This window comes from Shewanella sp. SR1 (assembly GCF_020447145.1).
Classification (GTDB): Bacteria; Pseudomonadota; Gammaproteobacteria; order Enterobacterales; family Shewanellaceae; genus Shewanella; species Shewanella baltica.
Genome location: NZ_JAJAEF010000032.1, coordinates 1 through 46,154, shown reverse-complemented (window position 1 = coordinate 46,154; position 46,154 = coordinate 1). Strand labels below are relative to the sequence as shown.

Below are 46,154 nucleotides of genomic sequence, written 5' to 3'. Positions count from 1 at the left end.
CCGAAGGTTAAGCAGTTTCGATTAACTCAACACCTGTGAGTGTCCACACAGATTTCTTGTTTTATCTTGTTAAAGAGCAACTCAATATCCGTAAGAGGACTTGAGTACCACACTGAGCGTCGAACGCTTCCAGGTGGCTAGGGCTGCGTATTCTACGCCTTTCCCGTTTCGCGTCAAGGAGTATTTTCAACTTCTTGCTGCGATTGAATTAAGTGCCATTCTCAACAGAGAGTAAGCCGTTCAATTCAACCTAACTCGTCAGCTTGCTTAACGCTGTCTGCCGTGTCAGTGGATGCGCATTATAGGGAGCAGGAGATTTTGTGCAAGGGCTTTTTTAATGAAAAAAGATCGCATGGCGATCTTTTAAACGATGGTGATTCTTTTACGTGCAGAGTGCCGATTAATTGGGCTTTTTACTGCCTTTATCGATAAAACCTTGGATTAGCGAGACAGCTTTGGCATCGTCCCAATCGACATAAGATCGAACAAAAGCTATTAATTGGCCCTGTTGATCGAGAATAAATGTCGCTGGAATCGTATCGAGCGGGAAAACATCCCCAAGACTTTGTGACTGATCGTAGTAAGAGTTGAAATTTGGCATACCTAACGAGTTTAAGAACGGTTGAACCTGTTGCTTACCTTCTGCATCAATAGAGATAGGTAATAGTACAAAGTCTTCAGCTTTGAACTTGGTCGCGAGTCTTTCGATTGCTGGCAGCTCCCTTACACAGGGTGGACACCAGGTCGCCCACATGTTCACCATGATGATCTTGCCTTTAAATTGACTGAAGTCGATGGCTTTACCATCGACGTCATTAAAGGCAACAGGCTCTATCGGGAAAGTCTTCGGCAAGACATTGATCAAATCAACGGTTGATTCCATCGGTTTAGTCGCTTGCTGCATGCCGGGGTACGCATACGCGACCCCACCAGCAAGTAACGAAAAGAGGGATGACAACAATAATACCGTTATGACTTTATGCTTCATTTAGTATTACGCTTTAGCAAAGTATCTAACTCTCGCTGATCTTCTTCGCTAATTTCATTCGGCACATTACCGCTGATACGTTGTTTACGAATGAAGATAAAACCAATCACGAGGCCCATAAGTAACAAACCGATAGGACCTAACCAAAGAATGTAGGTTTTGGTTTCCATCTTAGGGTTATAGAGTACGAACTCACCGTAACGGCTGGTCATAAACTCGATTATCTCATCATCTCCTTTGCCTTCGTCTACCATCTTGAAGACTTCAAGACGCAGATCGCGCGCAACCGGTGAGTTTGAGTCGATCAAGTTTTGATTTTGGCACTGTGGGCAACGAAGCTCATGGGCCAAAGACAAACCGCGCTTTTGATTTTCAGGCGTTTTGAATTCATAAGTATCAACCGGTGTTGCCATAACGGCAGTCGTCATGCTGAATAACAGCACTAGACCACCAATGATTTTTGTCAGCGTTCTCATGATGCGCCATCCTTCGCCGCTTCAGCTTGTAATTGTTGGATCATAGGGTAAAGGGTTTCACTCCATACGCGTTGGTCGATTGGACCCGCATAACGGAAGCGGATAATACCGTTGTGATCAACCACAAAACTTTCAGGTGCACCATAGACGCCAAGGTCTAATCCTAAACGGCCGTCTTTATCATAGATATTGACGTTATAGGGGTCGCCCTGACGCTTCAACTCTTCTAATGCGGGAGCACGCTCATCGCGATAGTTGATCCCGTAAATTGGCAGAAGATTTTTACGCTTTAGCATCACTAAGAAAGGATGCTCATATTTACAAGATGGACACCAAGTCGCCCACACATTAAGTAATGACACCTTACCTTTTAATTGCTCATTCGTAATGATCTCAGCTGGTGTCTCTAAGCGTTCCAGTTGGAAAGCCGGAATAGGCTTTCCTTCCAGTGCCGAATCCAATTGCTGCGGATTCAGGAATAAGCCTTTATATAGAAACACCCCCATGGCGAGAAATATGACCAATGGGATAAACAGAACCAACTTCTTCATACATTCCCCAATTATTGAGCCGTTGCCAATTTTGCCTTTTCGGCCGAAGGCGCTATGGCTGCAGTGACTTTCGCACGGTAACGTTTATCCGATGCCGCGAAGAATCCACCAATCATCATGAAAATTGCCCCAAACCATAACCAACGTACGAACGGTTTGTAGTTCAAACGAACCGCAAATTCAGTGCTGGTAATTGGATCGCCCATGGTCACATACAAGTCACGGAATAGACCCCAGTCGATACCCGCTTCTGTCATGTCCATAGTACGCACATTATATTGACGACGATCGGGCTTGAGTAATGTCAGCAGCTCATCACCTTTGTAGACTTCTATCTGTCCCTGCATTGCAGTGTAGTTAGGACCCACTACGTTTTTGGTCTCCAGATACTTAAAGGTATAACCCGCAAGTTCTTGGCTCACACCTGGTCCCATGCGGACACTTTTCTCAATCGAGTAATTCGACACCATAGTGGCACCAATCACAGACACAGCAATACCAAGATGCGCGAAGATCATGCCAAGCTGACTACGGCCCATACGGCTGATGCTGATATCACCTTCTTTCGACTTGACCATGTTATAGGCCGCTCTTGCTGTCGCTAGGATAATCCAAGAAGCCGCTGCAATACCAAAGGCAACCCAAGTATTGAATACACCATCGACGATAAATGGCGTCACAATACCGATAGCCGCAGCAACCATTGCAGGGATCAATAGCTGACGCTTAAGCTCGCCTGCTTTCGATTTTTTCCAACGGATAATTGGACCAATACCCATAAAGCCAAATAAGACTAATACGATAGGCACAAACACAGCGTTGAAGTATGGAGGTCCTACAGAAATTTTACCCATGCCGAGTGCATCGATGAGCAATGGATAGAGTGTACCCAATAGCACAGTACCTGCGGCAACGGTCAGTAACACGTTACAGACCAGTAGCATGGTTTCTTTAGACTTCAGCTCGAAACGGGCTGGACTGCTCATTTCACTGGCGCGGAAGGCAAACAGTGTTAATGAACCGCCAATCGCTAAGCCAAGTAACAACAGAATAAACATACCGCGGCTTGGATCGGCTGCGAATGAATGTACTGAGGTTAATACGCCAGAGCGAACAATAAAGGTACCAAGCAAACTTAAAGAGAAAGCGAAGATAGACAGTAATACGGTCCAGTTACGGAAAGCGCCGCGTTTCTCGGTCACAATCAAAGAGTGAACAAGCGCAGTACCCACTAACCAAGGCATGAAAGAGGCGTTCTCAACAGGATCCCAGAACCACCAACCGCCCCAGCCTAATTCATAATATGCCCACCAAGAACCTAGCGCGATACCTCCAGTTAGGAAGATCCAAGCGGCTAAGGTCCAAGGACGAGTCCAACGAGCCCATGCAGAATCGAGACGACCGCTCATCAGCGCGGCAATCGCAAATGCAAAGCTCACTGAGAAGCCCACATAACCTAAATACAGCATAGGTGGGTGGAAGATTAATCCCACATCCTGCAGCATTGGGTTCAAGTCACGGCCTTCTGCAGGTATCGGGAACAAACGTTCGAATGGGCTAGAGGTGAGTAGCATGAATAAGCTAAAACCAATCACGATCAGTGCCAATACTGCCAGTACACGCGCAGTAAACACTTCCTCTAAACCTTTACTAAATAAGGCAACCGCTGCAGCCCAAGTCGATAAAGCAAACACCCAGAACAACAGTGACCCTTCATGACCGCCCCATACGGCCGAAATCTTAAAGAAGATAGGTAACTGAGAATTAGAGTGATGTGCCACATAGGCGACTGAGAAATCATCGACGGCAAAGCTATAGGCCAGCACGACAACTGATACAGTGATAAAAAAGAACATTCCGTACGTTAACGGCCAAGCATACCTAACAAGGTATTGATCTTTACGGGCAACACCTATTAGGGGGACGCTGATTAATAAGAAGGCAAAAGCCACCCCTATTATCAGCGCAAAGTGTCCAAGTTCTGGGATCATGGGTTTTCCTCAGTCTTCAATAATATGTTGATTTAGAAAGACTCTATCTCAACGCACAACATGTTATTCACGCAAATGCACGAAATGTTGCTCATTTTAGTATTTGCTATTGTTCCTGTCTGCCTCTTTCGTACAAAACTGGGTTACTTGTCTCATTCTCAATTTTAGAGGCTGATGAAAGTCACGGAAGAGGCTCAGTTCTGCATGTGACCGACAAATGACACTTAAGTTTCATACAATTTTTACAAGAAGAATCAATTTGTGAACCAGTGCCCAACTATAAGCTTTCGGTACTGGGATTACCTTATATTACTGTTCAATGAACAATCTTTACGTATAATCTTGCTTCCAAGCCTAGCGGTTACTCCGCTTTCTGCAAACTAAAGTGAATATAGAAACAATGACGACATTTTGGATTTTTATTGCGCTTGTTATGTTAGTCGGCCTGATGCTGATTTGGATCCCGCATTTCAGACAGCAGAAGTTGCTGAAAACTGAAGAAGCCGGAGTTCGTAAACAAACGAACCTTGAATTGTTCAATGAGCGCTTGGGCGTTCTTGAAAAAGAATTAAGCGAAGAGTTACTCGATCAAGCCGAATTCGATGCCTTGAAAAAAGAGCTTGAAATCAGTCTACTCCAAGACATAAAAGAAGCGAGCGATGATTCACTGGTCAACCAAATCAAGCCAAAGACGATTCTATGGCCGTCGATCATGTCAGTTTGTTTGATTGTTATCTCAGGCTATCTCTATCAGCACTTAGGTGCCTTCGAAAATATTGAAACTGCCCAACAACCTGCTAACCCACATGCGGGAATGGATACGGCTCAAATCATGGCGCAGCGCGTACAGATGATGGAAGCCCAAGTGAAAGCCGAGCCAGAGAACAGCCAAGTATGGTTCAGCTTAGGCCACGCTTATGTATCGGCAAACCAATACGACAAAGGGATTGCTGCTTTCGATAAAGTAATGGATTTAGTCGGAAAACACGCTGAATTATTAGGCCCTAAAGCAACAGCCATGTATTACAAAGCGGGTCAGCAAATGACACCGCAAATCAAAGCGATCATCGATGAGTCTTTAGCAATGGATGCTCAAGATCCTTCAACGCTATTACTTGTAGGTATGGATGCCTTCTTTACCGCTGACTACAAGCAAGCCATCGCCTCTTGGCAAACTATTCTTGATAGCGATCGTGCTGATGTTGATCGCGCAGCCCTAATGAATGCTATCGAAACCGCTAACTTACGTATGCAATCTGAAACGGCTGGCATGCCAAATGACGATGCCCACAAGCAAGTGAAAGCGAGTGCGACTAAGTCGGTCAATGTGACTATATCTATCTCCGCAGAACTTGCCGCTAAAGCCAGTCCTGAAGACACTATCTTTATCTTTGCCCGTGCTACTGAAGGACCAAAAGTCCCATTAGCGGCAACCAAAGTCAGTGCTAAGTCGTTCCCAGTTACTGTAACATTAGACGATAGCAGCGGTATGGGTGGCGATAAGAAATTAAGTGACGCTACCAATGTGGAAGTGATTGCAGTGCTTTCTAAGCACGGTAATATCAAACCACAAGCGGGCGATCTTCAAGGTAAGATCAGTACAGTGGCTGTCGGCGATACCGCTAACCTAGTGCTTGATACCCAAGTGCAATAAACCCAGTTTATTGCAGACATAAAAAAACCGGCTTTGGCCGGTTTTTTATTAACACTGAAAAAATTACTGAGCTTTAGACATAAACTCGATAGCTGCTTTGTAATCTTCGTCAGTACAATCAGTACACATACCGCCTGGTGGCATTGCATTCAAACCAGTTTTCACACTGTGCAGTAGAGCATCAATACCCTTAGCTAAGCGTGGTTCCCATTCTGCAGCGTTATGCACTTTTGGAGCGCCAGCAACACCCATGCTGTGGCATACGGTACATGCCTTGTTGAAAATAGCTTCAGCTTCTTGAGCTGATACGTTGACTGACATAGTCAAAGCAGCGACTGCAGTCATTGCTAACAGTTTTTTCATGTTCAATGTTCCTAATGCAAATACGTACAAAGCTCGGCGCTGCCCTTACTTAGGCAGACTCATTATAGCCGACTAAGATTACTACAAACTTCAAGAAATCTCATCTTTTTGTGATTAGAATCTCAACACAAAATGAATCAGGCGACAAGGGTGACAAATTCGTTAATATATTAGCAAGTCGTAAAAAAGTTCGATAAATATTGCGGTTATTGGAACCACATCATATTGCTGACATCTAGTGCAAACCAAGGGTAAACCCCCAATAACGTTTGTGTTAGAATAACTTGTGTTTCCTTCCGGCTTGAGATAGAGGGTTCAGTGACAAATATAACTAAAGAAACCACATTAGTGTCAGCCAGCAAGCTGACCTGTATCCGCGAAGAACGCATCCTTTTTGATGAGTTAAGTTTTGATATTAATGCCGGTGATATTGTTCAAATTGAAGGCCCTAACGGCGCGGGCAAAACCAGTTTATTACGCATATTGGCAGGTCTTTCTCGCCCCTATGCCGGACAAACCTTTTACAGAAATGAAGACATAAACCGCTGCCGTGATGAATACAATGAAGATCTCTTGTATCTCGGCCATTTAGCGGGAGTGAAATGCGAGCTTACCGCCGAAGAAAACCTTAATTTCAATTTAAGAATCAGTGGTTATGATGACTTTGATACCTCAGCCATTTTAGCCAAAGTGAACTTAACTGGTTTTGAAGAGGCGCTTGCCGGACATTTATCCGCAGGCCAGCATCGCAGAACTGCGCTATCGAGATTGTGGCATAGCAATTGTAAAATTTGGATCCTTGACGAACCTTTTACCGCGATCGATAAAAAAGGCGTCGAAGAGCTGGAGCAATTATTTATTCAGCATGCGGATAATGGCGGGTGTGTGATCCTCACAACTCACCAAGATATGGGCATTATCAAAGATGATAGGCTTCGTAAAATTCGTCTAGATTATCGCTTCATATAAGGTCAGGCTAAATGAAAAGAGGCATCAGTTTTACCCAGGCATTTTTTACCTTGCTGCAGCGAGATCTTAAAATTGCTATTCGTCACCGCGGGGACATTTTTAACCCACTGCTATTTTTTATTATGGTTGTGACCTTATTCCCACTGGGGATTGGCCCAGAGCCACAAATGTTAGCCCGTGTGGCACCCGGGATAATTTGGGTTGCAGCGTTATTAGCCTCTATGTTGTCACTTGAAAGACTGTTCAAAGCGGACTTTAGTGATGGCAGCTTAGAGCAAATGTTATTGAGCCCACAGCCATTAGCCATTCTGGTATTAGCCAAAGTGTTAGCCCATTGGATTTTAACCGGTGTGCCACTGATTATTATTGCGCCACTGTTAGCGGTGCTACTCAATTTAGATGGCAATAGTTATGGTGCGTTAATATCGACCCTTGCGCTAGGCACGCCAGTATTATCGCTATTAGGTGCCATTGGTGTGGCATTAACCGTCGGCCTTAGAAAAGGTGGCGTGTTACTCAGCTTACTTATTTTGCCCTTATATATTCCGGTTCTCATTTTTGCAACGAGTGCCATAGACGCGGCAGGAATGAATTTACCCTATGACGGTCAGCTCGCTATAATAGGCGCTATGCTGGTCGGATCGTTAACCTTAGCACCTTTTGCAATTGGTGCATCTCTGCGAGTGAGTACTAACTAAAATGTGGAAATGGTTACACCCTTACGCGGATCCTGAACGCGCATATAAGTTATCAGGAACATTATTTCCATGGTTTGCGATGTTAGCAGGTCTGTTTATTGCTGTAGGCACAACATGGGGATTAGCCTTCGCGCCGACGGATTACCAACAGGGTGATAGCTATCGCATTATCTTTATCCATGTACCCGCCGCCTCTATGTCGATGGCAGCTTACATGGGTATGGCTACAGCAGCCTTTATCGGTTTAGTGTGGCAGATCAAACTTGCCGACTGGGCTGCGGCTTCGATTGCGCCTATCGGTGCAGTAATCACCTTTATTGCCCTCTTTACCGGTGCTGCATGGGGTAAACCTATGTGGGGCGCCTGGTGGGTATGGGATGCACGCTTAACCTCTGAGCTAGTATTACTGTTCCTATATTTAGGTGTTATCTCACTCTATGCCTCATTTGAGGATAAAGTGCTCGCGGCTCGTGCTGCAGGGATCCTCGCGATCGTGGGCGTAATTAACATCCCTATTATCAAATACTCAGTTGAATGGTGGAGCTCATTACATCAGCCATCAACTATCCGCATTACCGAGAAATCGACTATGTCGACGGAAATGCTCTATCCACTGTTAATCAATATGCTTGGCTTCGGTCTCATGATAGGTGCCATCACTATTGTGCGATTCAGAGCAGAAATTTTAGCAAGAAATGGCATGCGCCCTTGGGTGCGTGAACTAGCTAAGGCTGAGGAGGTCAAATAATGCAATTCGATTCAATCAGTGATTTTTTTAATATGGGCGGCTATGCATTTTACGTGTGGCTATCCTACGGAGTGACCTTCTGCTGCCTCTCGACGCTTATCATTACCAGCGCACGCCAAAAGCGTAAGGTGTTAATTGAAATCGCGAAGAAGATGGATAGAGAAGAACGCCTAAAAGAAACTAGGAGTACTAAATCGTGAACCCAAGACGCAAAAAAAGACTGACGTTAGCAGTGGCATTAATCGGTGGTGTTGCCGCGATTACTTCGCTTTTGCTTTATGCGCTGAACTCCAACTTAAACTTATTCTATACACCGTCTGAAATTGTCCACGGCAAAACAGATACTGGCGTCAAACCAGAAATTGGCCAACGCATTCGTGTCGGCGGCATGGTAACAGTCGGTTCTATGGTGCGAGACCCTAAGAGCTTACATGTGCAGTTCGCAGTGCATGACTCTCTAGGCGGCGAAGTACTGGTCACCTATGACGATCTACTGCCCGATCTATTCCGTGAAGGACAAGGTATTGTGGCGCAAGGCGTGCTAAGTGCTGATGGTAAGCTAGAAGCGACTGAAGTACTGGCTAAGCATGATGAAAACTACATGCCACCAGAAGTTGCCGAAGCCATGGGACAAAAGCACGAGAAGTTGGATTACAGCCAACAAAAGGCACCAGACACAAAGTAAGCAGTTGATGAAGTAGCAACAGCATACACACTAAGCCTCCTAGCCTAATAACTAGTGAGGCTTTTTTATTATCTCAATCTAGAAAATTAAAGGTGAACTATACTCAAGGCAGCATCAAAACCTAAGACTGCGTATGATTCAAATAACACCATTAAACATAAACTTGCATTGTGTTGCCCTACTCTTATGCCTTGTGAGTCTCTCGCAGAACGCCAATGCAGCTAAAGTGATCGTGATCGAAAGCTATCACCATGGATATCAATGGGACCAAGAATACTACCGAGCGATTAATGACACGCTTAGCCCCCTGCACGATGTGAGTTATTTCGAAATGGATACCAAGCGTTTACCAAAGGAGCAATTTGCCGAAAGAGCTGATTTAGCGTGGAAGTACATCCAAAGCCGAGCACCTCAACTGGTTATTCTCGCCGATGATAATGCGGTTAACCTGTTACATCAGCGCCTCAATGACAGCTTAATCCCAGTGGTCTATCTTGGGGTGAATATGAACCCTAGAGAGTATCATCTCAATGAGCACAAGCGCTTTACCGGTGTCATAGAAAGGCCGCTGCTACGACGCTCACTCCTCCTCATTCAACGCTTACTCCCACAGACTGTGCACCGTAAAATACTAGTCCTATTTGACCAAGGTGTTACCTCAGACTCAGCTGCAGAATACATCAGCAAACAACACTCAAGTATTTTGGGCGGTATCGAAGTGAATTTGGTGCAATTGTCACGGCTCGCAGATTGGCAGCAACAGGTACTGACGGCTAAGGAGCAAGGCTATAACGCCATTGTCGTGGCGCTCTACCACACAGTGAGGGATGCAGAAAATCGTTCTGTGGATGCGCATCAGCTCCTAAAATGGATATCAGAACATACGCCGGTACCGAATTTCGGATTTTGGGGATTTAGCGTCTCCTCCGAGGGAAATATTGGAGGTTACGTACTCGATGGCTATCATCATGGCGAATTAGCAGCGAATATGGCGTTAAAAATACTGGCTGGCGAGAAACCCGAAAACATCTTTCCAGTGACGGATGATCTTGGGAAATACATGTTTAGTCAGCAAGGGTTGGCCAAATGGAATATTAGCCTACCGAGAGAAATCGAGAAAAATACTCTTTGGGTGAAGTAACGAAAAAAAGACATAAAAAAGCCGGGCATTCGCCCGGCTTTTTAAAAGTGTAACCTTAATTACTCAGCAGCTTCAACATCAACAGCTTGAGCAGCTTCTGGACGGCCAACTAGCTCGATGTAAGCCATAGGGGCTTTATCACCAGCACGTAAACCGCACTTAAGGATACGGGTATAGCCACCAGGACGTTCCTGGTAACGTGGACCCAACTCAGTAAATAACTTACCTACGACTTCAGCGTCGCGAGTACGTGCAAACGCTAAACGACGGTTTGCAACGCTGTCACTCTTAGCAAGTGTTATCAGAGGCTCAACTACGCGACGCAGTTCTTTCGCTTTAGCCACAGTTGTCTTGATGATCTCATGACGAACTAGTGAACCGGCCATGTTACGAAACATGGCTTGGCGATGACTGCTGTTACGGTTTAGTTGACGACCACTCTTACGATGGCGCATGACCTAATCCTTATAACCTAAATCTGTACAAACCTGAGACTTATAGGTCGTCTGCTAAACTGGCTGGAGGCCAATTTTCCAAACGCATACCTAACGACAGTCCGCGAGAAGCTAAAACGTCCTTAATTTCAGTAAGAGATTTCTTACCTAAATTAGGGGTCTTCAGCAACTCAACTTCAGTGCGCTGTACCAGATCTCCGATGTAATGAATCGCTTCGGCTTTCAAGCAGTTAGCCGAACGTACAGTTAGCTCTAAATCGTCGACAGGACGCAGCAGAATCGGATCGAATTCCGGCTTCTCTTCTTTCAGCTCTGGCTCAGTCACGTCACGTAATTCAACAAACGCATCTAGCTGTTCAGCCAGAATAGTTGCAGAACGACGGATAGCTTCCTCAGGATCGATAGTACCGTTTGTGGTCATATCGATAACGAGTTTATCTAAGTCAGTACGCTGTTCTACACGTGCTGCTTCTACATTGTAGGCAATACGTGCAACTGGCGAGAAAGAAGCATCAACCAGCAAGCGGCCGATTGGGCGATCATCGTCTTCAGTCTGTGCACGAGCAGATGCTGGTACATAGCCACGACCACGCTCAACGCGAATACGCATGCTGATATCATTGTTACCTGTCAGGTGACAGATAATATGATCAGGATTCACGATAGTGACATCACCATCATGCGTGATATCTGCTGCGATGACAGGGCCTGCGCCGGACTTGCTCAACGTAAGCATAGCCTCGTCTTTACCCTCGATAGTCACTGCTAACCCTTTCAGGTTTAACAAGATCTCAAGGATATCTTCTTGAACGCCTTCCTTACTGCTGTATTCGTGCAGTACACCGTCAATCTCGACTTCGGTAACCGCGCAGCCGGGCATAGACGACAATAGGATGCGACGCAACGCGTTACCTAAAGTGTGGCCGAAACCACGCTCAAGTGGTTCCAATGTAACCTTGGCACGTGTTGAGTTAACCTGCTCGATATCAACGAGACGCGGTTTAAGAAATTCTGTAACAGAACCCTGCATTGTGTCCTCTCTTGTTTGTTAGCCTTACTTAGAGTAAAGCTCGACGATCAGCTGTTCGTTAATTTCCGCAGACAAATCGCTACGTTCTGGAACGCGCTTGAAAGCACCTTCCATTTTCGCATTGTCGACTTCAACCCATGTAGGCTTCTCGCGTTGAGCTGCCACTTCTAAAGCCGCTTTAATACGAGCTTGAGTACGTGACTTCTCGCGGATGCTCACAACATCATTCGCAGACACTTTGAATGATGGAATGTTAACAACACGACCGTTAACCATAATTGATTTATGGCTTACTAGCTGACGTGATTCTGCACGAGTTGCACCGAAGCCCATACGATAAACGACGTTATCAAGACGGGTTTCTAAAAGCTGAAGCAGGTTTTCACCTGTGTTGCCTTTAGTACGTGCAGCATCTTTGTAATAGTTACGGAATTGTTTTTCTAACACACCGTAAATACGACGAACTTTTTGTTTTTCGCGTAACTGAGTACCGTACTCTGACAAACGTGGCTTACGAGCGCCATGTTGTCCAGGTGCAGTTTCCAGTTTACACTTTGAATCGATTGCTCTCACACCGCTTTTTAAGAAAAGGTCTGTACCTTCTCGGCGGCTGAGCTTGAGCTTGGGACCCAAGTATCTTGCCATGATCTTTCTCCAACTATCCTAACGAAACGGCGTTATACACGACGCTTTTTAGGAGGACGACAACCATTATGAGGGATCGGCGTCACATCGGTAATGTTGGTAATTTTATAACCAACAGCGTTCAGCGCACGAATGGCTGACTCACGACCTGGACCTGGACCCTTCACAAACACTTCAAGGTTTTTTAAACCGTAGTCTTGAGCAGCAGCACCTGCACGCTCAGCAGCCACCTGTGCAGCAAATGGAGTAGATTTACGTGAACCACGGAAACCTGAACCACCTGAAGTAGCCCATGACAACGCATTACCTTGACGATCTGTAATGGTGACAATAGTGTTGTTGAAAGAAGCATGGATATGAGCCATGCCATCTGCAACCTGTTTACGTACGCGCTTACGCGGAGAACGTGACGGAACTTTAGCCATTGCTTTACCTTCCCGTTACTTTCTAATAGGTTTACGTGGACCTTTACGCGTACGCGCATTGGTCTTAGTACGTTGCCCACGGAGAGGCAGGCTACGGCGATGGCGGAGACCACGATAACAACCAAGATCCATAAGACGCTTGATGTTCATTGAAATCTCACGACGTAAGTCACCTTCTACAATGTATTTGGCGACTTCTTCGCGTAGTATATCTATTTGAGCTTCGCTCAATTCCTTGATCTTAGCAGTTTCAGCGATTGCTGTAGCCGCGCAGATTGCTCTAGCGCGAGTACGGCCGATGCCGAAAATAGCAGTCAATGCGATGACTGTATGCTTTTGATCAGGAATGTTAATGCCAGCGATACGGGCCACTATGCACTCCTTAAAGTTAAAGGCCAACTGCGAAAAGCCCGAAAGGATACTCGACAGTCAACAGATTTGCAAACTAAATTTTGTTCAGCCCAATTCATGGGCTGAACAAATTACTTTTTAGCCTTGACGCTGTTTGTGTTTTGGTTCAACACAGATAACGCGCACAACGCCACTACGCTTGACGATCTTGCAGTTACGGCAGATCTTCTTCACGGAAGCTCGAACTTTCATTTCATCACTCCGTAAAGCTACTTAGCGACCAAAGCGATCTAAATTCGCTTTGTTTACTAGGTTAGCTTTCTTCATCACAGACTCATACTGATGAGACATCATATGCGTCTGAACCTGAGCCATGAAGTCCATGATCACGACTACCATAATTAGTAGTGAAGTACCGCCAAAATAGAACTGTACTTTCCACGCGATTAACATGAACTCCGGAATTAAGCAGATAAAGGTTATGTATAACGCGCCTGCCAATGTCAAACGGGTCATAACTTTATCAATGTAACGCGAAGTCTGTTCTCCAGGACGGATCCCAGGGATGAATGCACCACTCTTCTTCAAGTTATCTGCTGTTTCGCGTGGGTTAAATACCAACGCAGTATAGAAGAAACAGAAAAAGATAATCGCTGTTGCATATAATAATGAGTAAAGCGGTTGTCCAGGTGACACAGCCAGTGAAAAATCACTTAACCATGACATGGATTCATTTTGACCGAACCACTGAGCCAGTGTTCCAGGGAACAAAATGATGCTTGACGCAAAAATTGGCGGAATAACACCTGCCATGTTTATTTTAAGCGGTAAGTGAGTACTTTGCGCAGCGAACACCTTACGGCCCTGCTGACGCTTAGCATAGTTAACGACGATACGACGCTGACCACGTTCCACAAACACTACAAAATAAGTCACTGCAAACACAATTACCGCGAGCAACAACAATACTAACACATTCAAGTCACCTTGACGCGCCTGCTCAGCCGTTTGGCCGATAGCGGAAGGTAATCCAGCAACAATACCTGCGAAAATCAAAATCGAGATACCGTTACCTATACCACGTTCGGTAATCTGCTCACCTAGCCACATAAGGAACATCGTTCCCGTCACTAAGCTCACAACCGCAACAAAGTAGAACCCAAATCCAATGTTGACCACAAGGCCTGGCACTAAGTTTGGCAACCCGGTTGCAATACCGACCGACTGGAATGTACCCAGCACTAAGGTACCCCATCTGGTATATTGACTGATTTTCTTACGTCCTGATTCGCCTTCTTTTTTCAATTCAGCGAGTGCAGGATGTACGACAGTCAACAGTTGCATGATAATCGATGCCGAAATATACGGCATGATACCTAATGCAAAGATAGAGGCACGCGAAAGGGCGCCACCCGAGAACATGTTAAACATGCCCAGGATGGTCCCTTTTTGCTGAGCAAACAGCTCTGCTAATACAGCTGCGTCAATACCAGGAATTGGCACAAACGAACCGGCTCTAAAGACGATAATCGCACCAATCACGAACAGGAGGCGAGCTTTCAATTCTGAAAGTCCACCTTTCGCGCTTTTTAAATCAAGTCCTGGTTTTGCCATCGACGTATTATTCCTCGATCTTACCGCCGGCAGCTTCAATAGCTGCACGTGCACCTTTGGTTACCTTCAGACCTTTAACAGTCACAGGGCGCTCAATGGTACCTGAAAGAACAATTTTCGCAAACTGGATGTTGCGAGTTATAACGTTCGCATCTTTCAGAGCGTTTAAGTCGATAACATCACCGTTAACTTTTGCCAGTTCGAGTACACGAACTTCAGCTGTTACCATAGCGCGACGCGAGGTAAAACCAAATTTAGGTAAACGGATTTTAAGTGGCATTTGACCACCTTCAAATCCTGGGCGTACACCGCCACCAGAACGAGACTTTTGGCCTTTATGACCACGACCCGCTGTTTTACCTAGACCTGAGCCCATACCACGGCCTACACGCTTTGGTGCATGCTTAGAGCCTGCAGCTGGAGATAGAGTATTTAAACGCATCTATTAATCCTCCACCTTAACCATGTAGTAGACCTTGTTGATCATACCGCGAACTGAAGGAGTATCTTCTAATTCAACAGTGTGACCAATGCGACGCAAACCAAGACCCGTTAGGGTTGCACGGTGCTTCGGTAAACGACCGATACCGCTTTTAGTTTGAGTAACTTTTACAGTTTTAGTTGCCATGGTGCATTACCCCCGAATTTCGTCAACATTCAGGCCACGCTTAGCTGCGATTTGCGAAGGTGACTTCATGTGCACCAAAGCATCGACAGTCGCGCGAACGATGTTGATCGGGTTAGTAGAACCGTATGCTTTTGACAGAACGTTATGAACGCCTGCTACTTCCAATACGGCACGCATTGCGCCACCGGCAATAATACCAGTACCTTGTGATGCAGGTTGCATGTACACAAGAGAACCAGTATGACGACCTTTAACTGGGTGATGCAGAGTACCTGCATTCAACTCAACGGTCACAATGTTACGACGAGCTTTTTCCATAGCTTTTTGAATCGCTGCTGGAACTTCACGTGCTTTGCCATAGCCATAGCCAATCTTACCGTTACCGTCACCCACTACTGTCAGTGCTGTGAAGCTAAAGATACGACCGCCCTTAACTACTTTAGAAACACGATTAACTGCAATCAATTTCTCTTGCAGATCGTCTTTTTGCTGAGCTTCTAATTTAGCCATTTTATAACCCCTTAGAACTTCAGGCCAGCTTCACGAGCTGCATCTGCTAAAGCAGCTACACGACCGTGATACTTGAAACCAGAACGATCGAACGCAACTGAAGTTACGCCTTTTTCGATCGCGCGCTCAGCAACAAATTTACCTACTGCTTTCGCTGCGTCTACGTTACCGGTACTCTTCAGTAGCTCTTTAACCGCTTTTTCTACGGTTGAAGCAGCTGCCAACACCTGAGCTTCAGGATTGATCACCTGAGCATAAATGTGACGCGGTGTACGATGTACAACCAGACGGTTCACGCCCAGCTCTTGGATCTTCTTACGAGCGCGAGTAGCGCGACGTAAGCGAGATGTTTTCTTATCCATATCGCGTTACCTACTTCTTCTTAGCCTCTTTACGGCGTACTACTTCGTCGTCATAGCGAACACCCTTGCCTTTATATGGCTCTGGTGGACGGTATCCGCGAATCTCAGCAGCGACTTGGCCAATTAACTGTTTATCAACGCCACGTAGGACGATGTCAGTTTGGCTAGGGCACTCTGCAGTAACGCCTGCGGGCAGTTTGTGTACTAACGGATGAGAGAAACCTAAAGTAAGGTCAATGTCAGAACCGACGAGTTTCGCACGGTAACCAACGCCAACTAACTTTAATTTACGCTCAAAACCTTGAGATACACCAACAACCATGTTGTTTACTAATGCACGAGTTGTACCAGCCTGTGCCCAAGCGTTAGAAACGCCTTCAACAGGGAGGAACTTAACTACGCCAGCTTCAATAACAACATTGACCGCATTGTTGATCACTCGAGTCAGACTACCTTTTCCGCCTTTGACGGTAAGGGTCTGTTCGTTCAAGGTCACCTCTACGCCAGCTGGAATAGATACTGGTGCTTTTGCTACACGAGACATTCCTAGCTCCTTAAGCTACGTAGCAGATAACCTCGCCACCCATGCCTGCAAGGCGGGCGGCACGATCAGTCATCAAGCCTTTAGAAGTGGACACAATTGCGACACCCAGACCGCCCATCACCTTTGGAAGTTCGTTTTTACCTTTGTAAATACGAAGACCAGGGCGACTTACACGCTGGATAGTCTCAACGACTGGTTGGCCTTGGAAATACTTTAAAGTAACTTCCAGTTCAGGCTTGGCTTCATCTGCTACGGCGTAATCAGCGATATAACCTTCATCTTTAAGTAGTTTCGCAATTGCGACTTTCAACTTAGCTGAAGGCATCTTCACCGATACGTGGTTAGCAGCTTGGCCGTTACGAATACGGGTTAACATATCCGCAATAGGATCTTGCATGCTCATATTAGCTTACTCCGTGACAAGTGCTTACCAGCTGGCCTTACGCAGGCCAGGAACTTCACCACGCATGGTTGCTTCACGTAATTTGATACGGCTTAAGCCGAATTTACGTAAGAAGCCATGAGGGCGACCAGTTTGATTACAACGATTGCGTTGACGCGCAGCGCTGGAATCACGTGGTAGAGCTTGCAGCTTAAGTACCGCATCCCAACGATCTTCGTCAGAAGAAGCTGGACTTGCAATGATAGTCTTAAGAGCCGCACGCTTTTCAGCGTACTTGGCCACGAGCTGTGCACGTTTAGCTTCACGTGCTTTCATTGATGTTTTTGCCATTACGCTACCCTTATTTCTTGAATGGGAAGTTAAAAGCGTCTAACAAAGCACGACCTTCTTCATCATTCTTCGCAGTAGTAGTGATAACAATATCCATACCACGAATCTTATCGATTTTATCGTAATCGATTTCTGGGAAGATGATCTGCTCACGCACGCCCATTGCGTAGTTACCACGGCCGTCAAACGCTTTAGCGCTTAAGCCACGGAAGTCACGAATACGTGGGATTGCGATATCGACTAAACGCTCTAAGAATTCCCACATACGCTCACCGCGTAGGGTAACTTTACAGCCAATAGGGTAGCCTTCACGGATTTTAAAACCAGCAACTGACTTACGAGCTACAGTCACTACTGGTTTTTGACCAGCGATTGCAGTCATATCACGGACAGCATGGTCCATGATTTTCTTGTCTGCAACAGCTTCGCCAACACCCATGTTCAGGGTGATTTTCTCAATCCGAGGGACTTGCATGACACTGGTATAACCGAACTTTTTAGCAAGTTCAGCGACAACAGTCTCTTGGTATTTATCATGCAGTTTCGCCATCGTTTACTCCAATTACTTAACGAGTTCACTGTTCGATTTGAAGAAACGAACTTTTTTGCCGTCTTCAAAGCGGAAACCAACGCGATCAGCTTTGCCAGTGGCAGAGTTGAAAATCGCTACATTTGATGCTTGTATCGGTGCTTCTTTCTCAACAATACCGCCAGCTACGCCCAATTGTGGGTTTGGCTTTTGGTGTTTTTTGACAAGATTGATGCCTTCAACAATCAATTTACCAGTAGGAAGGACTTGAGAAACTTTTGCACGTTTACCCTTGTCTTTACCTGCTAATACAATCACTTCGTCTTCACGACGTATTTTAGCTGCCATTTTGAAGCTCCTTACAGTACTTCTGGTGCCAGCGAGACAATTTTCATAAATTGCTCATTACGCAATTCACGTGTCACTGGTCCAAAGATACGAGTACCAATCGGCTGCAGGTTGTTGTTCAAAAGAACAGCTGCATTCCGATCGAAGCGAATGACAGAACCGTCTGGACGACGTACGCCTTTCTTAGTACGGACTACCACCGCGTTATACACATCGCCTTTCTTCGCTTTAGCGCGAGGAATCGCTTCTTTAACAGAAACTTTGATGATGTCGCCGATACCGGCATAACGACGATGAGAGCCACCCAAGACCTTAATACACTGAACTCTGCGTGCGCCGCTGTTACAAGCAACGTCAAGAGTCGATTGCATTTGGATCATTTTAAGTGCCCCGCTATCGTTACTACACAATTCCCACTATGGGACAATAAAAACACTCATTTTTGCTATTAATTTAGTCAAAAATGGCGCGCAAATATAACACCATAAAAGTGGAATGTATAGTATTAAAAAACAAACGGCCCCACATTCTGGAGCCGTTTACCTAAATACCTAATTAACTTAGGCCTTTGATACTACTTCAACCAGGGTCCAAGACTTAGTCTTAGACAAAGGACGACATTCGCGAATCGCTACTAAATCGCCTTCATTGCACTGATTAGTTTCGTCATGTGCATGGATCTTCGTTGTACGCTTAATGTATTTCCCATAAATTGGGTGTTTCACTTGGCGTTCGATAGCAACAGTAATGGACTTGTCCATTTTGTTGCTAGTTACACGACCCTGCAAAGTACGGATTTTATCAGACATTATGCACCCGCCTTAGAAGTAATAATGGTCTTAACGCGCGCAATGTTACGGCGCACCAATTTCAGTTGATTAGTCTGAGTCAACTGACCAGTGGCGTGTTGCATACGCAGGTTAAACTGCTCACGCAGCAGACCAAGTAGTTCAGCGTTCAGTTCTTCAACGCTTTTTTCTCTCAGTTCGCTCGCTTTCATTACATCACCGTCTTAGTTACGAAGGTAGTCTTAATTGGAAGCTTGGCAGCAGCCAAAGCAAACGCTTCACGAGCGATCACTTCAGAAACACCATTCATCTCATAAAGAACCTTACCAGGTTGAATCTGACATACCCAGTATTCAACGTTACCTTTACCTTTACCCATACGCACTTCAAGAGGCTTAGAGGTAATCGGCTTGTCCGGGAAAACTCGAATCCAAATTTGTCCCTGACGCTTAATGTGACGTGTCATGGCACGACGTGCAGATTCGATCTGACGGGCAGTTAAACGGCCACGGCCGACTGCTTTCAGACCAAAAGTACCAAAGCTAACTTCGGTACCGTTCGCTAGACCGCGGTTGCGGCCTTTGAACATCTTGCGAAACTTCATACGTTTAGGTTGCAGCATTGCCGGCTCTCCTATTTACCACGAGGCTTGCGCTTAGGTTGCTGCTGCTTCGGTTCTTCAATCTGTGGCAGCATTCCATCTAGAACTTCACCTTTGAAGATCCAAACTTTAACGCCAATCACACCGTATTGGGTGTGACTTTCAGATGTAGAATAGTCGATATCAGCACGCAAAGTATGTAAAGGTACACGACCCTCACGATACCACTCGTCACGCGCAATCTCAGCTCCGCCTAAACGGCCACTAACTTGTACTTTGATACCTTGAGCACCAATACGCATTGCGTTTTGAACTGCGCGCTTCATAGCACGACGGAACATTACGCGACGCTCTAATTGCTGTGCAATTGAGTCAGCAACTAATTTGGCATCTAGCTCAGGTTTACGGATCTCAGCGATGTTAATTTGAGCAGGAGTGCCAGCAAGTTTTGACACTGCAGCACGCAATACTTCAACGTCTTCACCTTTCTTACCGATCACAACACCTGGACGGGCAGTGTGAATGGTAACGCGGATGCTTTTCGCTGGACGCTCGATAACAATCTTAGATACTGAAGCAGCTTGTAATTTCTCTACAAGAAACTTACGCACTTCCCAGTCGCTGTTCAGGTTACTTGCGTAATCTGATTTATCTGCGTACCAGGTAGAGATCCAAGGCTTGGTGATACCCAGACGGATACCATTAGGATGTACTTTCTGTCCCATTGCTCTCTCCTAGCGATCTGATACAACCACAGTAATGTGGCTGGTACGCTTCATGATACGATCAGCGCGGCCTTTAGCACGTGGCATGATACGCTTCATAGTCGGGCCTTCATCTACGAAGACGGCTCCTACTTTAAGCTCATCAATATCCGCGCCTTCGTTGTGTTCGGCGTTTGCGATAGCTGAGTCAAGTACTTTTTTAACCAGTACGGCGGCTTTCTTGGGGCTGAAAGTCAAAATTTCGAGTGCCTTAGCAACAGGCAAACCACGAATTTGATCAGCAACCAGACGGGCCTTCTGCGCAGACGTACGGGCAAAACGATGTTTAGCTAAAACTTCCATCTTATTCCTCCCGTATTAACGCTTCTTCGCTTTCTTATCAGCGGCATGGCCACGATAAGTGCGAGTTGGTGAAAATTCACCAAGTTTGTGGCCGATCATTTCGTCAGTTACGAACACAGGAACGTGCTGACGACCATTATGGACAGCGATGGTCAAACCAATCATATTTGGAATGATCATAGAGCGACGTGACCAAGTCTTAATAGGCTTTTTGTCACCGGCTTCCATCGCTTTCTCTACCTTCTTCAGCAAGTGCAGGTCAATGAAGGGACCTTTCTTGAGAGAACGTGGCATGGCGAATCCTCTTACTATTTATTACGACGACGTACGATGTACTTGTCAGTGCGCTTGTTACTACGAGTTTTATAACCCTTAGTTGGCACACCCCATGGAGTCACTGGGTGACGACCACCAGAAGTACGGCCTTCACCACCACCGTGTGGATGGTCTACTGGGTTCATTGCAACACCACGCACTGTAGGGCGTATGCCTCTCCAGCGTTTAGCACCTGCTTTACCTAACTGGCGTAGCATGTGTTCGGCATTACCAACTTCACCAAATGTCGCGCGGCAATCAACTGGCACTTTACGCATTTCGCCTGAGCGAAGACGTAGAGTGGCATATGCGCCATCACGAGCAACAACTTGTACATAAGCACCTGCAGAACGAGCGATCTGAGCACCTTTACCAGGCTTCATTTCAACTGCGTGAACTACAGAACCTACTGGGATGTTGCGCAGTGGCATTGCGTTACCGGTTTTGATCTCGGCAGCAACACCAGACTGGATCTTATCGCCAGCTTGCATGCCTTTGGCAGCAAGAATATAACGACGTTCACCATCCGCATACAGTACTAACGCGATGTTAGCTGTACGGTTTGGATCGTATTCCAGACGCTCAATCTTTGCAGGGATACCATCTTTATCGCGTTTGAAGTCGATTAGACGATAATGCTGCTTATGACCACCACCTACGTGACGGACAGTGATACGGCCAGTATTGTTACGGCCACCACTTTTAGATTTTTTCGCCAACAGGCCAGCAAAGGGTTTACCCTTATGCAGGTCAGTGTTCACCACTTTAACAACGTGGCGACGACCTGGAGAGGTTGGCTTACACTTAATAACTGCCATGATAATTCTCCTTTGCTTACTCAGCGCCGCCGACGAAATCGATGTCAGCACCAGCAGCTAGAGTTACATAGGCTTTTTTCCAATCGCTACGACGACCAGTACGGCCACCAGTGCGTTTAGTTTTGCCTTTGCTTACTAAAGTGCGAACTGAATCAACTTCAACTTCAAATAGCTTAGCAACAGCAGCTTTAATTTCAGCTTTAGTTGCATCGATAGCTACGCGGAAAACAACAGTGTTGTGCTTCTCAGCGTTCACAGTGCTCTTTTCAGAGATGTGTGGAGCGAGAATAACTTTTAGCAAACGTTCTTCGCGGATCATCATGCTAGCATCTCCTCGATTTGCTTCACTGCGTCAGCAGTCACAAGCACAGTGTTGAACGCGATCAGACTAACTGGGTCAAGACCCGCTACGTCACGAACGTCAACTTTGTACAGGTTACGAGCTGCTAAGAATAAGTTCTCATCAACTTCTGCAGTCACAATCAGAACGTCTTCAAGGTTCATTGCTTTCAATTTAGCTTTCAGCTCTTTAGTTTTAGGAGCTTCAACACCGAAAGATTCAACAACAACCAGACGCTCTTGACGTACCAATTCAGACAGAATGCTTTTCAGCGCGCCGCGGTACATCTTTTTGTTAACTTTTTGGCTATGATCTTGGGTTTTAGCAGCGAATGTTACGCCACCGCCACGCCAGATTGGGCCTTTAACAGAACCAGCACGAGCACGGCCAGTTCCTTTTTGGCGCCAAGGCTTTTTGCCTGAGCCAGTTACTTCCGCACGAGTCTTTTGAGCACGAGTGCCCTGACGCGCGTTTGCAGCGTATGCTACAACTACCTGATGAACCAGTGCCTCGTTAAAGTCACGGCCGAAGGTAGTTTCGGAAACTTCAAGAGCGCTTTGCGCGTCTTTCAATACCAATTCCATTACTATCTCCTCAGACCTTAAGCTTTAACGGCAGGCTTGATAATCAAGTCGCCATTGGTAGCGCCAGGAACAGCGCCACGGACTAGTAGCAGGTTACGCTCAACATCTACACGAACTACAACTAGATTTTGAGTAGTAACACGCTCGGCACCCATATGGCCTGACATTTTTTTGCCTTTGAATACGCGACCAGGCGTTTGGTTCTGACCGATAGAACCATTCGAGCGGTGCGACAAAGAGTTACCGTGAGTCATATCTTGAGTACGGAAGTTCCAACGCTTAACGCCGCCTTGGAAGCCTTTACCTTTAGATTGACCAGTAACATCTACTTTCGCTACGTCTGCGAAAATATCAACATTTAGCTCAGCACCAACTTCAATGCCCTCGCCTTCACCGTCTACCAAACGCATTTCCCACAAACCACGACCGGCTTCAACGCCGCTCTTGGCAAAGTGACCTGCTTCTGGTTTAGTGATGCGATTGGCTTTTTTGGTGCCAGTTGTAACTTGAAGTGCACGGTAGCCGTCAGTTTCTAAAGTTTTCACTTGAGTAACACGGTTGCCTGCAACTTCAATTACAGTAACTGGTATTGAAACACCATCTTCAGTGAAGATGCGAGTCATACCAACTTTACGACCAATAAGACCGATAGCCATCTCTCAAACCTCTTCTTACTAGGATCTCAATTAACCCAAGCTAATCTGTACGTCGACACCAGCCGCAAGATCTAAACGCATTAACGCGTCTACAGTCTTTTCAGTTGGCTCTACGATGTCAACCAGGCGCTTGTGTGTACGTAATTCGTACTGGTCACGAGCATCTTTATTAACGTGCGGAGAGATCAAAATGGTATAACGCTCTTTACGCGTAGGTAGTGGAATTGGACCACGTACTTGAGCGCCTGTACGCTTAGCAGTTTCAACGATTTCCGCTGTAGATTGATCAATTAAGCGATGATCAAATCCCTTTAAGCGGATACGGATTCTTTGGTTCTGCATTGACCAGAGCTCCTAAAATGGACATATAAAAAATCACCCTCTAGCTTCTTCTATATAGAAAAGCAGAGCGAGATGATTTAACCGTTCGACTCCCAATCGGAGCCGCTATGATAATGATTAACTTAAGTGACTAATCATTTAATTCGTCAACCTAGGTCGACGAGGGGGCCATTATACCTATCTAAATCCGGATATCAAGCCCGCTGTGTAAATAGTCATCAAATAACTATTTAACTTCAGAGTGGCGAGCATTTTACACAAATTTGTGGATAAAACCAGCCCCTAAAACAAAAAAGGAAGCCGAAGCTTCCTTTTCAAACTAATCTCTATCGCTATTAAGCAATGATTTTAGCTACTACACCAGCACCTACTGTACGACCACCTTCACGGATTGCGAAGCGTAAACCTTCGTCCATCGCGATTGGGCAAATCAGAGTAACTACCATTTTGATGTTGTCGCCAGGCATTACCATCTCTACGCCTTCTGGCAGTTCGATAGTACCAGTCACGTCTGTTGTACGGAAGTAGAACTGTGGACGGTAGCCTTTGAAGAATGGAGTGTGACGTCCGCCTTCTTCTTTTGACAGAACATAAACTTCTGATTCAAAAGTAGTGTGTGGGTTGATTGAACCTGGTTTAGCCAATACTTGACCACGTTCTACGTCATCACGCTTAGTACCACGTAATAACACACCACAGTTCTCGCCTGCACGACCTTCGTCAAGCAGCTTACGGAACATTTCTACGCCAGTACACGTTGTTTTAGTCGTAGTGCGAACACCAACGATTTCAACTTCGTCACCCACTTTAACAATACCACGCTCAACACGGCCAGTTACTACAGTACCACGGCCAGAGATTGAGAATACGTCTTCGATTGGCAGTAGGAACGGCTTATCGATGTCACGTTGTGGTTCTGGAATGTAAGAATCCAGTGCGTTAGCCAGTTCAATAATCTTAGCTTCCCACTCTGGTTGGCCTTCTAGTGCCTTCAGAGCTGAACCTTGGATTACTGGTAAGTCATCACCTGGGAAATCGTATTCTGACAGAAGTTCACGAACTTCCATTTCTACTAATTCCAGTAATTCTTCGTCATCTACCATGTCACATTTGTTCATGAACACGATGATGTACGGTACGCCAACCTGACGAGAAAGCAGGATGTGCTCACGAGTCTGTGGCATTGGACCGTCTGTTGAAGCTACTACTAAAATCGCGCCGTCCATCTGTGCAGCACCAGTGATCATGTTTTTAACATAGTCAGCATGGCCTGGGCAGTCTACGTGTGCGTAGTGACGTGAAGGCGTGTCATATTCGATGTGAGAGGTATTGATTGTAATACCGCGCTCACGCTCTTCTGGAGCGTTATCGATTTGAGAGAAGTCTTTAGCTTCGCCACCGTAGGTCTTAGCCAGTACGTGAGAGATAGCTGCAGTCAGTGTGGTTTTACCATGGTCAACGTGACCAATGGTGCCCACGTTTACGTGAGGCTTAATACGTTCAAATTTAGCTTTTGCCACGATATATTCCTTTCTTTTCAGAATAGTCCAGTCAGTGCTGGACCATAATAACATTTATGTCGTAACTGGATATTAGCTACGAGATTCAATAATCGCTTTTGCAATGTTTTGCGGTGCATCAGAGTACTTCAAAAACTCCATAGAGTATGAAGCGCGACCCTGAGTAGCAGAGCGCAAATCAGTTGCATAACCAAACATTTCAGAAAGAGGCACTACAGCATGGACTATTTTGATGCCACCGAAGCCATCATCCATCCCTTCAATCAAGCCACGACGACGGTTTAAATCACCAACGACGTCACCCATATAATTTTCAGGGGTAGTTACTTCTACTTTCATGCAAGGTTCGAGCAACGCCGGATTCGCTTCAAGCGCACCCTTTTTGAAGCCCATAGAACCTGCAATTTTGAACGCCATCTCATTCGAGTCCACATCATGATATGAACCGTCGAACAGAGTGACCTTCACGTCCAACACAGGGAAGCCAGCGAGAACGCCATTCTTCATCTGTTCTTGGATACCTTTATCAACCGCAGGAATGAATTCACGAGGAATCACACCTCCCACAACTGCATTGACAAATTCGTAACCAGCGCCTTCTTCATTAGGCTCTAGTTTTAACCAAACGTGACCGAATTGTCCACGACCACCTGATTGGCGTACAAATTTACCTTCAGCTTCTACTGATGCTCGGATAGTTTCGCGGTAGGCCACTTGTGGCTTACCTACGTTACATTCAACACCGAATTCGCGACGCATACGGTCGACGATGATGTCTAAGTGTAACTCACCCATACCCGAAATCAGAGTTTGTGATGATTCTTCGTCAGTTTCAACTCGGAATGATGGATCTTCCGCTGCAAGTTTTTGCAACGCGATACCCATTTTGTCCTGGTCGGCTTTTGACTTAGGCTCAACGGCAATGGTAATTACTGGCTCTGGGAACTCCATACGTTCCAAGATCACTCTATGATCGTTATCACAAAGCGTATCACCCGTAGTCACTTCTTTTAGACCAATCGCCGCTGCGATATCACCAGCACGGACTTCTTTCAGTTCAGTACGATCGTTTGCATGCATTTGCACCATACGACCTACGCGTTCACGCTTCTGTTTCACAGAGTTGTAAACGCCCGAACCTGATTCGAGTACGCCTGAGTACACGCGAATAAAGGTCAAAGTTCCTACGAATGGATCTGTAGCAATCTTAAATGCCAATGCAGCAAAAGGCGCATTGTCATCTGATGGGCGCTCTACTTCTTGGTCGTTCTCATCGATGCCCTTAATTGGAGGCACATCAATTGGCGCTGGCAAGAATTCAATAACCGCATCAAGTACCGCTTGAACGCCTTTGTTCTTAAATGCAGAACCACAAGTCGCTAAAACGATTTCATTATTTATAGTACGCTGACGTAGCGCCTTTTTAATCTCGTCTTCTGATAGCGTGCCTTCTTCAAGGTACTTATCCATCAGTTCATCCGAGGATTCGGCGGCTACTTCAACTAGATACTCATGCATTTCAGCCGCTTTAGCCGCTAACTCTGCAGGGATCTCCTCATAAGTGAAAGTCATACCCTGGTCTGATTCATTCCAGTTAATTGCTTTCATCTTGATTAAGTCGATCACGCCTTTGAAGTTTTCTTCTGCACCAATATTCAATTGAATAGGCACACAAGTGGCTCCAAGACGAGTTCTAATTTGCTTCACTACACGTTCAAAGTCTGCACCTGCACGGTCCATCTTGTTGATAAAGACTAAGCGTGGAACGCGGTATTTATCAGCTTGACGCCACACTGTTTCTGACTGAGGTTCAACACCAGATGAACCACAGAAAACGACAACAGCGCCGTCGAGGACGCGCAGAGACCGTTCAACTTCAATAGTAAAGTCAACGTGACCAGGGGTATCGATGATATTGATGCGGTGTTCAGTGAATTGAGCATCCATACCACGCCAGAATGTGGTTACCGCAGCCGAGGTGATAGTGATACCACGCTCTTGCTCTTGAACCATCCAGTCTGTGGTAGCGGCGCCGTCATGCACCTCACCGATTTTATGAGACAAACCGGTATAGAACAGAACACGTTCTGTTGTGGTGGTTTTACCTGCGTCAACATGAGCACAAATACCGATATTACGATAACGCTCAATTGGGGTTGTACGAGCCACGATTATACCCTCTCCACCAAGACCTAAGTCTTGGCAATATCAACAACTATGGTGTGGGCCTAAGCCCACACCATCATATTACCAACGGTAATGAGCAAAGGCTTTGTTAGCTTCAGCCATGCGATGCACGTCTTCACGCTTCTTAACAGCAGTACCTTTGTTTTCAGACGCATCCAGCATTTCACCTGCCAGACGTAAAGCCATAGATTTTTCACCACGCTTACGAGCAGCTTCAACTAACCAGCGCATCGCCAGTGCGTTACGACGCACAGGACGAACTTCACATGGTACCTGGTACGTAGAACCACCAACGCGACGAGATTTAACTTCGACTGATGGGCGAACGTTGTCCAGGGCTGCTTCAAGGATAGTCAGATGTGATTCGCTTTTCTTTTCAGCGACAACATCTAGTGCCTTGTAGATAATTTTTTCTGCAGTCGACTTTTTGCCGTCTTGCATAATGACGTTGATGAACTTAGCCAGCAACTCACTGTGAAACTTTGGATCTGGTAGGATTTTACGTTGTCCTACAACGCGACGTCTTGGCATAACAATTCTCCGTATGCTTCAGGGATTTCCAAAACTGGAATTCTCAAAATAAAACTAGCTTGGCCTTACTTAACGGATAAGTTAAGACTTAGGACGCTTAGCACCGTATTTAGAACGGCTTTGGCGACGTGAAGTCACGCCTGCACAGTCTAATGCGCCACGAATAGTGTGATAACGCACACCTGGTAAGTCTTTAACACGACCACCACGGATTAAGATCACGCTATGTTCCTGCAGGTTGTGGCCTTCACCGCCGATGTACGAAGTCACTTCGAAACCGTTAGTTAGACGCACACGAGCTACTTTACGTAGTGCAGAGTTAGGTTTTTTAGGGGTAGTTGTGTACACACGTGTACAAACACCACGTTTTTGCGGGCACGCATTCAACGCAGGCACGTTAGTCTTGTCGACTTTTGGCGCGCGTGGCTTACGTACCAACTGGTTTACAGTTGCCATGTATAGCTCCGAGTCAGTTGAATCAAACTCAACGATAAGGTGTGAAAAATCTATATCCCACAATGGTGGGACGCGGAATTTTAGAAAGGTAATGCCTGACTGTCAAGAAATAGCCAACTTTTGCGGCATATTACAAGAAAAAAGGCGCCATAGGCGCCTTTTTATAACAAACTGATTACTTAATCTTGGCTACCAGCCAGGTTTAAGAGATCGGCCAAGTTCTGTTCGGCTTCACTTGCAGTGATCTTATTCACTACTACAGGTTCGTTTTTCTTAGCACGCGCTTCATTACGAGTCTTGTGATAAGCGTAACCAGTACCGGCTGGGATCAGTCGGCCAACGATAACGTTTTCTTTCAGACCACGTAATTGATCGCTCTTACCACCTACGGCGGCTTCGGTCAGTACGCGCGTAGTTTCTTGGAACGATGCTGCTGAGATAAAGGATTCTGTTGCCAGAGATGCTTTAGTAATACCCAGTAGCTCACGCTCAAACGTCGCAGGCACTTTACCTTGGGCGATCAGTTCGCGGTTAGCGATCTTCACGCGTGACACTTCAGCTTGTTCCCCTTCGAGGAAGTCAGTGTCACCAGCAGAAGTGATAAGACACTTACGCAGCATTTGACGAATGATCACTTCGATATGCTTATCGTTGATCTTCACGCCTTGCAGACGGTAAACGTCCTGTACTTCGTTCACAATGTAGTTTGCTACGTTGTGGATACCACGAAGACGCAGAATGTCGTGTGCCGCTTCTGGACCGTCAGCGATAACTTCACCACGTTCGACTTTTTCACCTTCGAACACGTTTAAGTTACGCCACTTAGGGATCATCTCTTCATAATGATCGCCGCCATCAGCAGGTGTAATCACCAAACGACGCTTACCTTTGGTCTCTTTACCAAACGAGATGGTACCAGAGATTTCCGCCAGAATAGCCGGCTCTTTTGGCTTACGCGCTTCGAACAAGTCAGCAACGCGTGGCAGACCACCGGTGATGTCGCGTGTTTTAGACGATTCCTGAGGAATACGAGCTAAAGCGTCACCCACGTTGATTTGCGCGTTATCTTCCAAGTTAACGATCGCACTACCAGGTAAGAAGTACTGTGCTGGTACTTCAGTACCAGGGATCATCAAGTCAGCACCATTAGCGCCAAGCAGACGGATCATTGGGCGCATTTCTTTACCCGCAGTACCACGCTGACCAACGTCAAGGATCACGATTGATGACAGACCCGTTAGCTCGTCTGTTTGACGTGTCATAGTGACACCGTCAATCATGTCTACGAACTTGATACTACCCGCCACTTCAGAAATGATTGGGTGAGTATGTGGATCCCAGTTAGCGATAACATCGCCCGCTTCAACAGCTGCTTCTTCTAGCTTCTCGAGCACAGTACCGTATGGCACTTTATAACGCTCTTTCTCACGACCCAGCTCGTCAATAACGGCCAGTTCAGAAGAACGAGAAACGATAACCAGTTTGCCGTCACTGTTAGTAACATGCTTAGCATTATGCAGTTTCAATGAACCCGAGTTTTTCACTTGGACATTGTTTTCTGCAGACGCTCTTGATGCCGCACCACCGATGTGGAACGTACGCATCGTTAACTGTGTACCTGGTTCACCGATAGATTGTGCTGCCACAACACCGATTGCTTCACCGTGGTTAATGATATGACCACGAGCCAAGTCACGACCGTAACAAGCTGCACACACACCGAAATCGGTATCACAAGAAATAACAGAACGTACAATCACTTCGTCGATTGAATATTCTTCTAACTTGTCACACCAGGCTTCGTCGAGTAGCGTGTTACGTGGTGCGAGTACGTCTTCAGTGCCTGGATAGAACACATCAAGCGCAACCACACGACCCAGTACGCGTTCACGTAACGGCTCAACCACATCACCACCTTCAATCAGCGGCTTCATGGTTAGACCTTCGTGAGTACCACAATCGTCTTCGATAACCACTAAATCTTGTGCAACGTCTACAAGACGACGAGTCAGGTAACCCGAGTTCGCTGTCTTCAATGCCGTATCGGCTAGACCTTTACGCGCACCGTGAGTAGAAATAAAGTACTGGAGTACGTTTAGACCTTCACGGAAGTTAGCGGTAATTGGCGTTTCAATGATTGAGCCATCTGGCTTAGCCATCAGACCACGCATACCCGCCAACTGACGGATCTGTGCGGCACTACCACGAGCACCTGAGTCAGCCATCATATAGATGCTGTTAAACGAGGCTTGTTTCTCTTCAACACCATCACGGTTAATCACTGTCTCAGTTGACAGGTTTTCCATCATAGCTTTAGAAACTTTTTCGTTGGCACTTGCCCAGATATCGATAACTTTGTTGTAACGCTCACCGGCTGTTACTAAACCAGATTGGAACTGCTCTTGAATTTCAAGAACTTCCGCTTCTGCATCAGCAACTAAGGTGTATTTCTCGTCTGGAATAACCATGTCATCGATACCTACAGAGGCACCAGAAATGGTTGCAAAACGGAAACCGGTATACATCAATTGGTCAGCGAAGATAACAGTATCTTTCAGACCCAGTTGACGATAACAAGTGTTCAACAGTTTAGAGATCTGCTTTTTGCCCATGTTCTGGTTAACCAGATCAAATGACAAACCTGCTGGCAGAATAAGTGACAGCAGTGCACGACCCACAGTCGTATCAACGATACGGCGTTGTTCAGTACGTTCACCAGTGTCACCAATAATGGTTTCAGTGATGCGTACTTTAACGCGGGCATGCAGTTCAGCAGCACCAGTTGCGTAAGCTTTTTCAACTTCAGCAACAGACATAAATGCCATACCTTCACCACGGCCGTTAATACGCTCACGGCTGGTGTAGTACAGACCCAATACCACGTCTTGAGACGGGGTGATAACAGGCTCGCCGTTGGCTGGTGACAGGATGTTGTTGGTAGACATCATCAGGGCACGGGCTTCAAGCTGCGCTTCCAGTGTTAACGGTACGTGTACCGCCATTTGGTCACCGTCGAAGTCGGCGTTGTATGCCGCACAAACGAGTGGGTGTAACTGGATTGCTTTACCTTCAATCAGTACTGGTTCGAACGCTTGGATACCCAGTCTGTGCAGTGTTGGTGCACGGTTGAGCATCACTGGATGTTCGCGGATCACTTCATCCAGAACGTCCCATACTTCCGCCACTTCACGCTCAACCATCTTCTTAGCCGCTTTGATGGTAGTAGCTAAGCCACGACCTTCAAGCTTGCCATAGATGAATGGCTTGAACAGTTCCAGTGCCATCTTCTTAGGAAGACCACATTGGTGCAGACGTAGAGTAGGACCTACGGTAATTACCGAACGACCAGAATAGTCGACGCGCTTACCCAATAAGTTCTGACGGAAACGACCTTGCTTACCTTTGATCATATCAGCCAAAGATTTCAGAGGACGTTTGTTAGAACCGGTAATAGCACGACCACGACGACCGTTATCTAATAGCGCATCAACAGACTCTTGTAACATACGCTTTTCGTTGCGTACGATAATGTCTGGCGCAGCTAAATCTAACAGACGCTTCAAACGGTTGTTACGGTTGATCACGCGGCGATACAGGTCGTTAAGATCTGAAGTCGCGAAGCGGCCGCCATCGAGCGGTACCAGCGGACGTAAGTCAGGTGGTAACACAGGCAGTACTTTTAAGATCATCCACTCAGGCTTGTTGCCTGAAGTGTAGAATGCTTCCATCAGCTTAAGACGTTTAGTCACTTTCTTGCGACGAGTCTCAGAGTTGATTGAAGGTAATTCTTCACGCATTTGTTCGATTTCTTTCGCTAAATCGATAGCACGTAACAGTTCAAGCACTGCTTCGGCACCCATCTTAGCTTCGAACTCATCACCGTATTCTTCTAATGCATCCAGATAAGTTTCTTCTGTCAGCATTTGGCCACGTTCAAGGCTGGTCATGCCAGGCTCGATCACGACAAATGATTCAAAATACAGTACGCGTTCGATATCACGCAGCGTCATATCCAGCATTAAGCCAATACGTGACGGTAGTGATTTTAAGAACCAAATGTGCGCAACTGGGCTAGCCAGTTCGATGTGACCCATACGCTCACGACGTACTTTAGTTTGGGTTACTTCAACGCCACACTTTTCACAAATAACACCACGGTGCTTCAAACGTTTGTACTTACCGCACAAACATTCGTAATCTTTGACTGGGCCAAAGATACGCGCACAGAACAGACCTTCACGCTCAGGCTTGAAGGTACGGTAGTTGATGGTTTCTGGCTTCTTAACTTCACCAAAAGACCAAGAACGGATCAAGTCAGGCGATGCCAGACCAATTTTGATGCCGTTAAATTCTTCAGTCTTGCTTTGCTGTTTCAGAAACTTTAATAAGTCTTTCACGTTTCTCTCCTGAAGGAGTTAAACCGGGTGCTCCGCTCGCACGGAGCACCATTCTGTTTGCCAAACGCGGCTAAAGGCCTGCGCTTATGCCTGATCCAACTCGATATTAATACCGAGTGAACGGATCTCCTTCAGTAACACGTTGAAGGACTCTGGCATGCCAGGTTGCATCTGATGGTTACCGTCGACGATGTTCTTATACATCTGAGTACGACCGTTAACGTCATCCGATTTAACAGTGAGCATTTCTTGAAGCGTATAAGCGGCACCGTATGCTTCTAGTGCCCACACTTCCATCTCACCGAAACGCTGACCACCGAACTGAGCTTTACCGCCCAGTGGTTGTTGAGTCACTAAGCTGTACGAACCGGTAGAACGGGCGTGCATCTTGTCATCAACTAAGTGGTTCAGTTTGAGCATGTACATGTAACCAACAGTTACTTGACGCTCAAATTCGTTACCGGTACGACCATCAAACAACTTCAACTGACCAGAGGTTGGCAAACCTGCAAGTTCAAGCATCTGCTTGATCTCTTTCTCTTTAGCACCGTCGAATGCAGGAGTTGCAATCGGGATACCGCCTTTCAGGTTAGTCGCAAGACGTAATACTTCATCATCAGTGAATGAATCGATATCAACGCGCTGTTGCACTTCGTCACCTAATTCATAAACTTGTTTGATGTAGCCACGAACTTCAGCCAGCTCACGCTGTTCTTCAAGCATCGCGGTGATCTTGTTACCAATGCCTTTGGCAGCAGCGCCCATATGGACTTCAAGTACCTGACCAATGTTCATACGTGATGGAACACCTAGTGGGTTCAATACGATGTCTACTGGGTTACCTTGTTCGTCATACGGCATGTCTTCGATTGGGCAAATCTTAGAGATAACACCCTTGTTACCGTGACGACCCGCCATCTTGTCACCAGGTTGGATAGTACGCTTAACCGCTAAGTAAACCTTAACGATCTTGAGTACGCCTGGAGCCAAGTCATCACCTTGGGTGATCTTGCGACGTTTGATTTCAAACTTCTTATCGAAGTCAGCTTTCAGCTCTTCATGCTGTTCAGCTAATTGCTCAAGTTCAGTTTGTTTAGTTTCATCGTCAATGACTTGAATCAAAACATCTTTACGTGGCAAGGCAGCAATTTGCGCGTCAGTGAAACCAGCACCGATTAACAAGTTACGCGCACGGCTCAATACACCTTCTTCAAGGATCTTGAACTCTTCGCCTAAGTCTTTACGAGCTTGGGCAATGTGCATCTCTTCGATTTCAACTGCACGCTTGTCTTTCTCAACGCCGTCACGGGTAAATACCTGAACGTCGATGATAGTACCCTTAACAGAGTTAGGTACACGCAGTGAACTGTCTTTAACGTCAGACGCTTTCTCACCGAAGATAGCTCGCAATAACTTCTCTTCTGGCGTTAGCTGTGTTTCGCCTTTTGGCGTCACTTTACCAACCAGAATATCGCCGCCCTTCACTTCTGCACCAATGTAAACGATACCTGACTCGTCGAGTTTCGACAGAGCAGACTCACCTACGTTTGGAATATCAGCCGTGATTTCTTCGCTACCCAACTTAGTATCACGAGCAATACAAGACAGCTCCTGAATGTGGATAGTAGTGAAGCGGTCTTCTTGCGCTACGCGCTCAGAAATTAAGATCGAATCTTCGAAGTTGTAACCGTTCCAAGGCATGAACGCGATACGCATGTTCTGGCCAAGGGCTAAGTCACCTAAGTCAGTAGACGGACCGTCTGCTAACACGTCACCGCGAACCACTGGCTCACCAACTGAACAACAAGGACGTTGGTTGATGCAAGTGTTTTGGTTAGAACGGGTGTACTTAGTCAGGTTATAAATGTCGATACCGGCTTCGCCTGGGCGTAGCTCATCTTCATTTACCTTAACAACGATACGGCTCGCATCAACGTAGTCAACAAAACCACCACGCTTAGCAACAACCACAACACCTGAGTCAACAGCGAGAGTACGTTCAATACCAGTACCTACTAACGGCTTTTCAGAGCGCAGTGTTGGTACGGCTTGACGTTGCATGTTCGCACCCATCAATGCACGGTTAGCATCATCGTGTTCTAAGAACGGGATCAGTGACGCAGCAACAGAAATAATCTGTTGTGGCGAAACGTCCATATACTGGATGTCAGCAGCGCGCATAAAGGTAGATTCACCTTTATGACGACAAGCAATTTGCTCTTCTGCCATACGACCGTTCGCATCAATTTCAATGTTCGCCTGTGCAATCACATAACGACCTTCTTCGATTGCTGACAAGTATTCCACTTCGTCAGTAATCACGCCGTCGATAACCTTGCGGTATGGCGTTTCAAGGAAGCCGTATGAGTTAGTACGGGCAAAACTTGCTAATGAGTTGATTAGACCAATGTTTGGACCTTCAGGGGTCTCAATTGGACATAAACGACCATAATGCGTTGGATGTACGTCGCGGACTTCGAAGCCTGCACGTTCACGAGTCAAACCACCGGGGCCAAGAGCAGAAATACGACGCTTATGCGTTACTTCTGACAGCGGGTTGTTTTGGTCCATGAATTGTGACAGCTGAGAAGAACCGAAGAACTCTTTCACTGCAGCAGAAATTGGCTTAGCGTTGATCAAGTCTTGTGGCATCAGCTCGTTCAGATCGCCTAATGATAGACGTTCACGCACGGCGCGCTCAACACGGACCAAACCTACGCGGAATTGGTTTTCAGCCATTTCACCGACGCTACGAATACGACGGTTGCCTAAGTGATCGATATCATCGACTTCGTCGAAACCGTTACGGATATGAATGATGTTCTTCATTACCGCGACGATGTCTTCTTTAGACAATACACCGCTACCTTCGTCATCAGGAATGCTGAGACGACGGTTGAACTTCATACGACCTACTTTAGACAGGTCATAACGCTCTTCACTGAAGAACAAGTTCTGGAATAGTGCTTCGGCAGCATCTTTGGTTGGTGGCTCGCCAGGACGCATCATACGATAGATCTCAACCAGCGCTTCTAAGCGGTTAGTGGTTGAATCGATACGCAGCGTATCTGAAATATAAGCACCATGATCTAGCTCGTTGATATACAACGTGCTGAGTTCTTTAATACCGGCCAATGATAATTTAGCCAGATCTTCTAGGCTAATTTCGCTGTTGGCAGAGACTAAAACTTCACCCGTGTCCGGATCGATATAATCTTGAGCAGCATATTTGCCCACGATATATTCAACTGGCACTTCGAGCTCGGTGGTATTGGTTTTTTCTAATTGGCGAATGTGGCGCGCAGTGATACGACGACCGGCTTCAACCAATACAGAACCTTCAGCATCCTTGATGTCATAGCTGGCAGTTTCGCCACGTAGACGCTCAGGAACCAAAGCCATAACCAGAGTATCTTTCTTGATCTTGAACTCAACGCGTTCAAAGAACAGATCGAGGATCTCTTGAGTAGAATATTCTAATGCACGTAACATGATGGTCGCAGGCAATTTGCGGCGACGGTCAATACGCACAAATAGTGCATCTTTAGGATCGAATTCAAAGTCAAGCCATGAACCACGGTAAGGAATAATACGTGCGTTATACAGCACCTTACCTGATGAGTGGGTTTTACCACGGTCATGATCAAAGAACACGCCTGGAGAACGATGTAATTGAGATACGATTACACGCTCAGTACCGTTGATAACAAAAGTACCGTTATCCGTCATCAATGGGATATCACCCATGTAGACTTCTTGTTCTTTAATATCTTTTACTGTGCCCGCCGCTGCTTCACGGTCATACAACACCATGCGTAATTTAACGCGTAGTGGAGCTGAGTACGTAACACCACGGATCTGACACTCTTTCACATCAAAAACAGGCTCGCCAAGCTTATAGCTGACGTATTGCAGTTCTGAATTACCAGAAAAGCTCTTGATGGGAAAAACGCTACGGAAGGCGGCTTCTAAACCGCGCTCACCGGTAGGATCTTGATCGGTGAACTTCTTAAAAGAGTCTAGCTGGATAGACAATAAATAAGGGATATCCAAAACTTTTGGACGCTTACCAAAGTCTTTGCGAATACGCTTCTTTTCAGAATAGGAGTAAACCATGGGTTTCCTCTGCTTACGAGATGTGACCAAGACTGAATAAATAACTTAAGTTATTAAAATTCAGCACGTTTGCCCATCACCGTTGATGGCAAGAACCTAACCAGTAATCTCTGCTAGGGACTGCAAAATTTGGCGACAAACGGTGAAAAAAAATCGCCAGCGCATATAGCGCAAAAAAGGCCGACGGTTAAAAAACCGCCAGCCTCCACCCAAGTGGCTTGGGTGAGCAAGCTAAATAATAGCTTACTTGATTTCTACAGAAGCACCAGCTTCAGTAAGTTCTTTCTTCAGAGCTTCAGCTTCTTCTTTAGAAACGCCTTCTTTAACTGCTACTGGAGCAGCTTCAGACATAGCTTTAGCTTCTTTCAGGCCTAAACCTGTTGCGCCACGGATTGCTTTAATAACAGCAACTTTGTTGTCGCCGTGAGCAGTCAGAACTACGTTGAATTCTGTTTGTTCTTCAACAACAGCAGCTTCAGCACCGCCAGAAACAACAGCAGCAGCAGCAGAAACGCCGAACTTCTCTTCCATTGCTTCAATTAGTTCAACAACTTCCATTACAGACATAGCTGCAAAGGCTTCTAAGATTTGGTCTTTAGTGATAGACATAACAAATGTTTCCTATTGTTCTGAATTCAATTTTATTAAGCAGCCAGCTTGAAATTAAGCGGCTTCTTGTTTTTGATCGCGCAGGGCGGCCAGTGTACGAACGAACTTGCCAGCAGATGCTTCTTTCATAGTCATCATTAACTGAGCTAGTGCTTCTTCGTATGTTGGCAGTTTCGCCAAACGATCAATTTCAGCTGCAGGGATGAAATTCCCTTCAAAGGCTGCGCCTTTAACTTCGAAGTTAGCTTGTTCTTTAGCAAAGTCTTTTAACAGACGTGCTGCAGCACCTGGGTGCTCTAAAGAAAAAGCGATCAAAGTTGGGCCAGTGAACGTCTCTGCTAGGCACTCAAAAGCAGTACCTTCAACAGCACGACGAGCCAATGTGTTACGTACTACACGTACATATACACCAGCTTCGCGAGCTTTTTTACGCAGACCGGTCATAGCACCTACAGTCACACCGCGAGAATCAGCGGCAACTGCAGATAGCGCACCTTTGGCAGCTTCGTTGACTTCAGCAACAATCGCTTTTTTGTCTTCGAGTCTTAATGCCATTGGCTTTACTCCTGGATTCTACCTAGGGTATTCCCTAGTATTTACCATACTAAATACTTATGTATTTAGTGACTTACGGTGCAGATTATCCAGTAAAAAAATTTAGCTGGGGCCTGACACCGTCTACGCAGGAAATTAAGTTCTTTTTACAAAAAACACCTGCGGTCTTGGACGGAAACCTGAGTTAAACACCGCTTAAACGGAGGATAAAACAGGCTTCAACCCACAAAGTGCGCGCATTATAGACTAATGCACGCGCTTTGTAAAATTATACGGTTGTTTCAAGCGTAGCTTGATCAACTGCAACACCTGCACCCATAGTGGTAGAGATGCTGATCTTTTTCACGAAAATGCCTTTAGCAACTGCAGGCTTAGCCTTTTTCAGTGCTGACACTAACGCTTCCAAGTTTTCTTTCAATTGAACTGGTGTGAAATCCACTTTACCGATAGTAGTGTGGATAATACCGTTCTTGTCGTTACGGTAACGAACTTGACCAGCCTTGGCATTCTTAACAGCTTCAGCAACGTTTGGCGTTACTGTACCTGTTTTAGGGTTAGGCATTAAACCACGTGGGCCTAAGATTTGACCTAACATACCAACAACGCGCATTGCATCTGGAGATGCGATAACCACGTCAAAGTTCATTTCACCGGCTTTGATTTTCTCAGCCAGATCATCCATACCAACTAGCTCAGCGCCAGCTGCTTTAGCAGCTTCAGCATTTGCACCTTGTGTAAATACTGCAACGCGAACGTCACGACCAGTACCGTGTGGCAACACTGTTGCACCACGAACGTTTTGGTCAGATTTACGTGGGTCGATACCCAGGTTAACTGCTACGTCTACACTTTCAACGAATTTTGCAGTTGCTAATTCTTTTAACAGAGCAACAGCTTCGTTGATATCGTAGCTTTTAGTACCGTCAACTTTCTCGCGAATTACGCGCATGCGTTTAGTTAGCTTTGCCATTATATCAATCCTCTACAACCAAACCCATTGAACGCGCAGTACCTTCGATTGAGCGAGTCATCGCTTCAATGTCAGCACCAGTCATATCGGCAGCTTTAAGTTCAGCAATTTCTTGAACTTTAGCGCGAGCGATAGTACCCACTTTCTGAGTGTTTGGACGTGGAGAACCTGATTTCAGGCCTGCAGCAGTCTTCAGTAAGTAAGACGCTGGAGAAGTCTTGGTTTCAAAAGTGAATGAACGGTCACTGTATACAGTGATCACGACTGGAATAGGCATGCCTTTTTCCATTTTTTCTGTACGGGCGTTAAACGCTTTACAGAATTCCATGATGTTCACACCTTTTTGACCCAAAGCTGGACCAACTGGTGGTGACGGGTTCGCAGAACCTGATTTTACTTGTAGCTTAATATAAGCATCAATCTTCTTTGCCATCTGACATTTCCTCAGTTTGGGTTCAAACGCGCATCAGCGACATGCTGACGTGCTCCCCCGAAAACAACGGGGACGAATTATATAGAAATTCGCCCCCGTTGCCAAACGGATTTTGTATTTTATTTAATCAGCCTTTTTCAACTTGACTGAAGTCAAGTTCAACAGGCGTAGAACGACCAAAGATCATTACTGATACTTTCACGCGGCTCTTGTCATAATCCACTTCTTCAACGGTACCGTTAAAGTCAGCAAATGGACCATCACACACACGAACCAATTCACCTGGCTCAAATATGGTTCTATGAGTCGGTGACGCTGTCGTTTCTTGTAAGCGACGCAGAATTGCATCCGCTTCTTTATCTGAAATTGGGGCAGGACGATCAGACGTTCCGCCAATAAAGCCTAAAACACGCGGGATGCTTTTGACTAAATGCCAGCTGTCATCGTTCATTTCCATCTGGACTAACACATAGCCAGGGAAAAATTTACGTTCGCTCTTGCGACGCTGACCTGCACGCATTTCAATGACTTCTTCAGTCGGAACCAATACTTCACCGAAGTATTCTTCCATGCCGTGCATCTTAATGTATTCAATCAGTGACTTACAAACTCGGCCTTCATAGCCTGAGAATGCCTGCACTACATACCATCTTTTTTTAGCTTCTTTAGCTTCAGTCATTCGAGGTGCCTATACGCCAGTGATAAAATTGACAATTCGCATTAACACAGCATCCATACCCCAAAGGATAAGAGCTAAGATACCTGTTGCTGCAAGGACAATAAAAGTGGTGTTTAGCGCTTCTTGACGCGTCGGCCATACAACCTTGCGCACTTCGATATGCGCTTCACGGGCAAAAGCTAACGCTTTTTTACCTTTTACAGTCTGGAGCGCAATAAAACCAGCAATAGCGAATGCAACGATAACACTAAGCGCACGTATGACGGCACTGGCTTCGCTATACATTTGATTGCCAATAACAGCAGCGGCTAGCAATACAATCACTAAACCCCACTTCACGATATCCAGAGAATTGTTCTGGTTTTCAGTATTTGTTGTCATCGGTTTTTCCGTTACTCAATACGGCCTGAGCTTAGAGCACATTAATTGACGGGCATAATTCCCACATCATACTCTGCATTTCCGAACACCCTTAGAAACGCAAAATAGCATAAGCTCAGGGTCAAAAATCGGCCATAGATTGTATTCTTATTCGACTTTGTAAGCAAGGATGCGAATCCCATGCAAACCACAAAACCTATGAAATAATCCACTTAAACAAAAAAGGAAGCCGAAGCTTCCTTTTCAAACTAATCTCTATCGCTATTAAGCAATGATTTTAGCTACTACACCAGCACCTACTGTACGACCACCTTCACGGATTGCGAAGCGTAAACCTTCGTCCATCGCGATTGGGCAAATCAGAGTAACTACCATTTTGATGTTGTCGCCAGGCATTACCATCTCTACGCCTTCTGGCAGTTCGATAGTACCGGTTACGTCAGTTGTACGGAAGTAGAACTGTGGACGGTAGCCTTTGAAGAATGGAGTGTGACGTCCGCCTTCTTCTTTTGACAGAACATAAACTTCTGATTCAAAAGTAGTGTGTGGGTTGATTGAACCTGGTTTAGCCAATACTTGACCACGTTCTACGTCATCACGCTTAGTACCACGTAATAACACACCACAGTTCTCGCCTGCACGACCTTCGTCAAGCAGCTTACGGAACATTTCTACGCCAGTACACGTTGTTTTAGTCGTAGTGCGAACACCAACGATTTCAACTTCGTCACCCACTTTAACAATACCACGCTCAACACGGCCAGTTACTACAGTACCACGGCCAGAGATTGAGAATACGTCTTCGATTGGCAGTAGGAACGGCTTATCGATATCACGTTGTGGTTCTGGAATGTAAGAATCCAGTGCGTTAGCCAGTTCGATAATCTTAGCTTCCCACTCTGGTTGGCCTTCTAGCGCCTTCAGAGCTGAACCTTGGATTACTGGTAAGTCATCACCTGGGAAATCGTATTCTGACAGAAGTTCACGAACTTCCATTTCTACCAATTCCAGTAATTCTTCGTCATCTACCATGTCACATTTGTTCATGAACACGATGATGTACGGTACGCCAACCTGACGAGAAAGCAGGATGTGCTCACGAGTCTGTGGCATTGGACCGTCTGTTGAAGCTACTACTAGAATCGCGCCGTCCATCTGTGCAGCACCAGTGATCATGTTTTTAACATAGTCAGCATGGCCTGGGCAGTCTACGTGTGCGTAGTGACGTGAAGGCGTGTCATATTCGATGTGAGAGGTATTGATTGTAATACCGCGCTCACGCTCTTCTGGAGCGTTATCGATTTGAGAGAAGTCTTTAGCTTCGCCACCGTAGGTCTTAGCCAGTACGTGAGAGATAGCTGCAGTCAGTGTGGTTTTACCATGGTCAACGTGACCAATGGTGCCCACGTTTACATGGGGCTTAATACGTTCAAATTTAGCTTTAGCCATGGTAATGCCTCAGTCCAAGAATCTTGGTGATGAAAACTAACATATAGAAAAAATCCGATGCATTAAAATGACATCGAACCGATTATGTTTAGGCGTAGGAGCTAAATTTAGAGAGGCTGGTGCTGATAGGCAGATTCGAACTGCCGACCTCACCCTTACCAAGGGTGTGCTCTACCAACTGAGCCATATCAGCAACTAATTTGGAGCGGACAGCGGGAATCGAACCCGCGTTATCAGCTTGGAAGGCTGGAGTAATACCATTATACGATGTCCGCGCAACCTAACTAAGGCTACCTAACTACCTAGAAAAAAGTGGTGGAGGGAGAAGGATTCGAACCTTCGAAGGCTGAGCCGTCAGATTTACAGTCTGATCCCTTTGGCCACTCGGGAACCCCTCCACAGAAAATGGTGCCGGCACCAAGAGTCGAACTCGGGACCTACTGATTACAAGTCAGTTGCTCTACCAACTGAGCTATGCCGGCATATCATTTCGGAACGGGATATTAGGTAAATGCGCTCTCAAGTGCAAGTAAAAAACGTCCATTTACGTAAAAAAAGCGCTTGAACGGTGTTTTTTTACACGTTATCCAACTTTGGCGACCAATTAAACAGCGAATACATCAAACGACGACGGAAACACGACTGCAATCACCCATTTAGTATTGTTCCGAATAATCTCATAGTGTACTGTGCCTTTCCTAAGCTGAGGAAAGCCAATGACTTCTAAAAATTCAATTCAAAAAGCACTCTATCTCGCCTTTGAGCGCCTGCAATGGTCCGAGTTACGGGATTCAGTGCCGCTGACGCTGAGTGAGCAAGACTTGGAAAACCTTAGAGGCATAAATGAGAAGATTTCCTTATCGGAAGTCACTGATATTTATCTCCCCCTTAGCCGTCTACTCAATTTGATCGTCAAAGCTAAGCAGCAACGTGGCTTAGTGGTTGATGAGTTCCTTGGGCAAAAGCCATCAAGAAGCCCTTACATCATTAGTATTGCCGGCAGTGTCGCCGTCGGTAAAAGTACCACAGCGCGTATCTTGCAAGCCTTGCTACAGCATTGGCCTGAGCACCCTAAGGTCGATCTCGTCACAACGGATGGCTTTTTGTATCCGCTGGCAGACTTGAAACGTAAAGGGTTGTTACAACGTAAGGGATTTCCGGAAAGCTACGATATGAAAATGCTGGTTGAGTTTATCTCGGCAGTGAAATCTGGCCAACCCCATGTTAAAGCCCCTATCTATTCACACGTCACCTATGACCGTGTTAAGAATCAGCACCAAACCGTTTCTCAGCCAGACATCTTAATTTTGGAAGGCTTGAATGTACTGCAGACTGGGCTCGACTCCCCTGTCGATACCCGTCGTCCTTTTGTCTCCGATTTTGTCGACTTTTCTATTTATGTCGATGCGGAAGAGCCGTTACTCAAACAATGGTACAAAGAACGCTTCTTGCAATTCCGCTCTGGCGCCTTCAGTGACAAGAAATCGTATTTCCATCACTATTCGTCGCTAACCGATGATGAAGCCAATACCATTGCCGCCAATATTTGGGACACGATTAACGGTCCCAACCTGCAATTGAATATTCAACCGACCCGTGAAAGGGCGCATTTGATCCTACAGAAAGGTCAGGATCATTTGATGTCCCACGTACTGATGCGCAAATAGTCTTCTATAAAATAGCCTCTTGGGTGCTTAGCGTGCCCTTAAGCTAATTTCACCGCCGATAAATGCTTGCACACCGTCGGCGGTTTCGAGCAATACCGCACCCTGCTCATCAACGCCGCGACAAATCCCTTCGACAGACTTTTCCCCCATAAGCAAACGTATTTCACGGCCATAAAATAAGTCTGCCGCTTGCCAACGAGCCTTGAATGCAGCTAATCCTTCACGTTCAAATAGCTGGATATCGCGCTTCAGTTGCTTCTGTAATTCGATAACAAGCGCAGTCTTATCTGGCATATCAACCAAATCTGACAGGTCACTCCAAGGCTGATCGATACCTTTGCCTTGCTCCTCTGACATCGCCATATTAACGCCAACACCAATGATCAGCTGACACTGACTATCAGCCTGTCCCGACATTTCAATCAAGATCCCGGCAAGCTTCTTGTTATCCAAATAGATATCATTCGGCCACTTAACCCCAATATTCTCGACCCCAAACGATTTAAGCACTTCAACTAGAGTGCACGCCACCACTAAACTTAGACCCATGGCCTGTGCCATTCCCTGCGGGAATGTCCAAAACAATGAGAAGTACAGGTGATGCCCATAGGGCGACACCCAAGTGCGACCTCGGCGACCGCGACCTGCAGATTGATACTCTGCCACGCACACATCGCCATTCTTTAGCTCAGTGGTATGGCTCAGCATAAAGCCGTTGGTGCTTGCGATCTCATCAAAATAAAAACAACGGTTATCAATTGACTGCACTAAACGTGAAGCATCAATCAAAGAGATGGGATTGGCTAGCTTATAGCCACGGCCTTTAACGCTATAAATTGCTACGCCATAAGTTTCTAACGCATCAATGTGCTTATTTACAGCGGCGCGCGAAATCCCAAGTTCAGTGGCTAACTGCTCGCCTGAAACAAATTGACCGCTAGACAATAACGCTAATATCTGGCGCTTTCTTCCCCAATTATCAGACATACAAATCTCCTTCACCGTTAGCGCCCATGATTCTAGGTTCCGCTTCTAGCACAACACCAAATTTATCCTGTACTTGCGCAATAACATGCAGCGCTAAGCGACAAATATCGCGCCCCGTTGCCCCGCCTCGATTCACTAATACCAAAGCTTGTTTGTCATGCACAGCCGCATTACCAAGCACAAAACCTTTCAGTCCCGCTTGCTCAATCAACCAACCTGCCGCCAATTTCACCGTCGCATCCGCTTGCGCGTAACCCACTATCGTCGGAAAACGCTGTGCTAAATCTAGATAACAGGCCGCGCTAACAATTGGATTTTTAAAGAAACTGCCTGCATTGCCGAGCACTGCTGGATCAGGGAGCTTTTCACTGCGCACTTGGCATACGCGCTCAAAAATCTCACGGGCTGTAACGGTTGCGGGATCAAACGATTGCAATGGGCCATAGGCCAAACGCGGTTGCCACCGTTTAACTAAGCGCAGTCCGACAGCAGTGACTACGGCAAGATTACGTAATTTGTCTTTGAAAATGGATTCACGGTAAGCAAATTGACACTCAGCTGTGCTTATACGCACAAACTCACCTGAGGGTAAATCAAGATACTCAACCCAATCACATACATCACAGAGTTCAACACCATAAGCGCCAATATTCTGGATAGGTGCTGCGCCAACCGTTCCGGGAATTAACGCCATATTCTCCAAACCAAACATGCCATGCTCGAGCGTAAACTGAATTAACTCGTGCCAATTCTCACCCGCCTCAACCTCGAGATAAAACGCTTCTGCGTCTTCAGATACTTTTATCCCCTTCGATAAAATCCTGACAACTGTACCGTTAAAGTCCTCTGTGAAGACCAGATTGCTACCGCCACCAAGCACCAACATAGGCAATTGCTGTTGCCATAGTGGCAAACACATCGCCTGAACAGCTTCTTTTGAGTGCGCCTCAACAAGAGCGGCGCAAGACTGGGCTAAACCAAAGGAATTAAACGATTTAAGGCTATGAGATAGAGACATATGTTTGATCAATGACGACAAAAACACATTGTAACTGCTAAAAGCGAGGATTGCAGCTAACGCGGAGGACACGTATTGATGAAATAGTCATCGTGGAGTAGGCATTTAGGCGAAAAATCACGCTGAAATTGACAGATTCCAGACGCAAAAAAGCCAGCTTATTCAGCTGGCTTCGTTACATCTCAATGAGATAATTAGGCGCTTGGCGATGACCTACTCTCACATGGGGAGACCCCACACTACCATCGGC

At 46.1% G+C, this 46,154-nt stretch carries 56 protein-coding genes and 4 tRNA genes; 8 read left to right on the top strand and 52 right to left on the bottom strand.

What is annotated here, in order from left to right:
- Positions 1 to 400 precede the first annotated feature (400 nt).
- The 4 genes from KV201_RS20405 to KV201_RS20390 are packed head-to-tail and all read right to left on the bottom strand — an operon-like array spanning position 401 to position 4,006.
- A complete protein-coding gene (locus tag KV201_RS20405; protein WP_226060377.1) occupies positions 401 to 988 on the bottom strand; it encodes a TlpA disulfide reductase family protein in 588 nt (195 codons plus the stop codon).
- Positions 985 to 1,464 (bottom strand): heme lyase NrfEFG subunit NrfF, encoded by a 480-nt coding sequence (gene nrfF, locus KV201_RS20400; RefSeq protein ID WP_006079712.1) that lies wholly within the window; start codon positions 1,462 to 1,464, stop codon positions 985 to 987. The genes KV201_RS20405 and nrfF overlap by 4 nt, the downstream gene beginning before the upstream one ends.
- Entirely contained in the window at positions 1,461 to 2,015 is a 555-nt protein-coding gene (locus tag KV201_RS20395) for a DsbE family thiol:disulfide interchange protein (RefSeq protein ID WP_006079711.1), read from the bottom strand. The genes nrfF and KV201_RS20395 overlap by 4 nt, the downstream gene beginning before the upstream one ends.
- An 11-nt stretch (positions 2,016 to 2,026) precedes the next feature.
- Entirely contained in the window at positions 2,027 to 4,006 is a 1,980-nt protein-coding gene (locus KV201_RS20390) for a heme lyase CcmF/NrfE family subunit (protein WP_226060376.1), read from the bottom strand.
- A gap of 400 nt (positions 4,007 to 4,406) precedes the next feature.
- On the opposite strand from KV201_RS20390, the gene ccmI reads away from it, so the two are divergent.
- On the top strand, positions 4,407 to 5,660 hold the full coding sequence (gene ccmI, locus KV201_RS20385) for a c-type cytochrome biogenesis protein CcmI (RefSeq protein WP_071940704.1): 1,254 nt from the start codon (positions 4,407 to 4,409) through the stop codon (positions 5,658 to 5,660).
- A 63-nt stretch (positions 5,661 to 5,723) separates the two neighbouring features.
- On the opposite strand, the gene KV201_RS20380 is transcribed toward ccmI, so the two are convergent.
- Entirely contained in the window at positions 5,724 to 6,023 is a 300-nt protein-coding gene (locus tag KV201_RS20380) for a cytochrome c5 family protein (RefSeq protein WP_006079708.1), read from the bottom strand.
- A 318-nt stretch (positions 6,024 to 6,341) separates the two neighbouring features.
- On the opposite strand from KV201_RS20380, the gene ccmA reads away from it, so the two are divergent.
- The 6 genes from ccmA (at position 6,342) to KV201_RS20350 (ending at position 10,264) form a co-directional block, all read left to right on the top strand.
- On the top strand, positions 6,342 to 6,992 hold the full coding sequence (gene ccmA / locus KV201_RS20375; protein WP_006079707.1) for a cytochrome c biogenesis heme-transporting ATPase CcmA: 651 nt from the start codon (positions 6,342 to 6,344) through the stop codon (positions 6,990 to 6,992).
- Positions 6,993 to 7,003: 11 nt separating this feature from the next.
- Complete coding sequence (gene ccmB, locus KV201_RS20370) at positions 7,004 to 7,690, top strand: heme exporter protein CcmB (protein WP_006079706.1); 687 nt, start codon at positions 7,004 to 7,006, stop codon at positions 7,688 to 7,690.
- Position 7,691: 1 nt separating this feature from the next.
- On the top strand, positions 7,692 to 8,438 hold the full coding sequence (locus KV201_RS20365) for a heme ABC transporter permease (protein ID WP_226060374.1): 747 nt from the start codon (positions 7,692 to 7,694) through the stop codon (positions 8,436 to 8,438).
- A complete protein-coding gene (gene ccmD, locus KV201_RS20360) occupies positions 8,438 to 8,638 on the top strand; it encodes a heme exporter protein CcmD (protein ID WP_006079702.1) in 201 nt (66 codons plus the stop codon). The genes KV201_RS20365 and ccmD overlap by 1 nt, the downstream gene beginning before the upstream one ends.
- Positions 8,635 to 9,123, top strand: a complete 489-nt coding sequence (gene ccmE / locus KV201_RS20355; protein ID WP_006079699.1) for a cytochrome c maturation protein CcmE — start codon at positions 8,635 to 8,637, stop codon at positions 9,121 to 9,123. The genes ccmD and ccmE overlap by 4 nt, the downstream gene beginning before the upstream one ends.
- Before the next feature lie 133 nt (positions 9,124 to 9,256).
- The gene (locus tag KV201_RS20350) at positions 9,257 to 10,264 is read left to right on the top strand and encodes an ABC transporter substrate-binding protein (protein ID WP_226060373.1); all 1,008 of its coding nucleotides are present in this window, start codon (positions 9,257 to 9,259) and stop codon (positions 10,262 to 10,264) included.
- 59 nt (positions 10,265 to 10,323) lie between these two features.
- On the opposite strand, the gene rplQ is transcribed toward KV201_RS20350, so the two are convergent.
- From rplQ to KV201_RS20125, 45 genes are all read right to left on the bottom strand, one after another.
- Positions 10,324 to 10,719: a 50S ribosomal protein L17 gene (rplQ, locus tag KV201_RS20345; RefSeq protein ID WP_006083573.1), complete on the bottom strand. Its 396-nt coding sequence runs from the start codon at positions 10,717 to 10,719 to the stop codon at positions 10,324 to 10,326.
- Positions 10,720 to 10,759: 40 nt separating this feature from the next.
- On the bottom strand, positions 10,760 to 11,749 hold the full coding sequence (gene rpoA, locus KV201_RS20340; RefSeq protein ID WP_006083574.1) for a DNA-directed RNA polymerase subunit alpha: 990 nt from the start codon (positions 11,747 to 11,749) through the stop codon (positions 10,760 to 10,762).
- Between the two features lie 24 nt (positions 11,750 to 11,773).
- Entirely contained in the window at positions 11,774 to 12,394 is a 621-nt protein-coding gene (rpsD, locus tag KV201_RS20335) for a 30S ribosomal protein S4 (protein ID WP_006083575.1), read from the bottom strand.
- A gap of 32 nt (positions 12,395 to 12,426) precedes the next feature.
- Positions 12,427 to 12,819 (bottom strand): 30S ribosomal protein S11, encoded by a 393-nt coding sequence (rpsK, locus tag KV201_RS20330; RefSeq protein WP_006083577.1) that lies wholly within the window; start codon positions 12,817 to 12,819, stop codon positions 12,427 to 12,429.
- Between the two features lie 15 nt (positions 12,820 to 12,834).
- The gene (rpsM, locus tag KV201_RS20325) at positions 12,835 to 13,191 is read right to left on the bottom strand and encodes a 30S ribosomal protein S13 (RefSeq protein WP_006083578.1); all 357 of its coding nucleotides are present in this window, start codon (positions 13,189 to 13,191) and stop codon (positions 12,835 to 12,837) included.
- 117 nt (positions 13,192 to 13,308) lie between these two features.
- Positions 13,309 to 13,422: a 50S ribosomal protein L36 gene (gene rpmJ, locus KV201_RS20320; protein WP_006083579.1), complete on the bottom strand. Its 114-nt coding sequence runs from the start codon at positions 13,420 to 13,422 to the stop codon at positions 13,309 to 13,311.
- Positions 13,423 to 13,443: 21 nt separating this feature from the next.
- Positions 13,444 to 14,784, bottom strand: coding sequence for a preprotein translocase subunit SecY (gene secY / locus KV201_RS20315; protein ID WP_006083580.1), 1,341 nt, complete (start codon positions 14,782 to 14,784; stop codon positions 13,444 to 13,446).
- 7 nt (positions 14,785 to 14,791) lie between these two features.
- The gene (gene rplO, locus KV201_RS20310) at positions 14,792 to 15,226 is read right to left on the bottom strand and encodes a 50S ribosomal protein L15 (protein WP_006083581.1); all 435 of its coding nucleotides are present in this window, start codon (positions 15,224 to 15,226) and stop codon (positions 14,792 to 14,794) included.
- Positions 15,227 to 15,229: 3 nt separating this feature from the next.
- Positions 15,230 to 15,412 (bottom strand): 50S ribosomal protein L30, encoded by a 183-nt coding sequence (gene rpmD, locus KV201_RS20305; protein WP_006083582.1) that lies wholly within the window; start codon positions 15,410 to 15,412, stop codon positions 15,230 to 15,232.
- Between the two features lie 6 nt (positions 15,413 to 15,418).
- Positions 15,419 to 15,922, bottom strand: coding sequence for a 30S ribosomal protein S5 (gene rpsE, locus KV201_RS20300; RefSeq protein ID WP_006083583.1), 504 nt, complete (start codon positions 15,920 to 15,922; stop codon positions 15,419 to 15,421).
- A gap of 11 nt (positions 15,923 to 15,933) precedes the next feature.
- The gene (gene rplR, locus KV201_RS20295; RefSeq protein ID WP_006083584.1) at positions 15,934 to 16,284 is read right to left on the bottom strand and encodes a 50S ribosomal protein L18; all 351 of its coding nucleotides are present in this window, start codon (positions 16,282 to 16,284) and stop codon (positions 15,934 to 15,936) included.
- Between the two features lie 10 nt (positions 16,285 to 16,294).
- Positions 16,295 to 16,828, bottom strand: a complete 534-nt coding sequence (gene rplF / locus KV201_RS20290; protein ID WP_006083585.1) for a 50S ribosomal protein L6 — start codon at positions 16,826 to 16,828, stop codon at positions 16,295 to 16,297.
- Between the two features lie 10 nt (positions 16,829 to 16,838).
- Positions 16,839 to 17,231, bottom strand: a complete 393-nt coding sequence (gene rpsH / locus KV201_RS20285) for a 30S ribosomal protein S8 (RefSeq protein WP_006083586.1) — start codon at positions 17,229 to 17,231, stop codon at positions 16,839 to 16,841.
- A 24-nt stretch (positions 17,232 to 17,255) separates the two neighbouring features.
- Entirely contained in the window at positions 17,256 to 17,561 is a 306-nt protein-coding gene (gene rpsN, locus KV201_RS20280; RefSeq protein WP_006083587.1) for a 30S ribosomal protein S14, read from the bottom strand.
- Between the two features lie 10 nt (positions 17,562 to 17,571).
- Positions 17,572 to 18,111 (bottom strand): 50S ribosomal protein L5, encoded by a 540-nt coding sequence (rplE, locus tag KV201_RS20275; protein ID WP_006083588.1) that lies wholly within the window; start codon positions 18,109 to 18,111, stop codon positions 17,572 to 17,574.
- A gap of 12 nt (positions 18,112 to 18,123) precedes the next feature.
- Complete coding sequence (rplX, locus tag KV201_RS20270; RefSeq protein ID WP_006083589.1) at positions 18,124 to 18,438, bottom strand: 50S ribosomal protein L24; 315 nt, start codon at positions 18,436 to 18,438, stop codon at positions 18,124 to 18,126.
- An 11-nt stretch (positions 18,439 to 18,449) separates the two neighbouring features.
- On the bottom strand, positions 18,450 to 18,818 hold the full coding sequence (rplN, locus tag KV201_RS20265; protein ID WP_006083590.1) for a 50S ribosomal protein L14: 369 nt from the start codon (positions 18,816 to 18,818) through the stop codon (positions 18,450 to 18,452).
- Positions 18,819 to 18,998: 180 nt separating this feature from the next.
- Entirely contained in the window at positions 18,999 to 19,247 is a 249-nt protein-coding gene (rpsQ, locus tag KV201_RS20260) for a 30S ribosomal protein S17 (protein WP_006083591.1), read from the bottom strand.
- Entirely contained in the window at positions 19,247 to 19,438 is a 192-nt protein-coding gene (rpmC, locus tag KV201_RS20255; RefSeq protein ID WP_006083592.1) for a 50S ribosomal protein L29, read from the bottom strand. Before rpmC ends, rpsQ begins: the two co-directional genes overlap by 1 nt.
- Positions 19,438 to 19,848, bottom strand: coding sequence for a 50S ribosomal protein L16 (gene rplP / locus KV201_RS20250; RefSeq protein WP_006083593.1), 411 nt, complete (start codon positions 19,846 to 19,848; stop codon positions 19,438 to 19,440). Before rplP ends, rpmC begins: the two co-directional genes overlap by 1 nt.
- A gap of 11 nt (positions 19,849 to 19,859) precedes the next feature.
- Positions 19,860 to 20,552: a 30S ribosomal protein S3 gene (gene rpsC / locus KV201_RS20245; RefSeq protein ID WP_006083594.1), complete on the bottom strand. Its 693-nt coding sequence runs from the start codon at positions 20,550 to 20,552 to the stop codon at positions 19,860 to 19,862.
- 9 nt (positions 20,553 to 20,561) lie between these two features.
- Positions 20,562 to 20,894 carry a 50S ribosomal protein L22 gene (gene rplV / locus KV201_RS20240; RefSeq protein ID WP_006083595.1) on the bottom strand — a complete coding sequence of 111 codons (333 nt, stop codon included), beginning with the start codon at positions 20,892 to 20,894 and terminating at the stop codon, positions 20,562 to 20,564.
- Positions 20,895 to 20,909: 15 nt separating this feature from the next.
- Positions 20,910 to 21,188, bottom strand: coding sequence for a 30S ribosomal protein S19 (rpsS, locus tag KV201_RS20235; RefSeq protein ID WP_006083596.1), 279 nt, complete (start codon positions 21,186 to 21,188; stop codon positions 20,910 to 20,912).
- Between the two features lie 14 nt (positions 21,189 to 21,202).
- Positions 21,203 to 22,027 (bottom strand): 50S ribosomal protein L2, encoded by an 825-nt coding sequence (gene rplB / locus KV201_RS20230; RefSeq protein ID WP_006083597.1) that lies wholly within the window; start codon positions 22,025 to 22,027, stop codon positions 21,203 to 21,205.
- A gap of 16 nt (positions 22,028 to 22,043) precedes the next feature.
- On the bottom strand, positions 22,044 to 22,346 hold the full coding sequence (rplW, locus tag KV201_RS20225) for a 50S ribosomal protein L23 (protein ID WP_025008843.1): 303 nt from the start codon (positions 22,344 to 22,346) through the stop codon (positions 22,044 to 22,046).
- Positions 22,346 to 22,951, bottom strand: a complete 606-nt coding sequence (gene rplD / locus KV201_RS20220; RefSeq protein WP_006083599.1) for a 50S ribosomal protein L4 — start codon at positions 22,949 to 22,951, stop codon at positions 22,346 to 22,348. Before rplD ends, rplW begins: the two co-directional genes overlap by 1 nt.
- A 17-nt stretch (positions 22,952 to 22,968) precedes the next feature.
- On the bottom strand, positions 22,969 to 23,607 hold the full coding sequence (rplC, locus tag KV201_RS20215; RefSeq protein ID WP_006083600.1) for a 50S ribosomal protein L3: 639 nt from the start codon (positions 23,605 to 23,607) through the stop codon (positions 22,969 to 22,971).
- A gap of 30 nt (positions 23,608 to 23,637) precedes the next feature.
- Positions 23,638 to 23,949 (bottom strand): 30S ribosomal protein S10, encoded by a 312-nt coding sequence (gene rpsJ / locus KV201_RS20210; RefSeq protein ID WP_006083601.1) that lies wholly within the window; start codon positions 23,947 to 23,949, stop codon positions 23,638 to 23,640.
- A 335-nt stretch (positions 23,950 to 24,284) separates the two neighbouring features.
- Complete coding sequence (gene tuf, locus KV201_RS20205; RefSeq protein WP_006083602.1) at positions 24,285 to 25,469, bottom strand: elongation factor Tu; 1,185 nt, start codon at positions 25,467 to 25,469, stop codon at positions 24,285 to 24,287.
- A gap of 72 nt (positions 25,470 to 25,541) precedes the next feature.
- Complete coding sequence (gene fusA, locus KV201_RS20200) at positions 25,542 to 27,638, bottom strand: elongation factor G (RefSeq protein ID WP_006083603.1); 2,097 nt, start codon at positions 27,636 to 27,638, stop codon at positions 25,542 to 25,544.
- Positions 27,639 to 27,716: 78 nt separating this feature from the next.
- A complete protein-coding gene (gene rpsG / locus KV201_RS20195) occupies positions 27,717 to 28,187 on the bottom strand; it encodes a 30S ribosomal protein S7 (RefSeq protein ID WP_006083604.1) in 471 nt (156 codons plus the stop codon).
- An 81-nt stretch (positions 28,188 to 28,268) separates the two neighbouring features.
- Positions 28,269 to 28,643 (bottom strand): 30S ribosomal protein S12, encoded by a 375-nt coding sequence (gene rpsL, locus KV201_RS20190; RefSeq protein WP_006083605.1) that lies wholly within the window; start codon positions 28,641 to 28,643, stop codon positions 28,269 to 28,271.
- 179 nt (positions 28,644 to 28,822) lie between these two features.
- Positions 28,823 to 33,040, bottom strand: coding sequence for a DNA-directed RNA polymerase subunit beta' (gene rpoC / locus KV201_RS20185; protein ID WP_006083606.1), 4,218 nt, complete (start codon positions 33,038 to 33,040; stop codon positions 28,823 to 28,825).
- An 84-nt stretch (positions 33,041 to 33,124) separates the two neighbouring features.
- The gene (rpoB, locus tag KV201_RS20180) at positions 33,125 to 37,156 is read right to left on the bottom strand and encodes a DNA-directed RNA polymerase subunit beta (protein ID WP_006083607.1); all 4,032 of its coding nucleotides are present in this window, start codon (positions 37,154 to 37,156) and stop codon (positions 33,125 to 33,127) included.
- Between the two features lie 243 nt (positions 37,157 to 37,399).
- Positions 37,400 to 37,765, bottom strand: coding sequence for a 50S ribosomal protein L7/L12 (gene rplL, locus KV201_RS20175; RefSeq protein ID WP_006083608.1), 366 nt, complete (start codon positions 37,763 to 37,765; stop codon positions 37,400 to 37,402).
- Positions 37,766 to 37,819: 54 nt separating this feature from the next.
- Positions 37,820 to 38,320 carry a 50S ribosomal protein L10 gene (gene rplJ, locus KV201_RS20170; RefSeq protein WP_006083609.1) on the bottom strand — a complete coding sequence of 167 codons (501 nt, stop codon included), beginning with the start codon at positions 38,318 to 38,320 and terminating at the stop codon, positions 37,820 to 37,822.
- Positions 38,321 to 38,588: 268 nt separating this feature from the next.
- The gene (rplA, locus tag KV201_RS20165; protein WP_006083610.1) at positions 38,589 to 39,290 is read right to left on the bottom strand and encodes a 50S ribosomal protein L1; all 702 of its coding nucleotides are present in this window, start codon (positions 39,288 to 39,290) and stop codon (positions 38,589 to 38,591) included.
- 4 nt (positions 39,291 to 39,294) lie between these two features.
- A complete protein-coding gene (gene rplK, locus KV201_RS20160; RefSeq protein WP_006083611.1) occupies positions 39,295 to 39,723 on the bottom strand; it encodes a 50S ribosomal protein L11 in 429 nt (142 codons plus the stop codon).
- Positions 39,724 to 39,850: 127 nt separating this feature from the next.
- Positions 39,851 to 40,402 carry a transcription termination/antitermination protein NusG gene (gene nusG, locus KV201_RS20155; RefSeq protein ID WP_006083612.1) on the bottom strand — a complete coding sequence of 184 codons (552 nt, stop codon included), beginning with the start codon at positions 40,400 to 40,402 and terminating at the stop codon, positions 39,851 to 39,853.
- A gap of 9 nt (positions 40,403 to 40,411) precedes the next feature.
- Positions 40,412 to 40,783, bottom strand: a complete 372-nt coding sequence (gene secE / locus KV201_RS20150) for a preprotein translocase subunit SecE (RefSeq protein ID WP_006083613.1) — start codon at positions 40,781 to 40,783, stop codon at positions 40,412 to 40,414.
- Positions 40,784 to 41,047: 264 nt separating this feature from the next.
- Positions 41,048 to 42,232 carry an elongation factor Tu gene (gene tuf / locus KV201_RS20145; RefSeq protein WP_006083602.1) on the bottom strand — a complete coding sequence of 395 codons (1,185 nt, stop codon included), beginning with the start codon at positions 42,230 to 42,232 and terminating at the stop codon, positions 41,048 to 41,050.
- Positions 42,233 to 42,349: 117 nt separating this feature from the next.
- Positions 42,350 to 42,425: transfer RNA gene (locus tag KV201_RS20140), tRNA-Thr, on the bottom strand.
- A gap of 8 nt (positions 42,426 to 42,433) precedes the next feature.
- A tRNA-Gly gene (locus KV201_RS20135) sits at positions 42,434 to 42,507 on the bottom strand.
- Between the two features lie 38 nt (positions 42,508 to 42,545).
- Positions 42,546 to 42,630: transfer RNA gene (locus tag KV201_RS20130), tRNA-Tyr, on the bottom strand.
- An 8-nt stretch (positions 42,631 to 42,638) separates the two neighbouring features.
- Positions 42,639 to 42,714: transfer RNA gene (locus tag KV201_RS20125), tRNA-Thr, on the bottom strand.
- Between the two features lie 234 nt (positions 42,715 to 42,948).
- Here KV201_RS20125 and coaA point away from each other — a divergent pair.
- A complete protein-coding gene (gene coaA / locus KV201_RS20120; protein WP_071940711.1) occupies positions 42,949 to 43,899 on the top strand; it encodes a type I pantothenate kinase in 951 nt (316 codons plus the stop codon).
- A 27-nt stretch (positions 43,900 to 43,926) separates the two neighbouring features.
- Here coaA and birA read toward each other — a convergent pair whose 3' ends face one another.
- Entirely contained in the window at positions 43,927 to 44,886 is a 960-nt protein-coding gene (birA, locus tag KV201_RS20115) for a bifunctional biotin--[acetyl-CoA-carboxylase] ligase/biotin operon repressor BirA (protein ID WP_011848151.1), read from the bottom strand.
- On the bottom strand, positions 44,879 to 45,904 hold the full coding sequence (gene murB, locus KV201_RS20110) for a UDP-N-acetylmuramate dehydrogenase (protein WP_226060371.1): 1,026 nt from the start codon (positions 45,902 to 45,904) through the stop codon (positions 44,879 to 44,881). The genes birA and murB overlap by 8 nt, the downstream gene beginning before the upstream one ends.
- Positions 45,905 to 46,154: the final 250 nt, after the last annotated feature.

Coding starts and splice junctions, on each gene's coding strand:
- KV201_RS20405 (WP_226060377.1), bottom strand. CDS start 988: ATGAAGCATAAAGTCATAACGGTATTATTGTTGTCATCCCTCTTTTCG.
- nrfF (WP_006079712.1), bottom strand. CDS start 1,464: ATGAGAACGCTGACAAAAATCATTGGTGGTCTAGTGCTGTTATTCAGC.
- KV201_RS20395 (WP_006079711.1), bottom strand. CDS start 2,015: ATGAAGAAGTTGGTTCTGTTTATCCCATTGGTCATATTTCTCGCCATG.
- KV201_RS20390 (WP_226060376.1), bottom strand. CDS start 4,006: ATGATCCCAGAACTTGGACACTTTGCGCTGATAATAGGGGTGGCTTTT.
- ccmI (WP_071940704.1), top strand. CDS start 4,407: ATGACGACATTTTGGATTTTTATTGCGCTTGTTATGTTAGTCGGCCTG.
- KV201_RS20380 (WP_006079708.1), bottom strand. CDS start 6,023: ATGAAAAAACTGTTAGCAATGACTGCAGTCGCTGCTTTGACTATGTCA.
- ccmB (WP_006079706.1), top strand. CDS start 7,004: ATGAAAAGAGGCATCAGTTTTACCCAGGCATTTTTTACCTTGCTGCAG.
- KV201_RS20365 (WP_226060374.1), top strand. CDS start 7,692: ATGTGGAAATGGTTACACCCTTACGCGGATCCTGAACGCGCATATAAG.
- ccmD (WP_006079702.1), top strand. CDS start 8,438: ATGCAATTCGATTCAATCAGTGATTTTTTTAATATGGGCGGCTATGCA.
- KV201_RS20350 (WP_226060373.1), top strand. CDS start 9,257: ATGATTCAAATAACACCATTAAACATAAACTTGCATTGTGTTGCCCTA.
- rplQ (WP_006083573.1), bottom strand. CDS start 10,719: ATGCGCCATCGTAAGAGTGGTCGTCAACTAAACCGTAACAGCAGTCAT.
- rpoA (WP_006083574.1), bottom strand. CDS start 11,749: ATGCAGGGTTCTGTTACAGAATTTCTTAAACCGCGTCTCGTTGATATC.
- rpsD (WP_006083575.1), bottom strand. CDS start 12,394: ATGGCAAGATACTTGGGTCCCAAGCTCAAGCTCAGCCGCCGAGAAGGT.
- rpsK (WP_006083577.1), bottom strand. CDS start 12,819: ATGGCTAAAGTTCCGTCACGTTCTCCGCGTAAGCGCGTACGTAAACAG.
- rpmJ (WP_006083579.1), bottom strand. CDS start 13,422: ATGAAAGTTCGAGCTTCCGTGAAGAAGATCTGCCGTAACTGCAAGATC.
- secY (WP_006083580.1), bottom strand. CDS start 14,784: ATGGCAAAACCAGGACTTGATTTAAAAAGCGCGAAAGGTGGACTTTCA.
- rplO (WP_006083581.1), bottom strand. CDS start 15,226: ATGCGTTTAAATACTCTATCTCCAGCTGCAGGCTCTAAGCATGCACCA.
- rpmD (WP_006083582.1), bottom strand. CDS start 15,412: ATGGCAACTAAAACTGTAAAAGTTACTCAAACTAAAAGCGGTATCGGT.
- rpsE (WP_006083583.1), bottom strand. CDS start 15,922: ATGGCTAAATTAGAAGCTCAGCAAAAAGACGATCTGCAAGAGAAATTG.
- rplR (WP_006083584.1), bottom strand. CDS start 16,284: ATGGATAAGAAAACATCTCGCTTACGTCGCGCTACTCGCGCTCGTAAG.
- rplF (WP_006083585.1), bottom strand. CDS start 16,828: ATGTCTCGTGTAGCAAAAGCACCAGTATCTATTCCAGCTGGCGTAGAG.
- rpsH (WP_006083586.1), bottom strand. CDS start 17,231: ATGAGCATGCAAGATCCTATTGCGGATATGTTAACCCGTATTCGTAAC.
- rpsN (WP_006083587.1), bottom strand. CDS start 17,561: ATGGCAAAAACATCAATGAAAGCACGTGAAGCTAAACGTGCACAGCTC.
- rplE (WP_006083588.1), bottom strand. CDS start 18,111: ATGGCGAAACTGCATGATAAATACCAAGAGACTGTTGTCGCTGAACTT.
- rplX (WP_006083589.1), bottom strand. CDS start 18,438: ATGGCAGCTAAAATACGTCGTGAAGACGAAGTGATTGTATTAGCAGGT.
- rplN (WP_006083590.1), bottom strand. CDS start 18,818: ATGATCCAAATGCAATCGACTCTTGACGTTGCTTGTAACAGCGGCGCA.
- rpsQ (WP_006083591.1), bottom strand. CDS start 19,247: ATGTCTGATAAAATCCGTACTTTGCAGGGTCGTGTAACTAGCAACAAA.
- rpmC (WP_006083592.1), bottom strand. CDS start 19,438: ATGAAAGCGAGCGAACTGAGAGAAAAAAGCGTTGAAGAACTGAACGCT.
- rplP (WP_006083593.1), bottom strand. CDS start 19,848: ATGCTGCAACCTAAACGTATGAAGTTTCGCAAGATGTTCAAAGGCCGC.
- rpsC (WP_006083594.1), bottom strand. CDS start 20,552: ATGGGACAGAAAGTACATCCTAATGGTATCCGTCTGGGTATCACCAAG.
- rplV (WP_006083595.1), bottom strand. CDS start 20,894: ATGGAAGTTTTAGCTAAACATCGTTTTGCCCGTACGTCTGCGCAGAAG.
- rpsS (WP_006083596.1), bottom strand. CDS start 21,188: ATGCCACGTTCTCTCAAGAAAGGTCCCTTCATTGACCTGCACTTGCTG.
- rplB (WP_006083597.1), bottom strand. CDS start 22,027: ATGGCAGTTATTAAGTGTAAGCCAACCTCTCCAGGTCGTCGCCACGTT.
- rplW (WP_025008843.1), bottom strand. CDS start 22,346: ATGATCCGCGAAGAACGTTTGCTAAAAGTTATTCTCGCTCCACACATC.
- rplD (WP_006083599.1), bottom strand. CDS start 22,951: ATGGAATTGGTATTGAAAGACGCGCAAAGCGCTCTTGAAGTTTCCGAA.
- rplC (WP_006083600.1), bottom strand. CDS start 23,607: ATGGCTATCGGTCTTATTGGTCGTAAAGTTGGTATGACTCGCATCTTC.
- rpsJ (WP_006083601.1), bottom strand. CDS start 23,949: ATGCAGAACCAAAGAATCCGTATCCGCTTAAAGGGATTTGATCATCGC.
- rpsG (WP_006083604.1), bottom strand. CDS start 28,187: ATGCCAAGACGTCGCGTTGTAGGACAACGTAAAATCCTACCAGATCCA.
- rpsL (WP_006083605.1), bottom strand. CDS start 28,643: ATGGCAACTGTAAACCAGTTGGTACGTAAGCCACGCGCGCCAAAAGTC.
- rpoB (WP_006083607.1), bottom strand. CDS start 37,156: ATGGTTTACTCCTATTCTGAAAAGAAGCGTATTCGCAAAGACTTTGGT.
- rplL (WP_006083608.1), bottom strand. CDS start 37,765: ATGTCTATCACTAAAGACCAAATCTTAGAAGCCTTTGCAGCTATGTCT.
- rplJ (WP_006083609.1), bottom strand. CDS start 38,320: ATGGCATTAAGACTCGAAGACAAAAAAGCGATTGTTGCTGAAGTCAAC.
- rplA (WP_006083610.1), bottom strand. CDS start 39,290: ATGGCAAAGCTAACTAAACGCATGCGCGTAATTCGCGAGAAAGTTGAC.
- rplK (WP_006083611.1), bottom strand. CDS start 39,723: ATGGCAAAGAAGATTGATGCTTATATTAAGCTACAAGTAAAATCAGGT.
- nusG (WP_006083612.1), bottom strand. CDS start 40,402: ATGACTGAAGCTAAAGAAGCTAAAAAAAGATGGTATGTAGTGCAGGCA.
- secE (WP_006083613.1), bottom strand. CDS start 40,783: ATGACAACAAATACTGAAAACCAGAACAATTCTCTGGATATCGTGAAG.
- tuf (WP_006083602.1), bottom strand. CDS start 42,232: ATGGCTAAAGCTAAATTTGAACGTATTAAGCCCCATGTAAACGTGGGC.
- coaA (WP_071940711.1), top strand. CDS start 42,949: ATGACTTCTAAAAATTCAATTCAAAAAGCACTCTATCTCGCCTTTGAG.
- birA (WP_011848151.1), bottom strand. CDS start 44,886: ATGTCTGATAATTGGGGAAGAAAGCGCCAGATATTAGCGTTATTGTCT.
- murB (WP_226060371.1), bottom strand. CDS start 45,904: ATGTCTCTATCTCATAGCCTTAAATCGTTTAATTCCTTTGGTTTAGCC.